This is a genomic window from Proteus vulgaris, from assembly GCF_033708015.1.
In the GTDB taxonomy this organism is placed as follows: domain Bacteria; phylum Pseudomonadota; class Gammaproteobacteria; order Enterobacterales; family Enterobacteriaceae; genus Proteus.
On sequence record NZ_CP137920.1, the window covers coordinates 922741 to 980411 of the forward strand.

Sequence of the window (57671 nt, forward strand, 5' to 3'; positions counted from 1 at the left end):
GGGTGAAATGAAAACGATTTTAGCGCAAGTGGTTGAGGCAGAAAAATCAGCTCAAGCTAATGTTATTCGTCGAAGAGAAGAGACATCTGCAACACGTTCTTTATTAAATACGGCAAAAGTCATGGAAAACAATCCAGTCGCCTTACGATTAAAAGAGCTAGAAACAGTAGAACGCATTGCAGAACGTATTGATAAGATTTCCGTTTATGGCGGTTTAGACCAAGTATTAAATGGATTAGTACAAATTAAAGGAGCACAGGCATGATATTGGATCATCAAATAGTAAAAGAAGCTGGAACTGCTGAAATCAAAATGTGGACAAATGGCGTGCCAGTTGAAGCCGATGCGCTAAAGCAACTGATTAATACTGCCAAAATGCCTTTTATTTTCAAACATATGGCGGTGATGCCTGATGTTCACTTAGGAAAAGGTTCAACAATAGGGAGTGTTATTCCAACAAAAGGCGCAATTATTCCCGCTGCTGTGGGGGTAGATATTGGATGTGGAATGATTGCGGTGAAAACTTCATTGCACGCAAATGATCTGCCAGATAATTTATTTGCCATAAGAACGGCAATAGAAAAAGCAGTTCCTCATGGAAGAACAAGTTATCAATCAGGGAATGATAAGGGATCATGGAAGAACCCACCTCAACTTGTTGATCAACATTGGCAACAACTTGAAGGACGTTTTAAGGTGTTAACCGATAAGTACCCACGTTTACGCAATACGAATAACTATCGTCACCTTGGTACATTAGGAACAGGAAACCACTTTATTGAGTTGTGCCTAGATGAATCTGATCATGTTTGGGTAATGCTACATAGTGGATCTCGTGGTGTTGGCAATGCCATTGGTACGTTATTTATACAAATGGCACAAGATGATATGAGAGAACATATCGCTAACTTGCCAGATAAAAACTTAGCGTACTTAAAAGAAGGAACGCTTTTCTATGATGACTATATAGAAGCTGTGGAATGGGCACAGGATTTTGCTCGACACAACCGTGAAATTATGATGGAACGCGTATTGGCAGCATTATCAACACAAATAACGAAACCTTTTACGACACAGCAACAGGCGGTGAACTGCCACCATAACTATGTGCAAAAGGAAATGCACTTTGGTGAAGAGGTTCTTGTGACGCGAAAAGGGGCGGTTTCAGCTCAAAAAGGTGAAATGGGGATCATTCCTGGTTCGATGGGAGCTAAGAGCTTTATTGTAAGAGGAAAAGGAAATGCTGAAAGTTTCTGTTCATGCAGTCATGGTGCAGGACGTGTAATGAGTCGAACCGCGGCGAAAAAAACGTTTAGTGTTGAAGATCAAATTCGAGCAACAGCGCATGTGGAATGTCGAAAAGATGAAGATGTGATTGATGAAATCCCGATGGCTTATAAGGATATTGATGCTGTTATGAAAGCGCAATCATCATTGGTTGAAGTTGTTCATACCTTAAGACAGGTCGTTTGCGTAAAAGGATAATGGTATTTTTTTAAGGTAATTCATCACTATCCCCAAACAATGACGTAGGGGATAGTGTGATATGACAGCGTGTGCATGCAATGCAAATGAATAAATTTTTAAGAATAGATATTCTCTTTAAGTAAAACTCTTCTTTTTTTGATTAAAAATCAAACAAATAATGTTTAATATTACTAATAAATAAAGGTTGACATTAAATTTATTTATCTCCAATAAAGATAGTCAAAAAAAGAATACTTATGTTGAATTATTCTTTAACTAGAAAACAGTTATTAATAAATTATTAATGTCTGTAATCGCGATTATTTATTTAATATAAAACAATTCCTAAATTTTTTAATTATATTAAAATTAACTGTATTCTTATTGAAAAAATATAGCCTACTCTATTTAGTGTATTAATTCTTAGAGAATATATTAAACAAATAAATATTGTTAATTTCTTGCTTCCCAAATGTGAATAAAACGTTTTGAATTACTTGCAGTATAGATAACAGTATGTGAAATATTCCGATGCCCTAAATAATCTTGAATTAAACGAGTATCTCTACCTAAATCAGCGAGTGCATAGCCACATGCATGGCGTAGCATATGAGGATGAGGAGTAATGGATACATTAGCCTTTTTACCTAAACGGCGAAGTAACCCATATACTTGCTGACGCGAAATTGGACCTGTTTTTTGGGATAAAAAAACCCACTCTGAGTCAGATTCTCTCCATGTTTCCCTTTTTTTCAACCAGTTAACCAATGCTTCATACTCTTCTTCGATAATCGGTTGCGTTGTTGATAATCCCCCTTTTAAACGCCTGACATAGAGTATCCGACTTTCCAAATCAATATCGCTTAAGGTTAAATGACATAACTCACTTACGCGAAATCCATGTAAAAAACACATTAAAAACATACAGTAATCTCTTTCTGGGTATCGCCCTTCCTTTGCTTGCTTCAAAATAGAATTGATCTCAAAACGTGTAAGAAACTTGCGCTGCTTCATTTTCATAACCTTTTCAATGAGATAACAAGGAACAAATGTCAATTGATGCATCACTATAACAAGTAATATACATCAATAAAGAGTTGTATTTTTTTTATGCTTACACTTTTACTTGTTCATTTTAAACAAGTTTATTGAAAGTTTATTTATTTTTAGAAAATGAAAGTGATTGATTGGAAAAGCAAAAAATGAGCATAGGTAGGAATTTGGTTATCTTTAGAGAAATAAACAGAATACACCAAATTGTTTACTATTATTCTCTGGCTTCTCACCTAAGTCAAATTTAATATTCACCACTTATCTGCATTTATTTAACATATTGATATTTATCATTATTTTAAAAAACGAACACGATTGGTTACTTTGTTTTAAATCCAGAAATAATTTTTTTTACTTTTTTCACAAATTATAGTATTTACACTTAGAATAATAAACTCTTTTTTTGATATTTAAAGTTTGATTATCTAAATGTGTCTATTTTCGAGATGAAAATTTTTAACAAAACAATTTGGTGTATTTTGTTTTGTTTCTAACGATATTTAATTTCGTTTTGGACGGGCACAAGTATACCAAAATTCAAAAACTCAATAAATGAGTCATTCATTTAGGAATAATTCATTCCTAATGAATTTATTATTTTTAATGTCTTCGTCCTTTATATTTTAGGAAACAAAAAGATGAAATTAAATAAATTAGCGTTAGTTCTTGGCTTAGGTTTATCTGTTGCTGCTGGTTCTGCATTTGCTGCTGATCAAGGTCACGGTACAGTTAAATTTGTTGGTTCAATTATCGATGCACCTTGTTCTATTCATCCTGATTCAGAAAACCAAACTGTTCCTCTAGGTCAAATTTCTACTGCTTCATTAAAAGACGGTGGCCGTAGTAATTCTCGTGATTTTAAAATTACTTTAGAGAATTGCACAACAGAAACTTATAAAACTGTTCAAACAACCTTCACGGGTTCAGAAGATGCAGACATCTTAGCGGGTTCTTTAGGTATTGAAGGTATCGCTAAAAATGCGGCTGTGGTTATTACCGATGCGGGTGGTAAACAAATCAAATTAGGCACACCAAGTGCGGCTCAAACATTACGTGATGGTAATAACGATCTGAACTTTGCTGCTTACTTACAAGGTTCTTCTGCAGAAGCTGCTGTTCCTGGTGACTTCACTGCAATCGCAACTTTCGCACTGACTTATCAGTAAGAAAAAATAAGTGCTGTACAAGGATGTACAGCGCTCTATTTCCTGTGTCTATTTTTAACGATTTTTTTCTTACGGAGAAAAATATGAATCGCAAGATGACACCACTATGGCCATGTCTTATTGCCAGCTTACTGATAACAACAGCAGTAGCGAGTGATGTAAAACAAGATAAAAACATGCATCAGCGATTTGGGGTACTTAATCTTTCAGGCTCTATCTTAGAACCATCTTGCACGATTGCCGCAGGAAGTGGTGAACAAGTTATTCCACTGACAACGGTTTCTATTCCAATGCTGGCGACTGAAGGGCAAGGACCTATTGAGTATTTTTCTATCAGATTAACGGAATGTACGCTAATTGAACAAAAAGGTCAGGAAGCGGACAACCCTCGTTTTATTGCAACGTTTGAAGGTCCCTCTAACGAGAATGGTAATTTTGCACTTTCTGGTGAAGCAAGAGGTGCGTCATTAGCGATAGCTGATCGTTATGGTAGGAGAGCAATTCCAGGTAAGCCATTACCCCCTGTTGGTATTGACTCCAAATCAATGGCATTACTTTACCAAGCGCGAATAGTCAAAAATAACGAAATACCCAAAGCTGGAAATTACCGAACGACGCTGCGATTTAAGCTGGAATACTATTAAATGGATCGGGTTGGATAACTTATGGTTAGAACATTCAAAACCGTTGGTTTAGGGACGGAAAAAAAGAAAAAACAACATACTATTCGGCCTGTTGCTGTACTGATCTATTTAATTCTTACTGGTGTTTCGAGTATTTCAAGTTCAGCTTTAGCAAATAGTGATATTGAGTTTAATGCCGATATTTTGGATTTAAAAGATAAGCAAAATATTGACTTATCGGATTTCTCTCGTGCTGGCTATATTATGCCCGGCCGATATGAGTTTGTTGTTCGTGTGAATAATAATGAACTCCCTGAACTCTACAACATTAGTTATGTTGTACCAGCCAATGATCCAAAAGGTAGCGAAGCTTGCTTACCTCCAGAATTGATCCATCAAATAGGACTCAAACCTGAATGGGTTGAAAAAGTGAAATATCAAGATAATGGAAGTTGTCTTGATATCTCTTCTATTCCCGGAATGACGATAAATCCAAGTTTGGGAAATGGCAGCCTTATTCTTACTATTCCTCAAGCATATCTTGAATATTCAGCGCCAAACTGGGATCCACCTTCTCGTTGGGATCAGGGTATTTCAGGCGTACTTTTTGACTATAACGTCAATGCTAACGTGACAGATCCTGCTAAAGGAAAACAGCGCCAGCAAGTGACAGGCTTAGGAACCGTGGGAGCAAACCTTGGTGTTTGGCGTTTCCGTGCCGATTGGCAAGCAAGTTACCAGCATACAACAGGTATGCCTGATAGCACTGAAAATAGTTGGAAATGGAACCAGCTTTATCTTTATAGAGCCATCACACAATTAGGGGCTCGCCTTGTGATGGGGGAGACTTACTCTCGTTCTGACATTTTCGATAACTTCCGTTTTACCGGCGTTAACTTATCTACAGATGACAATATGTTGCCGCCTAACTTAAGGGGATATGCTCCTGAAGTAACGGGAGTGGCAAAAACGAACGCGAAAGTGACGATTAGTCAGCAAGGCCGTGTGATCTATGAAACTCAGGTTGCTCCAGGACCGTTTCGTATTCAAGACATCAATGATGCTGTGAGTGGCAAATTAGATGTACGTGTTGAAGAGCAAGATGGATCTGTTCAAGAATTCCAAATGGATACGGCAAGTATTCCTTATTTAACACGCCCTGGCCGAGTGCAATATAAATTATCTGCGGGTAAACCGTCGGATATGAACCGCAATACAGAAGGTCCTATTTTTGGTATGGGTGAATTTTCGTGGGGGATCAGTAACGGTTGGTCACTTTACGGTGGTTCTCTTGTATCGGGTGATTATAACTCGGTTTCTGCTGGTATTGGTCGTGACCTAATGGTATTGGGGGCTATCTCTTTTGATGCGACACACTCTTGGGCAAAAATTCCAAGTGATAACAAGCGTTATCACGGTGGTTCTTACCGTTTAAGTTACTCGAAACGTTTTGAACAAATAAATAGTCAGGTGACATTTGCAGGCTATCGATTCTCTGAACGTGACTTTATGAGTATGAACCAATACTTAGATCGCCGTTATCGTGGTGGTGAAGAAGATAACAATAAAGAGCTTTATACCATTATGTTTAGTAAGCAGTTCCCTGAATGGGGATTGAGCGCCTACTTAAACTATAGTCATCAGACGTATTGGAATAAGCCTAATAATGATAACTATAACTTGTCACTAGCCAAAACGATGGATATTGGTCGCTTTAAAAATATCAACCTCAGTTTGTCGGCGTTTCGTAATAAATTTAATGGCACCAATGATAATGGCGTTTATATGAATGTCAGTATGCCTTGGAGCGATCGCGCAACCATTAGCTACAACACGGTGATTAATAAACACGGTAATTCTCATAATGTCAGTTATTACGATCGCATTGATGATAATAGTAGTTACCGTGTTGGTGCAGGTTTAAGTAGTAATGGTAAACCATCCGCCGATGCTTATCTCATGCATTATGCAGATGCGGCATTGGTCACTGCTAGTGCGAGCCATATTAATGGTGAATACACATCAGCCACTTTATCACTACAAGGTGGGGCAACATTAACACCCAAAGGTGGTGCATTACACCGTACAAGTCGTACTGGTAGCACTCGTTTACTGGTTGATACCGATGGTATTTCAGATGTACCAGTGAAAAGTATCGGCGCGATTACGCGTACCAATATTTTTGGTAAAGCTGTACTGCCTGATATTAATGATTATTACCGCAGTAGTGCCAGCATCGACCTTGATCAGATGCCAGATAACGCTGAAGCATTACGCTCAATCCAACAACTCACCCTAACAGAAGGCGCAATAGGCTACCGCCACTTTGATGTGGTTTCGGGACAAAAAGCCATGGCGGTCATTCGCTTACAAGATGGAACTTACCCACCATTTGGTGCCAGTGTCACTACGGAGAAGGGACGTGAGCTCGGCATTGTTAATGATGGTGGAAATGTCTATCTGACGGGGATCAATAGTGATGATGTATTGAGTGTTCGTTGGAATGGTCAAGAACAGTGCAAAGTCCGCATTCCGACATTAGTTGAAGGGCTATATATATCTTCATTATTACTGACTTGTAATGAGGGTGAAGCAACATCTTCGACAATCAATCAAAGAGCAGAGCCCTTACCTAAACCTTACCTGATTACGCAATAAGGTGAGGAACGAAGGGAACATAAAAATAATTTCAGACAAAAAGAGTAATTTAAGATGATGTTATCAAAGCGCTTATTCATTGTAACAACCACTTTATTGACTGGAATGGTCTTTACTAGTCAAGCCCTTGCTGCGATTGCTTTAGATAGAACGCGTGTCATTTTTAATGGTGCCGATAAATCTATTAGCTTAAATGTCAGTAATCAAAACAAAGAGTTGCCTTACTTGGCTCAAGGTTGGATGGAAAATGAAAATGGAGAACGTATTGACAGCCCATTATTAGTTTTACCGCCTATTCAGCGTATTGAGCCGGGCGATAAAAGCCAAGTAAAAGTACAGTCACTACCGGATATTGCCAAATTACCACAAGATAGAGAAAGCGTTTTCTATTTTAACTTGCGTGAAATTCCACCTCGTAGTGATAAACCCAATGTATTGCAAATTGCATTACAGACACGAATTAAGTTGTTTTATCGCCCAGCATCTATTTATGCCACACAAACGGATCTTACTCATCCTTGGCAGGAAAAAATCACCTTAATAAAGAAAGGTGATCGTTATGAAGTGAATAATCCCACCCCTTATTACGTGACATTAGTGGATGGGCTAACAGGGTTACAAGGAAAAAGCCTTGATGGTTTTGAACCGATCATGATTGCCCCTAAAAGTACAGGAACGATAAATCTGCATACTTCTGCATTTGGTACATCCCCGGTACTCAGTTACATCAATGATTATGGTGGACGTCCACAGATGAAATTCACCTGTAATGGTAATGAATGCAAAGTTACAGAAACATCAGCAGGAAACTAAATAGGCCTATTTTATGAAAATGGAACAGCGGTTTAGCCCAAGCAAAGCAGTGTTGAGTCTTATTTTGGCAACGTTTACTGGAGGCCTAAGTTTTACTGCTGTTGCGAATTTACCCGCGAGAGCGGTGAAAGATGTTATTCCGGGAATTGTTTATATCAATATTTCAGGGAATGTCATTGCGCCACCGCCTTGCTTAATTAATGACGGCAAAATGATCGAAGTTAATTTTGGTGAGGTGATGAGTACACGCATTGATGGTGTTCGTTATAAAGAGCCTATCCACTACACCGCAACATGCCAAAAAATGCCAACGAATGCCATGAAAGTTTATGTTACGGGCAGTGCAACTATGTTCGATTCAAATGCGCTACAAACAAATATTACGGGATTGGGAGTGCGTATTCTGTATCAGGGAAAGCTATTAGATTTAGGAAAGGCGGTAAATTTTACCTATCCCAATTTACCTGAATTAGAAGCGATCCCTGTTCGTAATCAGAATGAAGTCTTAGTGGGTGGTGATTTTGTCGCAAGTGGCACACTGCATGTGGATTATCAGTAAGAGGTCAGAAGATGAATAAATTAAAGTACCTATGTCTGATTGCATTACTGAATTCTTATTCTGTCATAAGCGCAGACGCACCTAATATGAAATTATTTGGCACCTTATTAGTGCCACCCCCTTGTGTCATTAGCAATAACGAACTGATTGATGTCTATTTTGGGCACAACGTGGGTATTCATAAAGTAGATGGCATTAACTATACCGAATCGGTGAATTACCGACTGGTCTGTGATCCAAATTTAAAAGGTTGGGATTTAGGGCTTTCTGTTATTGGTCCTAAAACACAGTTTGATGAAGCTGCGCTACAAACCAATATTCCAGATCTAGGTATTCATCTTACGCAAGATGGTAAGCCTTTTAAATTAAACGAACGCATTGCGATATCACCGGATAATCCCCCCGTGATCCAAGCGGTGCCCGTTAAAAGACCCGGTAGCACTTTACCTGAAGGTGCATTTGAAGTTTCGGCAACACTGCTTGCTGAATACCAATAGGAGCGTATTGATGAATATTAAAAGATTATCGATCCCGTTCATATTGGGGCTAGCCACATTTACGGGATTAACATCAACCGCTTTCTCAGCACCGGACAATATGCGTTTTCACGGCATATTAGTTGACGAGCCCTGCACCATAAAGCCCGGTGACGAAACCGTTGAGCTAGATTTTGGCAATATTCCGGACAAGAACCTTTATGCGTATCAAAGAACACCAAGCAAGTTGTTTCAAATACGCTTGTCTGAATGTGATTTAACGATTGGTAAAAGTGTCAAGATCACCTTTAAAGGGGATGAAAATCAAGCCATGGCAGGACAAGGTTTTTTAGCGATAAGCCCAAGCAGTCAAGCCGCGGGTATTGCGGTTGGACTGGAATCTGAAAATGGAAATGCGCTACCGGTTAATAAAGAAACGGACAAAATGTCATTAAATGCGGATGACACGATTTTAAATTTTTATGCCTTTATTCAAGGGGAGCCGGATGCGATTGCTAACCAATCCATTAAACGCGGCCCATTTAGTGCAATAGCCACATTTCATTTGAATTATGACTAATTATTAGGGTTGAGGTTTTATATGTCCATATTAAAGCGACTTCCGGCTTTATGTATTGCAATCGGTTTGCTGTTTTCGGCACCTGCGATGGCATCCATCTTTTCTTATATAACCGAATCGACAGGAACACCCTCAAATGCAACCTATACCTATGTTATCCAGCGCTGGGATCCTGAAACGTCGGGAACATTAAATCCTTGTTATGGATGGTCTACTTGTTATGTAACGATTAACCATAAACATGATCTTGATGGGTCTGGTGGATCAGCTAAACAACTCATCACAAGAATTGAGAAGTTGCGTACTTTAGCGGAAGTTCGAGAGGAGGTTTTAAGAAATATTTCCTTTCCACTTGAAGGAAAGACCGATCACGTAGGACCTGCTTTAAATTCTAATCAGGAATGTGTGGGATTATTTTATCAACCCAATTCAAGTGGAATATCACCGAGTGGGCGTTTATTACCGGGATCACTATGTGGTATTGCTCCGCCACCTGTTGGTGCCTGCAAAATAACAGAAGGCGCTGTAAACCTTAATTATGGTGATATAGATGAATATAGTTTAGAGGGTGCCCAGCGTTATCAGAATATCAATGTTACTTGTAATTTAGCGATGAAAGTCATGGTTATTGCATCAGGTTCAGATAGCGGGAGAGTGCCTTTACGTTCAGACAACAGTTTATATGCTGATTTATTTCTTGATGATTATCCAGGCGAGACCGGAAGCATAATTAATGTTCCTGCTGGTGGTTCAGTGCCTGTAAAAGTAAGTTCTACTTTACATACAAATGGTCGCGTTGCACCGGGCTATTTCTCTGGTTCGGGCTCAATTATTTTAACGATGCCTTAATCATGATAATAGGTGGATATATGATGAATTACAATTTTACAGATATCGATGTTAATGCGTTAGTTGGAAAACGAATTCAGAAAAAGCGTAAAGAATTAGGTTACACCGGTATGCAAATTGCTGAAAAAATTGGTGTTAGCCAACAGCAATTCTCCCGATATGAGCGCGGTATGAACAAGATTGATTTAAGCTATCTTGTTTTATTAGCCAATTATCTCAATACACCTATTTATTGGTTTTTTGAAGACTGTTTTATACCCAAATCCTCATCAGAAAATCAGCGTAATGATAAACGTAGCAGTATCATTGCTGAAGCGACACCTGATGTCTTTTTGTACTAATACATACGGCTAAATTAGCTCAAAATGAGGAGGGTTTAGTGTGTATGTTTTTCTTTGATTGATTACCAAATTGGTAAGGCAGGGTTTTCCCTGCCCTTTTTTTATCTTAAAAAAGGCTCAGTACAATTAGCCAAACTTGAGTTATCGATCGTCTAGTCAGCAAAAAAAGGAGGTATAGGGGATCAATTTTTACTCTTTTTATAAGGGGGGAAAATGCGTTATGAAAGTAAAATGCTCATTTTATGATGATAATAATTATCTAAAACACACATTCTTCCTTGGTTATGGGTTAGGAATACTCCTAAAACGAGTATTTTGCAAATATCGACCTTTAGTCGATTCAATATGTCTTTTTTTTATCGCACAGTGAAAAAGATAAATAAACTTAAATTAATTTATTAGATAAAGATCATCCAATAACGATACTCTTATTAAGAGTTATGGGGTTGAATAATTAAATAATATTAATATGAACCTCTATTTTTATTTAAATTATTTACTTGTTATTATTTAATCAATAGATGACCGTTTCCAATATATACCTCAAAACTTACTTCTTTAGATTAATTAACTATTAGGGATTTCGTTAATTTTATTCCTAATTTAATGTAAAAATAAAAAACGCTAATATTCTTATTGAAAAAAATTAGTAATTAAAAAAATAAGCAATAACAACTAATATGTGTACACATAACCTGAGTAATGTTAACTTGGTGTGTTTATAACGTAAATAAAATGTATTTTAATTTGTTTTTATTTGGATAAGAAAATGTGGATATCATGGAAAGGTATTAATATGAATAAGCCAATAATGAAATTAGTATTAACACGTAAAATAATCAATAATCCAAGAAATAAATAATTTAAAATTTTGAAGCGGTTTTTAATAAATACATTAAAAAATTTACCCAAAAAAAGAGTAATAACTTTTAATCAAATGATTGGGTTTTCGGTTTTTTTTGAGGAGAAAATGGGCATTATACGAATTTCTTTTTTGAATTATCAGCGAGTTAACATCCGGTGGTGTTCTTGATCAAAAAATACAAATTGTACAAAAAACTCACTTTCTGACCTTGATTTCCTAAGTGTTAATACGTAAATGAGAGTGTTAAATTTTTATCAAAATGCGGCATTCTTGATTATCATTTTTAACTAATTACTTAAAAATCAATTGATTATGTTTTTTTTGCTCATTTTATTTTGTTTATTATAAAAAATTACAATTTTAAAAAACATAAACTCATAATTTATATTGTAAATACAATAAGTTATGCTTATTACATATCTTGTGTTCTTAATATTTAGTTCTATTTTGGATAATCATTATAAGATTTATTTTGTGTGGTTTCTTCACGAAATTAAATAATGATGATAAATAAATTAACAAACATATTATTTTGATCTACTTAAAAATCAATATATTAAATGCAAGTTGTTTCATTATGTAAATTTTTGGTTATTTTAAGTTAAAATAAAGAAATAATAAAATGTTATTTAATTGATAAATACTCCTATTCATAAAAAGACAATTAGATTTTTTTACTTTAAATTTTAGATTTAAAGAATTTAAATCCACTTCAACACTTTTTAAGAGTATATTTTTGGTTTTAAAGTCTGTTTCGAGTGTTTTGAAAAAGTAATATTTTGTATGAAAATGTAAAAAATACACCTAATATCAGTAAATTAATAAAAATAGACTTAATTAAATTTGAGTGGTTTGACTTAAATAAAACCCGAGAGAATAATATATCCAACTTGATACATTCCCTTTATCTAATTTCATTATTTAATATGAGATTAATTAGGTGCAATTTATCAAAATATAGAAACTTTATTTAGTATGTCATTCATTTAAGCAAATTTCTTATTTTGCTTATATTGAATTTTATTATTTTAAATATCTTCGTTCTTATATTTTCAGGAAACATAAAGATGAAATTAAATAAATTAGGTTTAGTTTTAGGTTTAGGCTTAGCTGTTGCTGCGGGTTCTGCATTTGCTGCAGATGATGGTACTACTGCTCCGACCGCAAATAAGGATCAAGGTCATGGTACTGTAGAATTTTGGGGTTCAATTATCGATGCTCCATGTTCAATCGATCCTAACTCAGGTGACCAACGTGTTCCACTAGGACAAGTTTCAGCAAATGCTCTGAAAGAGGGTGGCCGTAGCGTATCTAATACTTTCAAAATTAAATTACTGCAATGCTCTACTGAAACTTATAAAACAGTTCAAACTACCTTCACGGGTGCTGAAGCAGCCGATATTCTGCCAGGCTCTTTAGGTATCGAAGGTTTAGCGCAAAATGCAGCAGTTGTTATTACTGATGCAGGTGGTACACAAATTAAATTAGGTGAACCAACAAAAGCTCAAACTATTCGTGATGGTTCAAATGATCTGAACTTTGCTGCTTACTTAAAAGGTTCTCCTGATAAAGCCGCTGTACCGGGTGACTTTACTGCGATCGCAACTTTCGCATTAACTTACCAATAATAAATGTGCTTTTAAGCCCTGTATAAGGATGTATAGGGCTTTATTTTGAGCTTTATTTTATGGTTTATCTTATGGAGTAGAAAACAATGAATCGCAAAATGGTGTCACTATTATTACTTGTTGCAACAGGATTGTTAGTTAAACCTGTAATGGCAGTGACTGATATAAAACAAGATGTAAAATCACATCAGCGATTCGGCGTGGTTAGTTTACAAGGTTCTATATTAGAACCAACATGTACTATCTCGGCGGGAAGTCGAGAGCAAGTGATCTCTTTAAATACCGTATCTATTCCAACCTTAGCAGTCGAAGGCCAAGGACCTATTGAATATTTCTCTATTCGATTAACAGAATGTTCTCTTGTTGACCAAAAAGGTACACAAGCTGAACGTCCTCGTTTTACTGCTACTTTTGAAGGACTCGCACAGAACGGATTATTCCAACTTTTCGGCGATGCGAAAGGTGCTTCGTTAGCTATTGCTGACCGTTACGGAAGATCGGCAATACCAGGGAAACCTTTACCTCCTGTGGATATTGATACTAAGTCGTTGTCTTTGTTGTATCAAGCAAGACTAGTTAAAAATAACGATATCCCACGAGCCGGTAATTATCAGGCAACCCTGCGTTTTAAACTTGAATACTATTAAATGGATTGGTTGGATAATTTATGGCTAAATCATTCAAAACTGCATCAAGAAATGCAGAGATAAAGAGTAATAAGCATACAATTCGACCTGTCGCAGCTCTGATCTATTTAATTATTGCTGGTATGGCGAGCGCCCCTAGTATGGCATTTGCAGCTGGTGATATCGAGTTTAACTCTGATATTCTTGATCTAAAAGATAAGCAAAATATTGATTTATCTGACTTCTCTCGCGCTGGTTATATTATGCCAGGTAAGTATGAATTTATTGTTAAAGTGAACAATAATGAATTACCTGACCTCTATACCATCAATTATGTAGTCCCTGAGAATGATCCTAAAGCGAGTGTTCCTTGTATTCCTCGCGAATTAGTCAATCAATTTACGTTGAAACCAGAGTGGCTTAAAGCAGTAACTTGGAAAGATGGCGGTGCTTGCCTTGATGAGTCATCGATACCCGGCATGACAACAAGTACTCATTTAGGTGCAGGTAGTTTTATTGTGACTATTCCTCAAGCCTATGTTGAGTATGCAACTGAAGATTGGGATCCACCTTCTCGTTGGGATGAAGGTATTTCAGGACTTATTTTTGACTATAACTTGAATGCTAATGTGACCGATCCCGCTAATGGTAAACAAAGACAACAAGTTACGGGCAGTGGTACTGCGGGAGCTAACTTAGGTGTTTGGCGTTTTCGTGCTGATTGGCAAGCAAGCTATCAGCACACAACTGGCGTGAATGGTAGCACTGAAAATGATTGGGATTGGAGTCAATATTATCTTTATAGAGCAATAACCCAGTTGGGGGCTCGCCTTATTATGGGTGAGACTTATTCACGTTCTGATATTTTTGATAACTTCCGTTTTACGGGGATCAGTTTATTAACGGATGATCAGATGTTGCCTCCTAATTTGAGAGGTTATGCGCCTGAAGTAACTGGTGTTGCAAAATCGAACGCCAAAGTGACGATTAGTCAGCAAGGTCGCGTGATCTACGAAACACAGGTCGCACCAGGTCCATTCCGTATTCAAAATCTTAATGATGCCGTCAGTGGTAAGTTGGATATTCGTGTTGAAGAGCAAGATGGTTCAGTACAAGAATACCAAATGGATACGGCAAGTATCCCTTACTTAACACGCCCGGGTAGAGTGCAATATAAATTATCAGCCGGTAAACCTTCTGATATAGACCATAAAACGGAAGGGCCAGTTTTTGCAATGGGTGAGTTTTCATGGGGGGTCTCAAATGGTTGGTCACTCTATGGGGGATCATTAGTTGCGGGAGATTATAATTCTGTCTCTTTAGGTATTGGTCGTGACTTGATGGTATTAGGTGCAATTTCATTTGATGCGACACACTCATGGGCAAAAATTCCTAGTGATAATAAACGCTATCATGGTGGCTCTTATCGAGTGAGTTACTCTAAACGTTTTGAGGCGATTAATGGTCAGGTAACTTTCGCCGGTTACCGTTTCTCAGAACGCGACTTTATGAGTATGGATCAATATTTAGATCGTCGTTATCGAGATAACAACCGCGATAATAATAAAGAGCTTTATACAATTACATTAAGTAAACAATTCCCTGATTTAGGCTTGAGTGCTTATCTCAATTATAACCATCAAACATATTGGAATAAGCCTAATAACGATTACTACAACTTGTCGTTATCTAAGTTTATGGATATTGGCCGCTTTAAAAATATCAATTTCAATGTATCTGCTTACCGCAATAAATTTAATGGCTCGAATGATGATGGTGTTTATCTGAATGTCAGTATGCCTTGGAGTGATAAAGCCACAATTAGCTATAACACAGTGATTAATAAGCATGGTAACTCACATAATGTGAGCTATTTTGATCGCCTCGATGAAAATAATAACTATCGCTTAGGCGCAGGTTTAAGTGGCCGTGGACGCCCATCTGCTGATGCTTATTATACGCATTATGGTGATACCGCGCTGGTAACAGCAAGTGCGAGTCATACTCAAGGTGAAAATACCTCAGCATCACTCTCTTTACAAGGCGGAGCAACGTTAACCGCAAAAGGTGGCGCATTCCACCGTACCGCAATGCCAGGTGCTGCGCGTTTATTAGTCGATACTAATGGTGTGGCTGATGTACCAGTTAGAAGCTTAGGGGCGGTGAGCCATACTAACGCTTTTGGTAAAGCGGTACTTCCAGATATTAATAATTACTATCGAAGTAGTGCAACAATTGATTTAGATAAATTACCTGATGATGTTGATGCAGTGCGTTCAATTCAACAATTAACTTTAACCGAAGGGGCAATAGGTTACCGTGAGTTTGACGTTATTTCAGGGCAAAAAGCGATGGCGATTATTCGCTTGAAAGACGGTAGTTACCCACCATTTGGCGCTAGCATTACCACAGAAAAAGGACGAGAACTGGGGATCGTGAATGATAGCGGTAATGTTTATTTAAGTGGAATAAACTCCGGAGATATTTTAGAGGTACGTTGGAGTGGTAAAAAACAGTGTGAAATACAAGTACCTCAGTTAGACAAAGGTGTCTTTATTTCTTCACTCTTATTAACGTGTGGGAATACACCATCAATCTCTTATTCAGCACAAGAGAGAACCGAATCACCCTCTCAGCCACAATTAGTCAAAACTGAAGGTTGAGAAGGGAAAATTAAACGATTTTATAAACAAAAGAGTAATTAAAGATGATGTTATTAAAGCGCTCATTCATTGTAGCAACCACATTATTGACGGGCATGGTGTTTACTCAACAAGCTATTGCTGCGATTGCATTGGATAGAACTCGTGTCATTTTTAATGGAACGGATAAATCAGTTAGCCTTAATGTCAGTAATCAAAATAAAGATTTACCTTATTTAGCGCAAGGTTGGATGGAAGATGTAAATGGGCAAAAAGTAGAAAGCCCATTAATCGTTCTGCCCCCAATTCAGCGTATTGAACCAGGCGATAAAAGCCAAATAAAAATACAAGCATTACCTGATGTCGCTAAATTACCTCAAGATAGGGAAAGTGTGTTCTATTTTAATTTACGTGAAATTCCACCACGTAGTGATAAACCCAATGTGTTGCAAATAGCATTACAAACGCGAATTAAATTGTTTTATCGCCCAGCTGCGATTTATGCAACACAAACAGATTTAACCAATCCATGGCAGGAAAAAATTACCCTAACGAAAAAAGGGGATACTTATCAGGTTAATAATCCAACGCCTTACTTTGTGACCATTGTCGATGGGTTAACGGGGTTAAAAGGTGAAAGTATTAATGGGTTTACGCCTTTAATGATTGATCCCAAAAGTAGTGCAGATCTTAATTTGAAAGCCTCAACACTTGGTGCCTCACCCGTATTAAGTTATATCAACGATTACGGTGGACGTCCTCGTTTGAAATTTAGCTGTAGTGGTAATGAGTGCAAGGTTGTAGAAACAGCAGTCGGAAATTAATAGGTTTATTTATGGATATGGAACAGCGGTTTAACACAAGCAAAGCAGTGTTGATTTTATTAATGACAACATTTACTGGTGTCCTGAGTTCAACTGCTGTTGCAAATACATCATCAAGTATGTTCACACCTAAAGCGACGACCGTTTCACCGGGTATGGTTCCGGTTAATATCACCGGTTATGTTATCGCTCCACCACCTTGTGTCATTAATAATGGGCAAATGGTTGAGGTTAATTTTGGTGAGGTAATGAGTACCCGAATTGATGGAAGCAACTATAAACAGCCCGTTATCTATAAAGTGGAATGTAAAAAGATGCCGACTAACATGATAAAAATCTCGGTAGTTGGCAACAGTACGGGCTTTGATAGCAATGCGTTAAGAACGAATATCACTGGATTAGGAGTTCATATTCTTTATCAAAATAAAACATTGCGTTTAGGGCAGACGATAAACTTTACTTATCCTAATGCTCCTACTCTTGAAGCTATCCCTGTTCGTGATTATTCAGCAACATTAACGGGTGGTGATTTTAGTGCTACTGCAATGCTTCGCGTGGAATACCAGTAAGGAGTCTGAACGATGTATAGCAAATTGAAAAATGTTTGTTTGATGACTCTACTTGTAACAGCGCCATTATTAGTGAGCGCAGCAGATGAACCTAATATGAAACTATTTGGCACATTATTAATTCCGCCTCCTTGTGTGATTGAAGATAATAACTTAATTGAAGTTTATTTTGGCCATAATGTTGGTATTCATAGAGTTGACGGGATTAATTACACCCAACCCGTGAATTACAGATTAAAGTGCGATCCCAATATTAAAGGCTGGGATTTAGGGCTTTCTATTATTGGTCCTAAAAGCCAGTTTGATGATGCGGGATTACAAACCAATATTACTGATTTAGCTATTCATATGACGCGAAATGGTGAACCTTTTATCTTAAATGAGCGTTTTATTATCTCACCGGATAAGCCACCTATTATTCAAGCTGTTCCTGTAAAAAAACCGGGTAGTACCTTAGTAAAAGGCCCATTTGAAGTAACAGCAACGTTACTTGCAGAATATCAATAGGAGTGTGAAATGAAGCTTAAAACATTACCGCTTCCTATTATTTGCGGGCTTACGCTTCTAATAGGAATATTTACTGTTGCAGAAGCAGCACCGAATAATATGCGACTTTATGGCACATTGGTTGATGAACCTTGTGTGATTAAACCAGGAGATGAAACCATTTCACTTGAATTCGGTAATGTGCCTGATAAAACATTTTATATTGGTGCGGGCAGAACAAATAGCCAAAACTTTCAAATTCATTTATCAGAGTGTGATCTTTCGATTAATAAAAAAGTGAGAGTGACATTTAGTGGTACTGAAAATCAGGCAATGGTTGGACAAGGTTTTCTTGCTTTAAGTGCAGGAAGCCAAGCAGAAGGTATTGCTATTGGATTAGAAAATTCAGATGGTACACCACTACGGATTAATCAAGAAAGCAATAATATTGCCTTAAATTCAGGGGATTCGATTTTAAGGTTTCGAGCCTTTATACAAGCAGAACCTAATGCTATTGCCAATGAATCAATAAAACGAGGCCGTTTTAGTGCAATAGCCACATTTCATCTGAATTATGATTAATCCTTACGATTGAGGTTAATATGTCTACCCCAAAACGATTATCAGCATTATTTATATTTAGTGTGATGATGTTATTTTCAACATCATCAATGGCTGCAATTTTTTCTTATATCACAGAATCTAAGCTTGTCGGCTCAAAAGGTGCTGACTATACCTTTATTATTCAACGTTGGGATCCTGAGCCGCCTGGTACATTAAATCCGTGTTATGGATGGAAAAGATGTTATATCACGATTAACCACCGGCATGACGTTGATGGTTCAGGAGGGACAGTAACAAAAAGGATATTAAGTAACGCACAAAAGTATCGCACGATGGAAGAATTACGCCAAGCCGTTTTGGCTAAATTAGCGTTACCTTATGGACCTAAAAAAGCCATACACAGAGATGTTGATCCTTCTCTTCTTCAAGAGTGTGTGGGGCTATTTTACCAAGAAGAGTCAAGTGGTGTTGCTAAAAGTGGTCGTTTATTACCCGGTTCTTCTTGTGGTATAGCACCTCCTCCTGTGGGAGCTTGTCAAATTATTGATGGCTCTGTGAATTTAGACTACGGCGAAATTAATGAGAACGAATTAAATAATGCACGCCGTTCAAAAAATATCTATATCACATGCAATAAAGATATGAGTGTAAAAGTGATTGCGACAGGTATGGTAAGTGATCGTATTCCTTTACGTTCAGATAATAGCTTATATGCAAACTTATATTTAGGAACCCTTAATGGGGGGGAATATCCAGGGGAAGACGGCGCAATTGTTTTTGTTCCCAAAGGTAGAGCAACATCAGTATCAGTCAGTTCTGTATTGCGTACAAATGGTCGTGTCGAGGCTGGATTCTTCTCTGGTTCTGGTGCACTTATTTTAACATTACCATAGCAGGTTATATAAGGTTGGAGTATGTTGGATTATGATCTTATAAGCATCAATGTGAATGAGCTAGTTGGCAAAAGAATACAGAAAAAACGCAAAGAGCTGGGTTATACCGGCAGACACATTGCTGATAAATTGGGAATTAGCCAGCAACAGTTTTCACGTTATGAACGCGGGTTAAATAAAATAGACTTGAGTTACCTTGTGATATTGTCGGTCTATTTAAAAACCCCCATTTACTGGTTTTTTGAAGATTGTTTTCACGATGAAGAAGAAACTGAAGATAGACACACAAGTCAGAGTATACATTTTATGGCGGAATCTACGCCAGATATTATCTTCTAATCAACAAATATTTTCTCATTAAGGGGTAAATAAAGAGGGGAGGGGCATTTTTACCCTCTTTTTATTTTCAAATATCAATAGCATTGTCTTTTAGCTATTTATTTTACAGTTTCTATTTATCTTTTCTCAGATCATCAATTCTTTATTCTATGCCGAGTAATACGTCCAATATCTACTGTAAAATTACTCATTCATGTTACAAATAATCTAATTTTTTAACCTATCCTGACCGTTTATTCGTCGTTTTTTTCCCTTTCATAGTAATTACGACCGTTACTATCAGGTTTATCTGAGTGTTTAATCGTTTCTGACGATTAATTGAAGGTGTTTTTAGCTGAAAAAGGTTAATAAATAATCACTATAATGTTAAAAAATGTTACCTTATGCACATTTTTTAATTTTAGATATTATAAATTAATTTTAATGTAAGTTATTTGTAAGTGTATTGTTTGTTTTTATTTTATTGTTTTTTAAGGTAAAAAATATTTTATTTAACCACTTTATTCTGATGTTTATCTTAAATAAAGCATTTATAAATAGGATTAACAGATAGTCATAATAAAAAGGGTTGTGTACTGTGCATTTTCTGTTTTTTTATAAAAAGGATAAATGATGCAAACAAAAAAACAGGGAGGCAGTCGCTTTCTACGCACAGTGGAATGGCTAGGAAATGCGCTACCCCATCCCGTTATTTTATTTATTATTTTAATTGCTATTTTACTTGTCTCTTCGGCAGTTGGTGAATACTTCGGTGTTACTGTACAAGATCCACGACCAGAAGGCGCTAAAGGGCGTGCAGAAGATGGCTATATCCATATTATTAGTTTGTTAGATGCGGAAGGTATTCGCCGTATATTAGCCAATATCGTCACAAACTTTACTGGGTTCGCGCCTTTAGGTACGGTATTGGTGGCGTTATTAGGTGTTGGTATTGCTGAACGTGCGGGTTTATTATCTGCGGTTATGCGTTTAGTGGTAATGAAAGCACCTCGCAAAATGACGACATTGGCGATTGTCTTTGCGGGGATTATGTCAAATACCGCGGCTGAATTAGGTTATGTGGTATTGATACCATTATCAGCGATTATCTTTCATTCGTTAGGTCGGCATCCTCTTGCGGGTTTAGCGGCTGCATTTGCAGGGGTTTCTGGCGGTTATTCTGCTAACTTACTCTTGGGGACGATAGATCCGTTATTATCGGGTATTACGCAGCAAGCAGCGCGCATTATAGATCCTACTTATATCGTTGGTGCTGAAGCAAACTGGTACTTTATGTTTGTCAGTACATTCCTTATTACTTTCTTAGGTTACTTCATTACAGAAAAAATCGTAGAGCCTCAACTAGGGCCTTATAACGGTAACGAACTTGATGATGAAGAAAATGATTTAAAGAATGCTGCTGAAGTTACGCCATTAGAAAAGAAAGCATTATGGGCTGCAACAGGAACTTTTGTTGTGATGGGCGTGATATTGGCGCTAACGGTTGTTCCTGAAAATGGCATATTGAGAAACCAAGAAACTGGGCTAATTGGTAATTCTCCTTTCTTAAAATCTATTGTTGTCTTTATTTTCTTATTCTTTGCTATTCCAGGGATTGTTTATGGATGGATTGCTAAGACAATGCGTACCGATAAAGATATCGTTGATGCCATGGCGAATTCGATGAGCACACTAGGGCTCTATTTAGTGATTATTTTCTTTGCCGCTCAGTTTGTTGCATTCTTTGGTTGGACAAATATCGGTCAGGTTATTGCTGTTAAAGGTGCTGCACTACTTAATAGCATTGATATGCCAAGTGGATTACTGTTCTTAGGCTTTATTTTAATCTGTGCTTTTATTAACTTAATGATTGGCTCAGCATCAGCACAATGGGCGGTTACAGCACCTATCTTTGTACCGATGTTAATGCTTGCGGGTTATGCGCCAGAGACAATCCAAGCAGCATATCGAATAGGAGATTCTGTTACTAATATCATTACACCAATGATGAGTTATTTTGGTTTGATATTAGCAGTCGCAACCAAATATAAGAAAGACACAGGGATTGGTACCATGATCTCTATGATGTTGCCATATTCCGTTATTTTCTTAATTGGTTGGTCATTATTATTCTACTTGTGGGTATTTGTATTCAACTTACCAGTGGGACCAGGTTCACCAACGTATTATTCTCCAACAGCAGGTTAATTTCTGCGATGAAAGAAGCTTATACAGGGATGTATAGGCTTTTTCTGTTTTGATATTTCATTATTTTTGTTCGGTTTCTTTTTTGTGATTTGCCAATTTCTCTGTCAGTTGTGTGCCATAGTCCGCATGTAAAAATTGGGTATCTAAACCAGCCTGTTGTAATTTCAACTCAAGTAATGCCAAGCGCTTTTGCAGTGTTCCATCCTCTATTCCTGTTTCATTTAATGTACTTAAGATCTCAGCGAGAGATAAGGCTTCTTTTCTATCTTGCATTTCAGGGGGCAAAAAACCCGCATTCTTTAATAAGTGATAGCTTGCTGTGACTGCTCCCCGCCGTAAATGGCGAGGCTTCCCACTTCTCAGACCGCAACCCTCTGTACGACGGATTTACGCGGGTCTCCATGGGCTGAAACGACGAGTCCCGCCGCTTGTAATTCCAATATGCCCTTGTGTCGGATATTGATTGCCGCATTGATATCTCGGTCATGTTCAACTCCACATTCAGGGCATTGCCAGATACGCTTATGTAGTGGCATTTCTGACATTTTATGACCGCAACAATGACAGGTTTTCGAACTGGCAAACCATTGATCCAGTTTTACCAGATGGACGCCTTTTTCTGCGGCTTTATATTCCAGCTTTGTGATAAAACCATGCCAGCCTGCATCACCGATAGCGCGAGCCAGACAGTGGTTTTTCATCATATTCGCCGATTTCAGTGTCTCTACAATTACCGCTTGGTTTTCGTCAACAATTGCACGAGAGAGTTTGTGTTGAAAATCAGCACGGGCATTGGCTACCCGTTCGTGTACACCTGCAAGCTGTATTCGGGCTTTACGGCGATTAGCACTCCCTTTTTGCTTGCGAGATAAGGCTTTTTGTTTTCGACGTAGGTGACGGCTGGCATTGATAAGGTGGCGCGGATTAGCAATCTTATTGCCGTCTGATTTGATGGCGTAATGACTTAGCCCCACATCAAGCCCCGTGATATTTGATATCAATGTTGGCTTTGCCGGTGCTTCTACCCCGTCATCACAGAGTAGTGACGCATAGTATTTTCCGGTTGCGCTGCGACTCAGTGTGATACTTTTCAGCGCCCCCGTAATTTCACGATGTAAACGCGCTTCAATCGGTGCGATTTTCGGGATTTTTATCGCGCCATCAATGACTTTGATCCCGACACAATGATAGCTAGATTGTCTGCCATGCTTACTTTTAAACGTGGGAAAACGGGCTTTTAGTTTCGGATTAAAAAAGTTGGAGAAAGCCACGTCAAGGTTAATCACCGCCTGCTGCAATGCAATTGAATCATATTCTTTAAGCCACCCATATCTGCGGGATTTTTTCGCCACTGCAAGCAGCGGTTTAAGGTCTTTACGCGGGTTTAAATTTACGCCGTGCCGCTGGTAAGCGTCTTTCTTGATGTGCAGCGCTTTGTTGTACGCAAAACGAACCGCACCGAACTGAGCGTTGAGATATTCAGCCTGTTCTGGTGTAGGGTAGATGCGTACTTTTGTTGCTCTTAACATCATCAGCGCTCATTGATATAATGTTTTTATTTTAACATGTTAGGGAAATATATCAATTGAGTAATCATAATGATTTACTGGCGGAATTCCTCAGAAAGCGGCACAGTGTCAGTAAACTGGTCGTGCATCTGATCTTTACGACAAAGTATCGACGTAAGCTATTTGACGGACAGATGCTCGCTCAACTGCGTGATGCATTTGACTCCGCTGCGGCAAAACTTGAATGCGAAATTATTGAGATGGACGGAGAGCCTGACCATGTGCATCTGCTGGTTGCTTACCCGCCAAAACTGGCGGTCAGTGTGATGGTCAACAATCTGAAATCAGTATCGTCGCGCCTGCTGCGCCAGCAAAACACACATTTACGGACGCAAAGTAAAACGGGACTTTTGTGGTCAAGGTCGTACTTTGTCTGTAGCTCCGGAGGGGCAACGATTGAAACACTCAGAGCCTACGTTCAGAGCCAGTCAACGCTTGATTGATCTTTAAAGCCCTGCGGCCTTTTCGCCTTATATCCCCGCCCGCACTGGGCGAGGGTTTACGGCGTTTTTCGCTAAGCGACTCTGGAACATGACTATTATCATCAAGGATCAATGGTTTTCCTTCACCTTTAAGTGATGAAAGCTCCCCTTTTTGTAATGCTTTTTCAATATAAACCTCTTTTTACAATAACTAACACAATAGAAAAGATCACCTCAGATTAAATTGACTTGCTTAGATTACACCATTTGATATTATATTTTTATATTATATAAAAACATATATTATAAGGGGTTGAATATGAGCAAGTACAAAGAAATAGTAACAGACATTGCAGGTAACATGGGGGCATTGTCTCAAAATATTCCAGAAGTCATGAAAGCTTTTATGAGCACGACAAAAGCGGGTGGTAAAGGCGGTGCTTTAGATGCAAAAACCAAAGAATTGATCGCCATTGCAATTGCTGTCGTAAATCGTTGTGATGGTTGTATTGGATTTCATACAAAAACACTTGTGGAGCTTGGTACAACAGAACAGGAACTTGCTGAAGCATTAGGTGTTGCTATTTATATGGGCGGTGGCCCTGCAGTTATGTATGCATCCAACACGATGGGGGCTTTTAAAGAGTTCAGTAAATAAGATTTTTATCATCATATAATTAAACCAAGTAATCAAAAACCAGAATTAGTTCCTTCTGGTTTTTTTATTTATATGCTTTGTTTAATTTTTGTTTAAGACTATTTTTACTCTCTATTATTAATAAAAAATTAAGGTATCAATATTTTTAATTTCTAACTGTATTTAATTATATTCTATTGATTAATCTTGTAAATATTGGTTTTCAAGTCTCTTTATTTTAGATTTAAAATAAAAAAATACACTAATTAATTATAATTTAACACATAATAATTGAATCTTTTATAGGATAGCTATTCTAAGAGAAGAGTTTGTATAAGGTGATATAGTTTTATTTTAATGGGGAATATATGCGTGTTGACTTTGTAGAAAGATATAAATGGTTTCTACTTTTTATTTTTATATTTTTAACCTATTTTATTCCTCTCGAAACACGGCTACTCTGGCAACCCGATGAGATCCGTTATGCCGAAATTAGCCGAGAAATGCTTTTATCAGGCAATTGGTCTGTACCTTACATGCTGGATATTCGCTATTTTGAAAAGCCAGTATTGGGATATTGGTTAAACAGTATTGCACAATGGTTATTTGGGAGCGGTAATTTTTCTGTTCGTGTCGTCGTTGTGACTTCAACCTTACTTACCGGCTTATTTGTTTATCGTGCTGCTATGCTAGTTTGGCATAAGCGTACTTTAGCGTTTAATGCACTGGTGGTTTTTTTATCCTCATTTCTTGTGTTAGCTATTGGTACCTACAATATTCTTGATCCTATCGTAACAATGTTTGTCACTATTGCGATGTATTACTTTTTAAGTGGATTATCTGCCCAAGATAAAAAGTCAAAAATTAGTGCTTATATTTTAGTCGGTGTTTTCTGTGGATTAGGTTTTTTAACTAAAGGTTTTATTGCTGTTGTATTACCTGCATTAGTATTTTTTGTAACCGCAATTAGTTTATCTCGTTTTAAAGAAGTCCTTTGTTATGCACCAATAGCGCTTATCTCTATGCTTATTATTGCGGGTCCATGGGTGATTTCAGTTGCACTTCAAGCTCCTGATTATTGGCACTACTTCTTTTGGATTGAGCATGTACAACGCTTTGTTGAAAAAGGAACGGCAAGATCACAACCTATGTGGTTTTATTTGCCTATTGTTATTTTCGGTATTTTACCTTGGTTAGGGTTCTTATTTGGGGCTCTTAAATCAGCAATTCTCTTGAAAAAGGGAACTCTTTATTTCTCGTTTTGGTTATTCCTATTTTTTGCTTTCTTTTCTGCCTCCAGCGGTAAGTTATTAACCTATATGTTACCTTGTTTTGTGCCACTTTCTATTTTGATTGCTCATTATATGGAAGAGCTAAAAAACAAACAAAATGAAAAAACTCATAATATTAATGCGATTATCAATACGGTTTTTGGGCTTGTAGGTATCTCTATTATTGTTTACTCGCTTTTTTCTACACGATTTATGTTATATGAAACAACGGAAAAATATAAAGCATTGCTGGGTATTATGGGGTTCTTATGTTGGAGTGTGATGGGGATCGCGTCATTTTTTAAACCCACTCGTTTACTGACTTTATTTTGTTCGATAGGGTTAAGTCTAGTAATTGGGTATGCTATTCCTCATAAAGTAGAAAGTAGAAACACCCCAGAAAAGGTAATTAACCACTATTATAGTGAGCTTGCAGATAAACCTTATATTTTAACAGATGAAGTCGGGATCGGAACATCTTTAGCATGGAGTTTAAAACGCACTGATATTCGTTTAACAGAGACGAAAGGGGAGCTTGCTTATGGTTTGGCATATCCTGATGTGCAAAATAAATATTATGATCTTAAGCAGTTAGTTAACTTAATTGAAGAGAATAATTATCAAGGGATTGCGATTGTTTTAGTCCGACCAGAGCGAAAAGAAATATTATCTATTATCAGTCAATTAAAGAGAAAACCTATTGTTGAAAAACAGGGTGACTTAACATTTGTTTTCTTTAATTAAATGATTTTAAAGTCTATTTTTTAAAAGACTGTTATAAAAATAAAATAAATTTAACTCCAGCTTTAAAATGACATGGATTTGATTTTTTGTGTTGTTTTTATGTGATCAAAGCCTAAAAATGGATTTTGTTGAGAAATATATTTTGCTCTTTTTAGTTTTAATGGTAGGTTTAAAATGTGTCCATTAAATCGGAGTTAGCTAAGCACTATATGACAAGTCACTTTACTTTATCAGAACCCCCGCCCAAACTAAATGTACTTATGAATGGGGGTAATTTATGCTGATTTTCCTAACAGAATGTTTTATTGGTCTAGCATCAATTGCTCTTACTCACCGTGTATTAACGTTGTACGGTACTAAAAAGAAGTGATGATACCCGCTAGCTAAAATAAGCAATCAACTATTGCTTATAATTAAAAGCCCTAAATCTATTTATGATCTAGGGCTTTTATAATTATGTAGATATATCTTATAAAAAGATTTAGCTGTTTTATTGAAAATAACCTTCAATTAATTTTATTTTTTCAATATCTAATGTATTAGTATATTGATGTAATAATGTCCAAGCCTGAATATAATCATATTTAGCTTTCACTAAATCTTGTTGAGCACGGTATAATAATTCTTCAGCATTAAGAACATCGACCATTGTTCTCTGCCCACCAATATAGCTTTTTTGAGTCGCATCTAATTGCAATTTAGCAGAGGAAACGGATTGCTCATAGGCATTCAATTTAATATGACTCGTTGTACATATTTGGTATTGATGACGTAATTCTTGCGTGATTTGCTGGATAATTGCATCTCTTTCAAAAGCACTCATTTGATACAATGCAGTAGACTGACGCATTGACGCTGTTGTTTTTCCACCATTAAATAAAGGTAAGCTGACATAAACGCCAACGTTCGCTGATTGATATTTTTGATTTACGGTATTATTGCTATCGGAATCACTATTAGAATAAGAAGCATAGAGTTGTACCGTTGGGAAAAATTCACCTCTATTTTTTTCCACTTCTTGTTTTGCTATTGCCATTTCATAACGAGCGGTTTGAATATTGAGGTTGTTTTTCATCGCCTCATTTTCCCATGATTCATAATTATTGGGTGTGATAGGTTGTAATATAAAACTATTATTGCTTAATTTTGCTATATGTTCGGCATGAGGTAGTGGTGTACCAATCATTGAACTGAGTTTATTTTTAGCATTATCTAACTCAAGCTGGATATCTGTATATTGAGATTGAGTTAAATATAATCGCGTTTGGATCTCTGAAATATCTGTTTTTGTTCCTTCTCCTAATTCGAATAAACGCTGGCTTGATGTTAGCTGTTGTTTATAAATTTCTTGCTGTGAAAGATTTAATAATAATTTATCCTGTGCATAAGCCAATTCTATATAATTATCCACTAATCTGATTACTAACTCGGAAAATTTCACTTGATAACGGCTGTCAGATAATAATGTTTTGATTACTGATGATTTGTAATCACTAAATGCCGTGTAATCAAAGAGTGGTTGGCTAATAATGGCACTGACAGAATGGCTTTGATAATTTTGATATTCTGTTTTTCTTATTTCTCCTTTATTCGTATTAATCGGATAAACTTTTCGTTGCCAATTTCGAGGATTATTTTGATAGTTGACGTGCACGGTTGGGAGTAATTGAGATAATCCAATATTTTCATACTCTTTACCCGCAACTTGTTCTTTTATTGCAGCATTAAATGTAGGATCATTTTTTACTGCTAAGAAATAAAGATCAGACAAGCTGATCGCAATAGCATGAAAACTTAGCATCCATATAAATAAAATAGCAGAGAGTTTTTTTATTGGCATCATTATTCTTCCGTCAATGAAGTATGGATCCTATCTAAAACAGGTTTAAAGAGATAATTTAGTAATGAACGATCCCCTGTATTAATAAATACATCAACAGGCATTCCAGCTTTTAATTTGTTTTTATTATTGATAAGAACAGAATTATCTTTAACATTAATAAACACTTGATAATAAGGTTCTGTTGTTCTTTCATCAATAAGTCTATCTGCTGAAATTAATGTTACTTCTCCGGGAATTTTTGGGGTTGTATTTTGATTGAATGCACTAAACATTAAATCAACAGGAAGACCAGGGGTAACTTTATCAATAAGATGGGGCGCTAAACGTGCCTCAATAATTAATTGATGATCTTGAGGAACAACTTCCATTAGTGTTTGACCTGTTCTTACAACACCACCTTGAGTAAAAACAGATAAATCCATTACTATTCCTGAAATAGGTGCCGTAATTTGCATCTTTTTTAGTTTATCAATTTCAATGATAAGTTGTTTTTCTGTTTCACTTATTTGTAATTGAACTTGGTTAAGGTCAGTACGTGCCGATTGATAAAAATTAGCATTACGTTGCAATATTTTTTGTTGATATTCCAATTTTTGTTTTTCTAATGTACTTATTTGTCCATATGTATCATTAAGATGGTTATTATTTTCAGCGAGTTCACGCTCAATTTCTTGATAACGATGACGAGGAATATAACCTTCATTAGCAAGCGTGTATAAGTCTTTGATTTGATTTTGCAAACTATTAATTTGGTGTTGTTTATTTAAAGTGGATCTTTTTAAATGAACTAAACGATTAGAAATCCCATCAATAATAGCGTTATAGCCATTTATTTCACTATGCAACTCAATATACTTTTCATTAAGTAATTTATTTTGAAGTAGAGATAGTTTATTTAAATTTTCTGAAGTAGAATAATATTTTTCATTAGGATCTAAGATAAATTCTGTTTTTTCATTTAATTGAGCATATAAGCGTTGTTGAGTAATCAGTAAATTATCATATTGTTCTGATAAGGATTTTACTAAGGCTTTTGATTGGATAGGACTTAATTGAATAAGGGGTTGACCTTCGATTACGCTATCACCATTCTTCACTAAAATATCAGTAATAATACCTTCTACTGAAGCTTGAACACTCTTTTTATTACCTGAAATTGAAACATTTCCTTTCGCAGATACACCTTTATCTAAAGGCGCAAATGCCGCCCAAAAAATAAAAATAGCAAGACCTAAAAAAATAACTGACCATCCTATTATTAAGAATTTTCTAGGATCATCTGAAATACCATGAACAATATCGATTTCATTTTTTTTTGTGATCATAATAATTTTCTCAATATTAAATATTGCTTTGACTAATCGGTGTTGGTGTTGGCGTACTCTTTATTACCGATGAGTTATTTAACTCAGCGATCACTGCTGTTGTAGAGCCAAATAATTTGGTGTGACCCTCGAAAAGAACTAAGAGTTTATTGGTTACTGAGAGTAGTTGTTTTTGATGCGTGATCAATATAACGGTTTTTTTATTCTGCTTAAGTGTCTGAATGGCTTGCATTAAAGCTTTAATGCCTAAATCATCCAAATTAGAATTTGGTTCATCTAAAACGATGAGAGCAGGATCACCATATAATGCACGAGCTAACGCAATACGTTGGCGCTGTCCTCCTGACAATCCTTCACCATGAGCGCCAATAATGGTTTCATAACCATCAGGAAAACGTAAAATCATTTCATGAACATTTGCCATCATTGCTGCTTGAGTGACTTTTTGAGGATCTATTTCAGAAAAGCGAGCAATATTTTCGGCAATTGTACCTGGGAAAAGGGCGATTTCTTGAGGAAGGTACCCAATATATTGACCAACTTCACTTTTATTCCATTGGTATATATCTGCATTATCAAGACGTATAGCACCTGTTTTAACTTCCCATATACCCACAATAAATTTAGCTAAAGAGGATTTACCTGAAGCACTAGGGCCAATAATACCAAGTACATCCCCAGGACTTAGTGAAAAATGAATATTATTTAATAATGTGCGTTCCGTTTGAGGATATTGAGCTTGATTAATATTTACTGTTAATTCGCCTTTAGGAACAGGTAGTGACATTTTTTTATTTTCTTCAGGATACGCTTGTAATAGTGTGGTTAACCTTTTATAAGCTTCTTTACTGCTATCCCAGTTTTTCCATACACCAATAACTTGTTCAATCGGCGCTAGAGCGCGACCTAATAATATTGATCCTGCGATCATCATTCCTGGGCTAATGGTATTATCTATTGCTAGCCATCCGCCTAATCCTAGCATTAAAGATTGTAGCGCCATTCGGGTGACTTTTGTTATTGCATTGACACCTGCTGCATTATCACTTGCATGAGTTTGTGCTTGTAGATATTTAAAGTGAGCTGTTTGCCATTGGTTACGTAAATAACCTAGCATTCCCATTGCTTCAATAGGCTGTGGATGTTCAAAATGATGACCTTGTATTATCTGTGCTTGATTAGCAAACTCATTGGCTTTTTTTAATGATGAACGAGATAAATATTCATTAAGAATTGCTAAAGAAAATAAAATGAGTGCACCACATAATGCAAATAATCCTAACCATGGATTAAATAATGCGATAACAAGAAGGTAAATAGGAAACCAAGGTAAATCAAAAAAAGCAAAAATAGCATGACTTGTAATAAATTGCCTAATCGTCACTAAATCATTAAATGCTAAAGAGGAATTAATACCCGGTATTTTGTTTAATTTTGCTTGATATGCAGAAGTATAAATCCTTGAGTTTAACGATAAATCAAGATTATTGCTCATTCTAATAACAATAATGCTTCTTAAGTATTCTAATCCTCCCATAAAAATAAATAATGCTAACATAATGAGCGTTAGCATTAATAAAGTCATTTCATTACCTGAAGGTAAAACGCGATCATAAACTTGCAACATATAAATGGAAGGCACTAACATTAAAATATTTATTAAGGCTGTAAATATTCCAATAGAAAGAAATACTTTCTTTCTCTCCTTTATAATATTTATTATTTCATTATTTTGTTTACTTGCTGGCATATGTTATTCCTGATTTTATTCCTAGCTGTTTTTACTGCTATTTACTACATTTTTTATCAATATGGAGTGATAACTCTATCTTTTTTTTTAAAAGATAATATAAAAATAACTCCTTATAGGTAAAAAAGTAGGAGAGATATTTCTCTCCTACTTAATAATAAATTAAACGATAAAGTCAGTTTCGTAATTAACAAATCCTACAATGTCAATTTTGAAATCAGGTCTATTTTCATAACCATAAGCATTAATAGCAAGTTCACTTGAGTTTGTTGATTGATCATATTTAAGCGTTGCTTCACCCGAGCGACCTGTAAATTGATCAACAAAGTTAAGGAATTTATGGCTAAAGGTATTTTCGATTAATTCTGATAAGTCAATCTTATCAATACCTGATTTGAAGTCCATTATCTTGTCAGCAGCAGAGGCTAAAGAGTCAGAAATTTCTTTATAAACAAAGGTATTGCTACCCGTATTGCCCCATAATGTATCTTGACCACCGCCACCATACAGTATATCGTTACCGCCACCACCGACGAGAATATTATCAGCATCATTTCCATAGATAATATCATTACCAGAACCACCGATTGCATTTTCTATTGTAACACCTTGTGCAATAGAAACATTTTTCTGTAGTCCGCCAACATCAGAGAAATGACCTTCACGTAAATCAATAACTTGATCTTGATAATATCCTGAGAAGTCGAAAGTATCGTTACCACCGCTATCCCAAACAGAAAATATTAATTTATCGTTACTGCTTGTCGCAGTGTAATAATCAATACCTGTATTTGAATTAAAACCGTAAACATCATCACCTGTTCTGGTCGTTGTATTTGCACCATAAAGGTATTGCATTGCTGAAATATCATGAAGTAGAGGAGCTCCCGCATAAGCACCTTGGAAATGAGCACCCGTTTCATATTCATCCCAATAACTCATAACAGTATATTGGCGACTGTCTTCAGCGTAGTCAGATTTTAAATAACCAGGTACGTTTTCGCCTGCGTTATAATCTCCGGGGTGCATTAAACCAAGCGCATGGCCAATTTCATGAATAATCGTTAAACGACCATAATTACCTAATTCCGGGGTTGTATTGCCTGCATAATAATAATCACTAAACCAAGCTTGACCAGAAACATCACGTCCATAATAATCATAGGTGTTAGGTAAAGTGGCATAAGCTTGGAATTTACCATATGGATCAGTAATATTTCCAAAAGTAATATCTGATTTTACATTTGGTCCTACTTCTGTAAATTTAATATTGGCGATATCGGCCCATGCATCTAAAGATTGTCTTGCATGTTCTTTTTGCGTTGAATTAAATCCATAGGGCTTTTTATCACCAAAATCATTAAACTTTTTACCAGTCCAAGTTGGGAATGAATATGTTACTTCTGCCGCTTGACCAATAACATATTTTCCATTCCATGTAGAATCTTCACGTGCAATATGTTTTCCAGCAGTATCATAATCAAAAGAAGGTAGCGTTTTAGCTGAAAAGTTATAGAAAATTCCACTCTTATCTAATAAATCAGAAACATTAGATAGTCCTACTGCTTTTTTTAATAAAGAAGAACCCATAATATCCTCCGGATATAAAGTTTAGGTTAAGTTTATTTTCATGTTGAAAATATTTTAATTATCTGGCGAACGCCAGCGATAATAAAGATAGCTACTTATTGATATTAATCTAGAGGGCGAAAATATGTTTTTGAATAATTGTGAAGTGAGGTGTGTTTTAAGTCAGAATAATTTTATTAAGCAAATAAAAACTATGTTATTTTTTCGAGATGGATCTTTTTTATTGTTATTATTTTATTTTGTTATTTTATCAAGAAAGATATAACCTAAATTTTAAAATTAATTAATCTAAGTTATATCATAAATTATTTTTTAATTTAAAGATTAGCTGTTAAATATATCATCAAAAGTGAAATTACCCACAAGGTCTATTGTATGAATGGACTTTGTAGATGGTATTTCTTCTGAAATGGAGAGTTGGGTAGTGTTTTCTATATCATGATAATTAATAGAAATAACAACATTCTTATTTTTAATTAATTTATTAATGTTAAAAATACGATGATTATTATCAACAAATAGTAAAAAATCTTCACTTTTATTGAAGTCCATAATTTTATAATGGCTATTATTGTAATTAATACCTAATATAAATAGATCTCTTCCTTTTCCACCACTAAGTTGATTACATCCATTGTCATCCCAAAGAATATCATTTCCATCAGAACCATACAGGATGTCATCACCTTCACCACCATAAAGCCAATCATTGCCTTTCCCTCCTTGAAGTATATCATTGCCATTATTACCATAAATAATGTCGTTTCCTTGATTTCCATAAAGGTGATTATCCACACCGTTACCAATAATAATGTCATCATTGATACCACCAATAGCATTCTCAATGATGGTGCCATATGCGATAGAGAGATTACCTCGTAATCCTCCAATATCAGAAAAAGTGCCTTCATTGAGATCTATTTTTTGTTTTGCGCTATATTTATAAAAATTAAGTGTATCAATACCACCGGCATCCCAAATACAACTGATAATGACATCATTGGGTGAGGTTAAGCTATAGTGCTCTCTTTGCGTATTAGAATCAAAGCCATAGATAGTATCATCCGTTCGAGTTGTTACATTTACACCATAGAATTTTTGAATGACATAGATATCGATTAATAGTGGAGACATAGGAAAAAGTCCATCCAATTCAGCTTCTTCTGTTCTTGGATATCGATATGCCATCACTGAATATTTGAAACTATTCTCTTCAATATCAGGGGTATTATAATCATCCCATTTAAAGAAATGAGGTAAACCTAGAGCATGCCCAGTTTCATGTATATAAGTTTGAGTTTCTTTATTTCCTTTTTGAAAAATAATGGGTTTATTATTTATATGACCATTTTCATTATTGTTTTTATATAAAGTAATATGGGTATCTGTTTCAATATAATAATAATTTATATTGTCTGATTTTTTTTTAAATAAATTAATTTTATTCTTTTGTTCTAATGTTAGATCATTTTTATTGAATCTTTTTATATGTACTGTTTCGGAGATATTTATCCAAACATGTCCTCCACCACTATAATCAGTGACTTTCTCTATTTTTTTATTTGGATCTGTATTGTTTAATGGGAATGTTGCAACACCCGCAACTAAATGAGAATCGTTTTTTGTTATTTCATTTATATTATTATAGACGCCAAATTTAATATTAGTATCGTATATATTATCTTTTTTGGTAAATTTAATGTTGGTAACATCAGACCATTGTTGTAATGTTTTCTCTGCAACTTCTTGTTGATATTTGTTTAATGTTGTAATAGTTTTATATTTATTACCTCGTAAATAGCTCCAGTCAGGAAAACTATATGTTATTTCTGTAAATATATCACCAGTGTTTTTTTTATTCCATCTCTTTAACGGTGCATAACTCTTTATTACAGCAATAATAACACCTACTCCATTTGAATACTCTTGATAAGCCATTTTTTTCCTATTTAAAAATCCATTTTCTTTTCTTTAGTATGCTATATATCAATATTTATTTATCTTTAAAAAAAAAGATAAACTATCATCTTTATAAGATAACAAGTAATTTATGGTAAATTTCAGTGAGTTATTTTATTTAATAGTAAACAAAAAGATAAGTACTAGTATTAATTTATATAAAGGAAATATAAATTAAATAGGTTGCTAGTCTTTTATTTTATTGTTTTAGCAAAATCTTGTTTATATCATCGATAAAAAATGACGATTTTTATTGAGTTATTATGATACGAAAGTAAAGGGGGTGATATTATCATCAACCCGTTTTAACGGAGATCTCTGCGATTATACATTTTTTTGATCATATGAGATTGATGTAAAAAAGGGGGGAGGAGTGTGACTTTCATGGTTGTTTAAATACATTATGCTTTTTAGATACTATAAAATAGTATTATTCATTAAATAATAGTTGCTTAATAGTTACTCATTAATATAAATCTAGAGAGGAAAAGTATATTTTTGAATAATTTTGAATTTAAGCGCGTTTTCAGTTTAGGTAATATAATGATGTAAATAAATCTAATATTTAATTTTTTTCGTTGATTTTATTATTTGTGCTTTAAATAATAAATTTCTTTATACCTTTATACCTTTATACCTTTATACCTTTATACCTTTATACCTTTATACCTTTATACCTTTATAGTGTATCTATATGCTTTATGAGATGTTTCTTTATAACTAAAAATATATAATATATTACTTGATGAATTTTCATCAAGTAATATAAGAAGTAATAGTGGTGTTTTAATTAACAGAATAAATCTTCATATTCATACTTACCAATTAAGTTAATATTTAAATATTGAGGTGTGGAAATTTCCGCTGTGTTTATTTTTAAATTGGTAATATTATTTACATTGTCATAATAAAGATTACCCTCATTGTTATTTAAATGATTAGAATTAACAATGTTGATTTTTTTTGTAATATTACCATCATCTGTTTTTTTATATAAAAATATTTTATCAATGCCAGATTCAAAATCAGTAATTAAATTTGAGGAATCATTATTTTCGATATTAAAACTAAATGTATCATAACCTGTACCGCCAGTTAATTTGTTATTACCCATTCCTGCATCTAAATAATCATTACCTTCACCCCCATAAAGTACATCATCACCTTTACTACTAATTAAAATATCATTGCCTAAGCCGCCATCAAGCATATTATTTCCAGCTGAGTCCCAAAGGTAATCATTTCCTTCTCCACCATATAGGTAATCGTTGCCATCAGAACCTATTAGATAATCATCACCTTGTTCTCCATATAAATAGTCATCACCTTGTTCTCCGTAAAGATAATCATTTCCTTCTCCACCATATAAAAAATCATTACCTCCTTTACCATATAACGTGTCATCACCACACTGACCAGATAGTTTGTTATTAGCATCATTTCCAGAGATAATATCAGATTTACTGCCTCCGATTGCATTTTCAATAACCGTATCATAGGCAATAGAAATATTGGCACGTAATCCTCCTACATCAGAAAAACCGCCTTCACTAAGATCTATTTTTTGGTCAACGGTATATTTTGAAAAATCGAATGTATCTATTCCGCCAGCATCCCAAATACATGCAATAATTTTGTCTTCAGATGTTTTTAATGAATAATAATCTTTTTTTGTATTAGAATTAAAACCATAAATGGTATTGCCAATGTGTGTGGATTTATTCTGCCCATATGTTGCTTGAATAGCGTAAACATCCATTAATTGCGGTGTTAAAGGATGCATCCCTTGATGATCAGCATCGCTAGAGTCTGGAACGTTATACGCCATTATTGAATATTTATAGGTGTTTTCCTCACAATCAATTGATTGTTGTCGAGTAAATGTATGATGTAGACCAAGAGCATGACCTATTTCGTGACTAATTGCTTTCTGAGTGTAGGGTTCTTCTTTTAATACATTTTTACTATCATCAATATGAGCTCGAGCATTATTATTTTTTAATAGAATATAATATTTATCATGTTCTTCAATTGAATATTCAATAATATCTGCTTTAGATTTAAAATAATTTACTTTTATTTGTTGTTCTGGAGTTATTGTCGATTTAGTAATATATTCAATATTCATATCAGACATGTTTATCCAAACTTGTCCACTGAACGTATAATCTTCAACTTTCTCTATTTTGCTTTCTGCTATTTTATACTTTTTTTCTATATTATTTGGATGAAAGGCAAATCCTCTTACGGAATGGCTTCTATAATTTCCAATCTCACTAAGATTATTATACATACCAAATTTCAGGTCTGTATCTTTTTCGTCGCTTACTTCTATGAATTTAATATTGGCAACATCTTCCCACTGCTGGAGCTTTGCTCTAACTAAATCTTTTCCTTTATCATTAAATGTTGTCAATGTTTTATATTTATCACCTCTTAATGCTGACCAATTAGGAAAGCTATAGGTAATTTCAGTATAACCTTTTTCAATATTATAATTTTCCCACTTACCAAGTGTTTCATTTATTTTCATTATATTATAAATACAATTGAAATTAGGTGATATATATTTTAAATATTTATTCATGATTAATTTATCCTCTTTTTTAATCGTTATTAGTTTATCGATAACCCACTAAATGCCTTTCAAAAAAAAGAAATTTTTTTAATTATTTTGAAATTAATTAATCTTGTGAATTTTTATTGGGGTGTAAGGTGATAAAATTGATTATTATAGAATAATGGTGGCGTATACTTTTATGTATTTACATCTAAATTAGATAGCTTATTAAATGAGCTATTTATATATGTCTGATTACTGTTTTATTGAGTTAATATGTGTTTATCAATAAATAATGATGAATAAAAAAGTGCTGTTATATCCATTAACAGCACTTTTTGTTTTTTTATTGTTAAATTTTACTACGTTAACCCTGGTGAGGTTGCCTGCTAGGAGACAGGTTTATTGATATAGACTAACTTTTTACTGCAAACTTCTTTTATTTACCTCATTGTGAGAAAGGTGATTCTTTTTATTTTGGGTTTAATTTAAACTATCTGAACTAATATCTTATTGTTGTGCCGTTGTTTACCTTGGTACTTTGTGCATTTAGGAGCCAATTATAAATATGCCTTACATACCTAGAGAAAAAATAGATTACCAAGCTATTGGCTATCGTTTGCGTGCTTACCGCATAGCCTCTTCATTAAAAGCTGAAGATGTAGCAGAAAGCTTAGGCATTTCTCGTGCTGCTGTATATCGATTAGAAAAAGGCGAAATTGTTAAAATTGAGACACTTGATAATCTTGCTAGATTATTAAATACCTCGTTAACCAGTTTGTTGGGTATTAATACTGAATATTATTCAAGTGCAAATGGTTTTTTTGAACGAATGCGCCAACTTGAAACCCAATCTTCACATATCTATACCCACTTTGAGCCTTTCTCTTACTTATTAACTTCTGATTGTTATGACAAAACATTAATTGAAATGCTAACAGAGGCATCACCTTTAAATATTTTGTCTGAAAAACAACAAGAAGTTTTGTCTATCTTAAAAGAGCGTAAGAAACATCAGTTCTTACATTCACCGCATATTTATAACCTCATTAGCCAGCAACAAATTGAAAAGTTTCTTTATGTTGGCATGCTAGGTTCGGTAAATTTAACTAAAACACTGCAACAAGAAAGAAAAGAACGAGCAAAAAATGAAATTCTTCATTTAATTGAAAAGTTAGAACAAAAAAATAATTATCTTAATATTGCAATCATTTCAGATACGATGCCGTCTTTAACTTTCCAATTATTTTATCAAGATAAAGTCCCTCTTTCTTTAGCCGTTAGCCCGTTCCGTTTAGGAGAATTCCCTAATGTTAGTACGGGCATTGCTACTGTAACTTCTTCAACTGAGGCGATATTTCAATATCAATCTCTCTTTGATAAATTGTGGTTAAAAGCGACCAAGGGGGATGATGCAATTAACCTTTTAAAGCAAATAGTGAGTTATTATTGATTTGCTAATGTGCCTAATGTTTCTGCTAATAAATCAGCAGCGACAGCAATATCACTAAATTCGGTAAATTCATCAGGATGATGACTAATACCGGCAACTGAAGGTGTAAAGATCATCGCCGTTGGATAAAGTGATGCCATATTCATTGAGTCATGCCCAGCACCACTTAACATGGTCATATAGTCTATATCGTGTTTTTGGCATAAATTTTCAATAACTTGGCAAATTGAATCATCTAGTTTCACGGGGACTTCAGCAGAAATTGGTTGAACATCAATAGAGACACCAAAATCTTTTTCTGCTTTTTCAACACTATTATTTAGGCGTTGTACAACACGTTGAATACTTTCAGTATCAATACCACGAATATCAACAGAGAATTTTACTTGTCCTGGAATGACGTTCATGGAATTCGGAACAACATTGAGTTTACCCACAGTGCCTACTGTGCCATAAACGGCTTCAGTGCATGCAGCATGGTTGATATCAATGATAATCCCCGAACTTGCCACTAATGCATCTTGACGTTGGTACATCGGTGTTGCACCAGAGTGATCCGCATGGCCATTAACCGTGATTGAAAAACGTGTTGGTGCTGCAATACCATTGACAATACCAATCGTTTTTTTGTCATTCTCAAGTCGTTTACCTTGCTCAATATGAAGCTCAACAAAAGCACTAAAACGATCTTTTGTAATGATGCAATTATCAAAATTGTCATGCTGATAACCTAAAGATTTTAGTACGTCAAAGAAATTATTGCCGTCATCATCTCTATTTTGTTCCCAGCGTGCTTTATCTATTTTTCCTGTTAATACCTTACTGCCAATACACGAAAATCCAAAACGACTAGATTCTTCCGCACGAAAAACAACAAGCTCAAGGTCACGTTTAAGTTGTTGTGGTTTATATTGCATTAAGGCATAAAACCCTGCGATAACGCCTAAAGCCCCATCATAAGCGCCACCTTGAGGAACTGTATCAAGATGAGATCCTGTACCTACTGCGGGTAGTGAGCGATCTTTACCCGGTAAACGTGCGTAAAGTGTACCAATGCCATCACGATAAACTTCAAGACCCGCTTCTTTCATTAAACCCGCAAGATACAAGTGTGCGGCTTCATCTTCTTCACCATAAGCAATACGAGTGATCCCTTTGCCGCTGTTATCTTTTTTGTAAATTTGCATTGTCTCAATTAATGCTTTCATATCATCAATTGAATACTGAGTTGCTGTATTTTTTTGAGTCATAAGAGAATTCTCCCGTGGTTTCTGTAATATCCTTTTGTCTAAAAAATGAGACAATTTAAGGATTAAAAAAGCCATCTTTAAAGATGGTCACTATTTTTATAATCATTGCTTATTATATTTACTGCTGAAGTTATATCTCGTCAACGATTATTGAGATGAATTTCATATTCTGTGAGATAGGTATTAATAAAAAACAGATATATATATGGAGTATTTCTTAAATGAACTTAAATTGTATGATAAATGTTATAAATTAGATCGCTTTGATTTTAAAAATATAAAAACCATATATTTAAGGTTTTAAATGAAAATAAGAATTAGTAAGGATAGTGGTTTTTTAATTTAGCGAAGCTTTATTTTATTATAATTGAACTTCATTTTACCTAAAGATCATTTTATTTTAAACTCAATTAGATCGGATTGATTTAATTATTTGTTATCTTAAAAAGAATAAATTATATATTTAAATATGATGGTAATTTATATTAAGTTATGATCAGAAAATTAAATGATTAAAGAAAAAATAATATTTTAGTGAGTAAGTTAAGCGCTAATGTGGTAAGACTGGCTTTGAATTTAAGGTGAGGGGGAGATTGGGAATATATGTATCAATAAAATATAAAAATAGCATTAATTACGTCTTTATTTTGCTAAATTACCAGATGAATGATTTTATAAACTGATTAAAGACGGCAGTTTCCTAAACCCATTAAATTAGGGAGACGTTCACGTTGGTACAACCACGAAGTAGGAACTTGCCTAAAAGAATAAATTGCATATCAAGAAAATAATCACCTTTTCTTTCTCGTTATTATTTTTAGTTATTCCTTACCTTAATTACATTATTCCATTTCAATCACTTTCATCATATTACTGATGAGGAATAATCATATCTGTCATTTCTATTATTATTACTTTTATCTATTATTAATCCGCCTAAATTAGAGGTGAGGTTGTTTTTATAATACGAATACATTCGATTTATACATATTCAATACAATGAATCCATAAAAAATAATGCGTATTATTAATTGTGCTAATCATTTTGCTCTTTCCTTTTCTTCACCCCAATCTATAAAAAAAAGAATGCTCTCATAAAACGATGTAATACCTTGATAATAAATTAAATATTTATTTAATGTAAATTTGTCTTGATTTTTGCATGTCAATCTAGCTAAATGTTTCAAGTTGAAATAAAGCAATAAATTTAATTAATATAATATTATTAATGTTTTGGTGTCTTTTCAGCTTTTAAATCAATCAATAGCTTATTTAAACACGGTATATATCAATTAAGGGTCATAGGAATTATTAATATAATGAATATGAAGTGCGACTTTACACGGACGATTTTATTTTCTTTTTGTTTTTTCTCTGCTTCGTTAATGGCAGCCCCTCAATTTACACCACCAGAAAAAGCCGTTGCGATTGATGTTAATGAGCAACAGCGTCAGCAAGAACGTGAACGGGCATTACAAGCACAAAATACGCCTAAGGTTGATACTCGCCTTTCTCGTTCTGATGTGAATTTACCCGACTATCCAAGTAATGAAAGTCCCTGCTTTGTGATGAACACATTTTCACTGGAAGGCAATGCTTCAGATGATTTTCAGTGGGCATTAAACGTCGCTGATGACGCTAAAGGGCGTTGCTTAGGTCGGCAAGGTATTTTACTCGTGATGAATAAAGTTCAAAATGCCCTTTTATCTAAAGGGTATGTGACAACTCGCGTCATGGCACAAGAGCAAGATCTCACTCAAGGCCATTTAACGCTAACGTTACAGCCAGGGCGTATTAATACCATTCGTTTTGAAGAAGGGGTTTCGTGGCGTGGCCGTTTGTGGAATGCCATTCCTGCCTCAAAGGGCGATGTTCTTAATTTACGTGATATTGAGCAAGGACTCGAAAACTTTAAGCGCGTCCCCAATGTGACGGCTGATATTCAAATTGTCCCCGGTAAAGAGGATGCCACCAGTGATCTCGTGGTCAGTTGGCAAGAAAAGCGACCTTTTCGTTTGAGTATAGGGTTAGATGACAGTGGTTCAAAAAGCACAGGACGTTATTTAGGATCTGCAACGCTCTCTGTTGATGCCCCTTTTGCCCAAAACGATCTGTTTTATGCCAATGTGGGTAAAGATTTTTTTGATAATGGGCCTTTTGGTAATCGCTCTTATACCTTTAACTATTTTATTCCTGTTGGTAATTGGGGCGTTGCCGCTAACTACAATCATTATACCTATCATCAAAACATTCCTAATGCGAATGAGATATTGCGCTACAGCGGGGAAAGCGACAATACCCAATTTACCGTATCCCGATTGCTATTTCGTAATCAGTTTCATAAAACCACACTCAATATGCGGGTCTATCGTAAGCATTCTACTAATGCGGTTAATGGGATTGATATTGACCAACAACACCGCCGTACCGCTGGGTGGGAAATTGGTTTTAATCAACGCAGTTACTTTGGTAATAGAACCTTAGATGCCAATATCAATTGGCGCCGTGGTACGGGGGCATTTGGAGCCATTCGCGCCCCCGAAGAAGACACTCACAGTGGTAGCGCAAGAACAGGGCTTTTATTAGGCGATATCAGTTTTAATCAGCCTTTTGCTTTAGGTGAACAGCCTTGGCGCTGGAATACGACACTACGTGGTCAATGGAGCCAACATGCCTTAACCCCACAAGACAGAATGACCATCGGTGGGCGCTATACCGTGCGCGGTTTTGATGGTGAACAGATGCTTTCTGGTGAAAAAGCCATTCTGTTACGTAATGACATTGCGTGGAATGTTTTTTCTAAAGGACAAGAACTCTATTTAGGCCTTGATTATGGGCGAGTTGAAGGACAAAACACCCGAAATCTTGTTGGTCACCAATTATCTGGCACGGCGTTAGGATTGCGCGGATCATTATGGTCACGGTTCAGTTATGACGTTTTTACGGGTATTCCCCTTTATAAACCAGAAGGATTTCATACTTCTGGGGCAACCGCAAGCTTTAGCCTTAACATCGAAATTTAGTCTTGATAGATGTGGTTATTCCCCATGGTTTAACCCGCCTTTTATTTTCTTGGATGGTCAGTTTTAAAGGTATTATCTATGAATAAGCATTGTTATCGTCTTATCTTCAGTCGTACTCATGGGGAATTACGTGTTGTCTCAGAATTAACGAAAAGCCACAGTAGTGAGGCGGGGCAAACACGAGGCTCTCAAAGGGCTCGTCTATGGGTTACCCTTCGGCGCGGTGCTTTATTACTCTGGTTAGCATTAGGCAGTCAGAGTGCATTGGCAGAAAGTATTGTTGCTGATAACAACGCGCCTCAACATCAACGCCCAGAAGTGATTAATACTCAAAATGGGCTACCTCAAGTCAATATTGTAGCGCCGAATGACGCAGGTATTTCCCATAATCAATATAAACAGTTCGATGTTGATCAACGCGGTGCGATTTTAAATAACTCAGCGGTCATGACTTCAACACAGACCGCAGGCATGATCCAAGGTAACGTCAATCTTGATCCGAACAAAGCGCCAGCTCGCGTTATTTTAAATGAAGTTAACAGTAATAACCCAAGCCAATTGAAAGGATTTATTGAAGTTGCTGGTGGCAAAGCCCAAGTGATTATCGCTAACCCGTCAGGCATTATCTGTAATGGTTGCGGCACGATTAATGCGGGTCGAATGACGTTAACAACGGGTAAACCACAACTTAATCATGATGGTAGTTTAGCGGGATATCGCGTTGAAAGTGGTGTTATTCATATTGAAGGTGGTGGGTTAAATGGAGATAGTCGCCATGATACACAATACGTTGATCTGCTCACCCAAGCGGTAAAAATCAATGCAGGCGTGTGGGCAAAAGAAAAAATTGAAGTTGTCGCAGGGCGTAATCACATCGATACACAAAACAAAGCCACAGCACTTGACCCAAAAGATAATGCTATTAAACCTGAATTTGCCATTGATATGGGACAAATAGGGGGAATGTACAGTGGTCAAATCCGTATGGTGGGGACGGAAGACGGCGTGGGGGTACGCAATCAAGGTGGTCATCTACAAGCCAATAAAACCTTAACAGTGACAAGCCAAGGGCAACTCGTTTGGCAGTCAACAAAAACGCAAGAAGCAGTGACACAAGCAGGTGGCGATATTAACCTGATTGCCAAAGAAGATCTTATTCATCAAGGTAAACTTCATAGTGGCGGTCAGTTACGTGTAGAAAGTCAAGACGGTGCGTTGAAACAATCAGGCACATTAGCCGCAACAAAAGACGTGACTTTAATTGCCCAAAAAGAGATCCAAACACAAGGAAATTTACTGGCGGGCAGTGATCTTAATAGCCAAATCATCCAAGACGCAAATCTCACCTTAAACAGCCAAAATAATATTCGCGCTCAAGGTAATTTACTGAATAAAAAAGTGATTAATATTACGGCAAAACAGGTCGATTTAAGCCAAAGCCAAATTGCTACTTCAACGTTAGCGATAAAAGCAACACAAGGTGATGCTCGTTTAGACAATACACGAGTTGATACCCATAAAGTTGATGTTATCGCAACGGAGGATATTTCTTCTCAACAAGCCAAAATAAAAGCCCAATCTTGGGATATCAGTGGCAATCATCTCTTTAACCAAAAAGGCATTTGGACGCAAACAGGAAAAAGTGAAAGTCGTTTTGCATTAAAAGGCCTATTTGATAATACGAAAGGCAGTGTTGAAGCTTATCAATTATCCCTTAATGGCCAAGACTTAAATAATACCGATGGGCGTTTAGTGACGTTAAATAACTCGCAACAATATTGGCAATTTCATCAATCGATAAATAATCAGCGTGGCGAGTTAGGGAATAATGGGAATTTACAGCTTGATACTCAACATCTTAATAATGAGTCAGGGAGTATTAAAAGCCCAACGCAATTAAAAATAACAGCAAAATCAGGGATTAATAATCAAAAAGGTCAGCTTCTTTCTGGTGAACAGCTTATTTTAAATACGGACAATTCTCTTAATAATCAATCAGGAAAAATAAACAGTAACCAAATTGACATTAAGACGTCTTTATTCAATAACACGCAAGGACAGCTAGTTGGTCAAGATACTTTAACGCTTTCTACCCAAAAGACATTAACCAATACTCAAGGTTTTATTGGTGCGGGTAAAGCATTAACGTTGTCTGCACAAGGTGGTTTAAATAATCAAGCAGGCATTGTGCAAAGCGAATCTCTATTTAAACTTGTTGCCAACCATATTGATAATCAAGAAGGACAATTACTTTCTGGTCATCAAATGAAGGTGAAAGCAGCTTCATTAATATCATCGAAAGGTAATATCAGTGCAAAAGAGATTGATCTTAATGCAAATACGGTCAGTAATGTTGCGGGAAAAATTATTGGTCAAGATAGGTTAACGCTCACAACGCATCAATTGCTCGATAATACACAAGGTACATTATTAACAAATAAAGCTTTGGTGCTTTTAAATAAAAATAACCTTATCAATGATAATGGTCTGATACAAAGTGGCGAAATTGCGAAGATTGATGCTCAAAATATTAGCAATAATCAAGGTAAGCTTCTTGCTGGTCAACAGATAACATTAACCACTCCAAAAAACCTCGATAACCCAAAAGGTGAAATCAGCGCCAAATCGTTAGCCGTCACCACCGATCAGTTAACAAACCAACAAGGTAAATTGATTGCCACTGACAATCTCGACCTTATTGCTCACCAATCGCTTAATAATACTCACGGTTTATTGGAAGCAGGGAAAACACTAAAGATAACCACCGCAGGACGTTGGAATAATCAAGAAGGGATCACCCAAGCAGGGCATCAAATTATTGCCAGTGCTGATACCATTGATAATACCCAAGGGCAGTTACAATCAGGGGATAAACTTACCTTCAAGACGACTCATGATGTCATCAATACATTAGGTAAAATAACCGCACAACACCTTTTACAGTGGCAAGGTCACGATAATAGCCAATTTAATAATAATAACGGGTTACTGCGAAGTAATGGTACGCTAACGTTAGAAGGCGGGGCACTGAGCAATCAACAGCAAGGCAATATCTTTAGCCAAAAGGCGCTACAGTTAGTGCTAAAAGGTGATTTACTTAATCAACATGGCAAAATCACGAGTAATGAAAATAGTGTGATTAAAGCGAATAATCTTATCAATACACAAGGTGAGATAAATTCCCTTAATACACTCAATATTGATTTATTGGAGCAACTGGATAATCGTCAAGGTCGTCTGTTCAGTCAATCGTCACAACGCTTACACGCTACCGATATTCTCAACATCAAAGGATGGATGGGCAGTTTAGGCGAGTGGTCTGCAAAAGCATCAGCCTTTAATAACCAAACGGGACAAATACAGAGCCAAAAAGAGGCCTCTTTAGTTGCTAATACCTTTGATAATACAAATGGATTGCTTCAATCTAGCGATAGCGCTCAATTACGTATTGCTAAGAGTATAAACAATACCCAAGGTAAAATTAGTGCACAGAATACAGTTGATGCACAAGGTACACAGCCTAACGGTGCTATTGAAACGGTTAACAATATTGCTGGTCAATGGTTAGCAGGCAACAGACTCAATTTACATGTACTCAATCTCGACAATTCACTGCATGGCTTGTTATATAGTCAACAGCATACACAGTTAGCGGTGGATAATGCCCTGAATAATCGACAAGGAAAAATTCAAAGCGGTGATAATCTCACCTTAACCGCCAAAACGCTATACAACCAATCAGGTTCAATTGATGGTCAGCAAGGGATAACGCTGACGCTAGCGGATTTACTCGATAACTCACAGGGTAAAATAAGAAGTAATCAACACCAATCCATTTATGGCTCTAGAATTCAAAACCATCAAGGCCATATCAGTAGCCAAGGCACACTTACCGTCAATGCCACACAGCTTGATAATGACCAAGGTCTGTTGATTAGCCAACAAAACAGTGGCTACCATCTTGAACGTGTGAATAATCAGAACGGTAAAATACACAGCGGTCAAGGGTTAACCCTCACCGCAGATACGCTCCAAAATCAGCAAGGTCAGCTGGTTTCAACACAATCACTGACTATCAATACAGCGCAATTAGATAATCACAATCACGGTGTTTTAAATAGCCAAGCGGCATTAAATCTCATCACGACTAACCTTAATAACCGTGATAACGGTTTAATTTGGGGAACGATGCAAAATACGATTTCAGCAAAAAATATCGATAATACCCAAGGCCGTTTACAGAGCTATGGCGCATTGACCTTAGATAATCTGACGTCACTAGATAACCCAAAAGGGCATATTTTAGCTAATGGGGCGATTGCGATAAATGCGAAAGACGTCCCTATTGCCTCAACCTTAATATTATTGAATCAGCGTGGCGTTATTCAAAGTAGTGATAAGCTTACGTTGAATACTCAGACGTTAGATAATCAAGGTGGTACCTTACAAAGCCAAAATGCATTAGCGCTGACAGCAAACCAAGATTATACCCAACGTGATGGTGATATCCTCAGTAGTAATCAATCCGTTTCCCTTTCTATTTCTGGCGTATTTACGAATTTAGCTGACTGGTTATTACCCGCTTCACTGACGATAAAAAGCCAAGATGTGATCAACTCAGGCTCGTTAGTCAGCCGAGCACTAAATCTCAACACAGGGTTACTGAAAAACCGCGGACGTCTTGAGTCTGATGATTTTACGTTTAACCTTACAACGCTAGATAATACCGCCGCTATTATGGGCGATAATGCAGTTATTCACGCCCAATTAATCGACAACAATAGTAAAAATGCCGTTATTGCGATGACGCAATCGCTCGATTTAACCGCGAGCAATAACCTGATAAATCATAACAGCGCATTGATTTACAGTGGTGATACGTTATCGCTTACCAGCCCAGAGATTGAAAATAAAGCCAGCTTTATTGAAGCCGAAGGTGATATGGTAATCAAAGCTGACCAACTCCGTAATTTACGTGAAGGACTGGAGATAGAGCGAGAAGCGGAAAAAAAGGATTATCGTTGGCATCGTTACCATTATTTCTGGCGTTCTTATAATTCAAAAGTTATTACAGATCCCACACCTTTTGCGCCTACAACCCAAAAGTTAACGTTTAATGATGATAATGCTGTTCTTAATAATAAATATGGAACATTAACAGCAATAGATGCCTCAGGTAAAAGAGCTCAGGTTCTTGTTAATAATGAAAATGACAACACACCGATAAGCTTGTGGGTGCATTACGAATCACTGATCCCAAATAGTGACGACACCTATAATATGACTTTTTATCAGACAACAGGATTTGAACAGATAAATGGCGTTCCTACACCGTATCATAATACGGTATGGAGAGAATTCTCAGGCGAACCTCGTATTGAACAATGGGATCCAAATATACATGTAAGTAGCTATGATCTAAAACTTATTCGTGATTATAGTAATTTCCGTGAACGCACAGTATCAGGCACAGCAACACGAGATAAATTAATTTCTGAAGGTATTGGCGCTCGTATTCTCTCGGGTGGCAATATGAACCTTAATATTTCAGGGCTATTGCTTAATGATGCCGGTGTGATCACCTCGATGGGAAATCAATCCATTGATGGAAAAGCTAAAATAGAGAATAACGCCTATTCTGTTAATGAACGCCGCCAAGAGTATATTGTCGATCACTACGATAAGGATACCAAGCACTGGTACCCAAGCTTTAATCATGATGAGACTACAGCATTAGCTACCATTGATAGCATCATTTCAGGCAATGGTAATGTCACAATTAAAGGGGCATCAATCACTAATACTACGGTGAATGCCGCGCAAATTAACACGCTTGAAGCTGCATTAAAAGCCGTTGAAGCAGAGCGCGCAGAATTCGAGCGTAATCCGCTGGGATTTAATATTGATGGCGTGGATAAGCAAACCCTCACTACCGAAATAAAAACCAGTGATAAAACAGACTTAACCCATACGGATGTGACCTCGCCTTTAACGCGTCCACTTTTACCGTCTGAAATCGCGCTGACTGAAAAACAACATTTAGGCAATGTGATCACCGATCTTCCTGACAATGCTCTCTTCCGACAAAATATCGCCCCCGATAATCCATTCTTAATTGTGACGGACGAACGTTTTACCAGCCGTAATAAATTTATTAGCAGTGATTATTTACTGAGTCGGGTGGGCTACGATCCAGCGCAAGTGCATAAACGATTAGGGGATGGCTATTACGAACAACGTCTTGTGCGTGAACAAGTCTTAAAATTGACGGGGCGCCCTTCGCTGTATGAAGGTGACGCCATGGCACAATATCAACATTTGATGAATAATGGTGCGAAAGTCGCGAGCAATTTTCAGTTACGTCCTGGCGTGGCCTTAACGCCTGAACAAATTGCGGCATTGCAGCAAGATATTGTGTGGTTAGTCAGTGAAACAGTCGATACCGCCCAAGGCCTTCAAACGGTATTGGTACCCAAAGTTTATTTAGCCAATAAAACGTTAGATTTATTAAGTCGTGGCGCACTCGTTAGCGGTAATAATTTACATCTTTCCGCCGAAAGCATTGATAATGCAGGGCAACTATTGGCGAATAAAGGGCTAGAGATTGAGGCCAACCAATTCACACATCAAGGCGGGGATATTCATGCACAAAATATCACAGTTCAAGCCGATAGCATTAATTTAAGCACCAACCTGCAAGATGCCTTGCGTCAAGCCACAATGAGTGGGACAGATATCACCTTAAAAGGGCATGATATTCAACTGCAAGGGACAAAACTGGATGCCTTAAAAGACATTAATCTAAATGCCCGTGATAATCTCACTATCACTACAGCAAAAAGTGCGCATTCGGGTGAATTTGATGTGATATCGGGTTCAATGGGAAGTCGGACTGAAAGTTTTATAGAGGAGCCGGGTGAACATCGTCTTGCGCATATTAGCGGTGAATGGCAACGAGCACAAGGAAGCGAGCTGAACGTCGGCGGTAACCTCAATCTCACCGCGGGGAAAGATGTCACACTGCAAGGCAGTCAAGTCAAAGCAGGTGAACAGCTTACTGTAAATGCAGGTGAAAACCTCAATATCCTTGCTGACAGTACCACAACCAAAAGCCACCTTGATGCCAATAGTAAAAGCACCTCTGTGAGCAATACCCGTGAAGAAGCGCGTTTGCAATTAAGTACACTCAGTGGCGATAAAGGCGTCAGCCTAAATGTGGGGCACACCTTGACAGCACAAGGTGCTCAAGTAGATAGCACCGAAGGTAAAACCACCGTTCGTGCTCAAGATGTAGAGATCCACTCCGTCACACAACAGATTGAAGACAGTGACTATCAGCATTCAGGCGGAGGACGTAAAAGTTACAGTCGTCTTGTGGATACCGCCCAAGAAATCGTGGTTGGAAGCACCTTTAGCGGACAGCAAGGTGTTGCGATTACCGCCCGTGAGGGTGATATCAATTTAACAGGTAGCACTTTACACAGTGAAAAAGGGGCTATTGATTTAAGCACCACACAAAATATTAATCTCAATACCGCGACAGAAACCCATACGGAGTTTTTAGAAGAACATTCAAAGAGTAAAGGATTTTTAAATTCTAGCCAGACTCATACTCTCCAAAATGATCGTGTTACACGAGAACAAGGCAGTATGCTCAGTGGTGAGCAAGTCAATATTCAAGCGGGTAACGATATTCAAGTTACAGGCTCTTCGGTGGTCGCAGAAAACGATGTCAGCTTAACCGCGGGTAACAATGTCGATATCACCGCTGCGACCGAGACCGACTCGCATTATCTCCTCGAAGAGAAGAAAAAAAGCGGTCTAATGAGTAGCGGTGGCATTGGCTTTAATGTCGGTAAACAATCCTCCCGCCATGAAGTGGATGAAAAAGGCATCACCCAAAGCCAAAGTGTCAGCACTATTGGCAGCACACAAGGTAATGTCAATATCACCGCTAGCAACAAACTGCATGTGGGCGGCGCTGACCTGATTACCCAAAAAGACTTAAATCTCACGGGCGATAGCGTCCAAATCGACCTAGGCTATGATAAACGTACTCGCACCGAAACCTTTGAAACCAAGCAAAGTGGGTTTGGTGTTGCACTCTCTGGCAGTGCAGGTAGCGCCCTCAATACTGCCGTCAGCACCGCACAACAAGCTCGCAAAGAAAGTGACGGTCGTTTAAGTGCTCTACAAAACACCAAAGCGGTGTTATCGGGTGTTCAAGCCCAGCAAGCGGTTGAGTTAGATGGGCTGAAAACTGATGTTGCAAATGCACACAACCTTGCCAACAACCTTAAACCGGGCGATGAAGGCTATCAAAAAGGCGCCACCAATACAGTTGGTGTCAGTGTGTCTTACGGCAGCCAATCGTCGAAAAGCAAAACCCATACCGACAGCCGCCAGTCGCAAGGCAGCACCTTAAATGCCGGACAAAATCTGTCGATTATCGCAACGGGTAAAAATAAAGACAGCAACCCAGACAGCGGTAATATCACGGTCGCCGGCAGTGAACTCAAAGCCGGTAAAGACTTATCACTGTCTGCCACACAAGATATCAACCTTGTTTCTGCCCAAAACACCGAGCAAACTACCCGCCAAAACAGCAACAAAGGCGGCAGTATCGGCGTTGGTGTAGGTGTGGGTGCTGGTGGCTACGGGGTCAATGTCTCCGCTTCCGTTAACCAAGGCAAGGGCCATGAAAATGGTAATGGACTCACTCACACCGAGACCACGTTAGATGTAGGCAATAAACTCACCTTAAACAGTGGACAAGATACCACCCTCAAAGGCGCTCAAGTCAGTGGCGAACAAATCACTATCAATGTCGGTCGTGACCTCACTTTACAAAGTGAGCAAGACAGTGACCGTTATGACGCCAAACAGCAAGAGGTCAGCGTCGGTGGCGGTTACACGATAGGGGGCACGCCAAACATCAATATTAGTGCCAGCAAAGACAAAATACACAGTAACTACGACAGTGTGAAAGAACAAACCGGTATTTTTGCGGGTAAAGAGGGCTTTGATATCCATGTCAAAGACCATACTCAGCTTGCCGGTGCTGTGATTGCGTCGACGGCGGACAAAGATAAAAATAGCCTCGATACGGGCACATTAGGCTGGAAAGATATCGACAACAAAGCTGACTTTACCGCCGAGCACACGGGTGGCTCGATTGGCACCGGTGGCCCAATTGGTAGCCAACTCCTTACTAATGCCGCCGGCGGATTATTATCTAATGCCAATAACAGCGGACAGACTGAAGGCACTACCCACGCTGCCATCTCTGAGGGGAAATGGTTAATCCGTGATACGGATAATCAAACGCAAGATATCACTCAACTCAGTCGTGATACCGACCATGCCAATGACGGCAGCATCAACCCGATATTCGATAAAGAAAAAGAGCAAAATCGCTTAAAACAAGCGCAACTGATTGGCGAAATTGGCAATCAGACCATGGATATCATCCGCACCGAAGGAAATATTGCGGGCTATAAAGCCCAAAAAGACCCGGAAGCACTGGCGGTGGCGAAACTGCAATTAGAAGCCGATGGAAAAGTCCCAACGGATAAGGACATTCAACAGCGAGCCTACAAAAATGCCATGGCACAATACGGTACAGGCAGTGATTTCCAGAAAGCTGCTCAAGCGGTGACAGGATTACTGCAAGGGCTTGCGGGTGATAACTTAGCCGGTGCATTGGCAAATGCCTCATCACCGTACTTAGCAAATAAGATTAAAGAGCTGACAACTGACCCTGCTACTGGTGAGGTTAATAAAGGAACCAATGCCATGGCACATGCTATGTTAGGCGCCGTAGTCGCTGAGCTGAATAACCAATCTGCTGCTGCGGGTGGATTAGGTGCAGGCGGTGGCGAGCTGTCCGCTCATGTTATCTTAAACACTCTCTTCCCGGGCAAGAAGGTTTCAGACTTAACCGAAAGTGAGAAACAGCAAGTCAGCGCACTGAGCCAATTGGCTTCTGGTCTTGCTGGTGGACTGACTACCGGTGATATGGCTGGTGCAATTACTGGCTCGCAAGCTGGGAAAAATGCGGTTGAGAATAATGCGCTCAGTGATCTTCTTGAAGCTCAAGTGGCGGGTAAAACACCTCAGAAAGTCGCAGAGGAACGGATAAATGCAGAAATTGAGCATTACAAGAAAGAAAACTGTGCAGGAATGAGCACAGGTGCATGCTCAGCAAAAATGGCAGAAGATCGAGACAAATTCTTCAGAGAAGCAGCCTCTTTAGGAATTGATTTCGTGCCAGTGGTCGGTGATTTTAAAAGTTTTGCTGAAGCTGATGGCTGGATTGATTACACGTTAGCTGCTGCGGGTACATTGCCTTTTGCTAAAATATTCACAAAACCACTGAAAGAAGCCAAATTACTATTAAAAGCCGGCGATCTTGATGGGGCCAATAAACTTATAAAAGAAGCGAGTGATGGTATACCAACAAAGTTGCCTTCTAATCCAACCTCGCAGTCATCCAGTGGCGCATGGAAGCCAAGTGATTCGAAAATTAATGTAGGCAAGTATCAAATTTCAAATGGATCTCCTAATGCGATAGATAAAGGTAACTTAGCTAATCCGATCACTCAGTCCCGTATAAATGTCCAAAATGGTGATTCAAAAGCTGGTTGGGAGCACGTTATCAAACGTCATTTTTCTGGAAATTCAAATGCTAGCCAATTTACAATTACTGAATCCGAACTTAAATCATTGTTACAAAATCCAGAGGTAGTAAAGATACCGATAAGTAAGACTCAAACATCATTGAATAAAGCAACAGGTAAGGAAGAAATATTATATCAACGAACAATCATTTTAGATAAACAAATTGGAATTGATAAATTTAGTAATGGTCCTACGAATAAAATGACTATCCTTACTGATAAGCAAGGAAATTTAGTTACAGCAACTCCAGGAGTTATAAATTAAACATGAATAATAATGATGAGTTAATAAAGTTTAAAAAAATTGAAAAAGAAATTATTTTACCATTTCTCCAAAATGAGTTTTCTTTTTTAGATTCGGTAGATATTTTATATCAAGGAATAGACCAATACGTTGAAATTTATGCTTATTTAGTGAATAAAAAATTTGTAATAGAGTTCGACCTCTCGACTATAGATCATAGTATAACTAAAAATGAAATTTTGACTGTACAAGAGTATGAAAAAAGCCTTCAAGGGAAAGGGCGAGCTAAAAAAGAAGCTCGTGATTTTTTACGAAAATTAATGCATAAAGAAGTATAGCGAATGCACATTAATTAATCATATGCAATTAATTATAAATAATTATTGTTGAGAATAACCTCTTCAAACCTACAGGTATAGCTGATTATAGGCAATCAGTTTCATCACTAGCGATCTTAATGGCTCAAAATGATGGCAGTATAGAAGAAATCAATGCAGCCCTAACGAAAGTAGCAAAAAGAACACATCCAGAGGGGAAAAATCCGGCACTTGGAATTTTGATAGCATGGGGTAATCTGACAGGTATTCCGTTTGATGTATTTTTAGCACAGCAGGAAATGACTCCTAAAAAAGCTACTGAAATATTAAGCAGAACACTGCCAACAACAGAAGCGAAAGCTCTTCAATTTGTGGCTGCAAAGGCGTATTTAGCTTTTGCAAAAAGCGGTAGGGAAATACCCAGTTGGGATGCTGGAACAGGTCAATATAGCTTTAAAGATACTGGCAAAGTGATAGATGTTTAGCATCCTAATGGTCAGTTGAGGGTTAGGGTTGGGTTTACCGTTGTTCGGTAAGTAACCCACAGTATATTGCCTGGTTTTATCCCCCCCTTCTTCTTTAGCTGTCTAGCTTTTAGCCTTACAACTGAGCACTAATGCCAATCGTCGAAAAGCGAAACCCATACCGACAGTCGCCAGTCGCAAAGCAGTACCTTAAATGCCGGACAAAATCTGTCGATTACCGCAACGGGTAAAAATAAAGACAGCAACCCAGACGCGGTAATATCACAGTCGTCGATAGTGAACTCAAAGCCGGTAAAGACTTATCACTGTCTGCCACGCAAGATATCAATCTTGTTTCTGCCCAAAACACCGAGCAAACCACCCGCCAAAACAGCAACAAAGGCGGCAGTATCGGCGTTGGCGTAGGCGTGAGTGCTGGTGGCCCAATTGGCGACCAACTCTTCACAAATGTCGCAAGCGGGTTACTCTCTAACGCCAATAACAGCGGCCACGCCGAAGGCACCACGCAATCGGCGGTCAGTGACGGTAGTGTCATTGTTCGCAATAAAGACAAACAAAAACAGGATATTAACGAGCTCAACCGCGATACTGAGCACGCCAATGACGGCAGTATTAACCCGATATTCGATAAAGAGCAAAACCGCTTAAAACAAGCGCAACTGATTGGCGAAATTGGCAATCAGGCGATGGATATCACGCAAACCAATGGAATATGTGTTTATTATAGAAGAGAAGTTCAATAAAGCTTTTTTCTTTGACGATCTTACTCTTCCTTAGCCAATCGGATAATCAATTGTCCAGCTTGGTTTGGCGGGTGAAGGTGTAGTGTGTACCCATATCAAATCCTAGTTCCTTCAATCATTTACCACTAATTTTGTGTGGGGGGAGGGAGCGTTGTTTGGTAAGTAACTCACTGAATATCGTATTCATTTTTCTGAATATTCTTTATCTCTCAATACGTTAACATATTCACTACTATAACTATAACTATAACTATAACTATAACTATAACTATATAAATTCTGTATTCACTGCATGCACACTATTATATAGGTAAATATTTAGTGAAAATATTGCAAAATAGAGCTCCACCATTTTTTATGTTTTGTTGAAATTAGATAATCATCACTAAAAGAACCACCACTTAGATAAAAATTATCATAATCCCCAAATTTCTTATCATATTCATATGTTTTTGGTAATACATTTTCTCCACCAATAAGGTGAATGTGGCTGGCTATAGTGAATGGAGAACTTTGTCCAATATATTTACCTTCTTTGTCATAGAGAACGACAAAAACAGGTTGTTCATTAACTAACCAAAAATAAATACCAAAGAAATTGATGGGGGCTGGATGATAATAAGCTACCTGATAATGTTCATTTTTTAATGAAGAAGAATAAAACCAGTTTGTTGTAAAAGTGACATGAGATAAAAAAAACCACCATAATAAAAAAAGAGTCAGTAATGGATATTTAATTATTTTCATAAATCACCTGGTAATTTTTAGGGGTATCTATCCAGTAAACATCAGAGAAAACAATAAAATCACCACCTTCATTATTTTCATCTTGCCAACGTCGAAAATCTCTATTAAAGACAGGGACGTATCCTTTGTATTGTTTATAGAGTGAACCCCATGCTCCTGTAGTGTAAAGTGCCATATATTTATAAAATTGGCTAAAAGGCAGTACACCATCATGACTCCAAATACCTAATGGTTCAAAATTACCTGAAAAATTATAAGCGTCTTTAATATAAAAACCTATTTTATCAATAATAATCGCTTTTCGAATTCCTGATAAATCATAATATCCACGAATACAAAGCTCTAAATTTCCTGCACCGATGGCAGCCCTTAATTCATCAACAGTATCGAAATGTCCTCCAAATTGAGTCCAGTTGACTTGGCTTGTATAGTCAATATCAATAATATTAGAGCAATACCCAATAGGTATTTTTTTATTATCTAGTGGAGACAATATTTTGTTACGTTCTAATAACCGTGAAAATATAGCTTTTTGGGATAAAATATTATTTAGTTTTTCATTTAGTAAGACATCTATAGCATCTTGTACTTGTTTATAGCGTATTGCCCATGCCATTTTCAGAATAGAATCATTATAATGCTCTTTGGGAATATCTATTGCTTTTCCTACCATGTATTTATCTCTTAATAAATCGTTCATTTCAAAGGCTGGAGTGGTAGAAAACCAATGATCCATCAAGTTAGCTGCTGTATTCCAACCCATTTTTTTTAGTAGGCAAGGAATATCTTGGAGTGATAATTCATCAAAAGGTAAAATTGTACGGCAACCACCTTCAACAGTCTTTGTCACTAA

42 protein-coding genes and 3 pseudogenes (2 of these 45 only partly in view) are annotated in these 57671 nt (G+C 36.8%); 32 read left to right on the forward strand and 13 right to left on the reverse strand.

What is annotated here, in order from left to right; genetic code table 11:
• Together SB028_RS04345 and SB028_RS04350 are read left to right on the forward strand one after the other, a co-directional pair.
• Positions 1 to 265, forward strand: the 3' portion of a protein-coding gene (locus tag SB028_RS04345) for a slipin family protein (protein ID WP_128860390.1). The gene continues 875 nt to the left of window position 1, outside the view; 265 of the gene's 1140 nt are visible here — the last part of the coding sequence; the start codon falls outside the window, past its left edge; its stop codon occupies positions 263 to 265.
• The gene (locus SB028_RS04350) at positions 262 to 1485 is read left to right on the forward strand and encodes an RtcB family protein (RefSeq protein ID WP_069368458.1); all 1224 of its coding nucleotides are present in this window, start codon (positions 262 to 264) and stop codon (positions 1483 to 1485) included. Before SB028_RS04345 ends, SB028_RS04350 begins: the two co-directional genes overlap by 4 nt.
• 435 nt (positions 1486 to 1920) lie before the next feature.
• On the opposite strand, the gene mrpI is transcribed toward SB028_RS04350, so the two are convergent.
• Complete coding sequence (gene mrpI, locus SB028_RS04355; protein WP_069368457.1) at positions 1921 to 2481, reverse strand: phase variation DNA invertase MrpI; 561 nt, start codon at positions 2479 to 2481, stop codon at positions 1921 to 1923.
• A gap of 677 nt (positions 2482 to 3158) precedes the next feature.
• On the opposite strand from mrpI, the gene SB028_RS04360 reads away from it, so the two are divergent.
• From SB028_RS04360 to SB028_RS04450, 19 genes are all read left to right on the forward strand, one after another.
• Positions 3159 to 3686, forward strand: coding sequence for a fimbrial protein (locus tag SB028_RS04360; RefSeq protein WP_023581066.1), 528 nt, complete (start codon positions 3159 to 3161; stop codon positions 3684 to 3686).
• An 83-nt stretch (positions 3687 to 3769) separates the two neighbouring features.
• The gene (locus tag SB028_RS04365) at positions 3770 to 4330 is read left to right on the forward strand and encodes a fimbrial protein (RefSeq protein ID WP_069368456.1); all 561 of its coding nucleotides are present in this window, start codon (positions 3770 to 3772) and stop codon (positions 4328 to 4330) included.
• 21 nt (positions 4331 to 4351) lie between these two features.
• Complete coding sequence (locus SB028_RS04370; RefSeq protein WP_069368455.1) at positions 4352 to 6967, forward strand: outer membrane usher protein; 2616 nt, start codon at positions 4352 to 4354, stop codon at positions 6965 to 6967.
• Positions 6968 to 7021: 54 nt separating this feature from the next.
• Entirely contained in the window at positions 7022 to 7780 is a 759-nt protein-coding gene (locus SB028_RS04375; RefSeq protein WP_069368454.1) for a fimbria/pilus periplasmic chaperone, read from the forward strand.
• Positions 7781 to 7793: 13 nt separating this feature from the next.
• On the forward strand, positions 7794 to 8339 hold the full coding sequence (locus SB028_RS04380; protein ID WP_077885116.1) for a fimbrial protein: 546 nt from the start codon (positions 7794 to 7796) through the stop codon (positions 8337 to 8339).
• A gap of 11 nt (positions 8340 to 8350) precedes the next feature.
• Positions 8351 to 8836: a fimbrial protein gene (locus SB028_RS04385; RefSeq protein ID WP_069368453.1), complete on the forward strand. Its 486-nt coding sequence runs from the start codon at positions 8351 to 8353 to the stop codon at positions 8834 to 8836.
• A gap of 10 nt (positions 8837 to 8846) precedes the next feature.
• Positions 8847 to 9395 (forward strand): fimbrial protein, encoded by a 549-nt coding sequence (locus SB028_RS04390; RefSeq protein ID WP_023581061.1) that lies wholly within the window; start codon positions 8847 to 8849, stop codon positions 9393 to 9395.
• Between the two features lie 21 nt (positions 9396 to 9416).
• Positions 9417 to 10244: an adhesin gene (locus tag SB028_RS04395; RefSeq protein WP_069368452.1), complete on the forward strand. Its 828-nt coding sequence runs from the start codon at positions 9417 to 9419 to the stop codon at positions 10242 to 10244.
• A gap of 20 nt (positions 10245 to 10264) precedes the next feature.
• Positions 10265 to 10585 (forward strand): helix-turn-helix domain-containing protein, encoded by a 321-nt coding sequence (locus tag SB028_RS04400; RefSeq protein ID WP_069368451.1) that lies wholly within the window; start codon positions 10265 to 10267, stop codon positions 10583 to 10585.
• A gap of 1932 nt (positions 10586 to 12517) precedes the next feature.
• A complete protein-coding gene (locus SB028_RS04405) occupies positions 12518 to 13078 on the forward strand; it encodes a fimbrial protein (RefSeq protein ID WP_069368450.1) in 561 nt (186 codons plus the stop codon).
• Between the two features lie 86 nt (positions 13079 to 13164).
• Complete coding sequence (locus tag SB028_RS04410) at positions 13165 to 13725, forward strand: fimbrial protein (protein WP_318859885.1); 561 nt, start codon at positions 13165 to 13167, stop codon at positions 13723 to 13725.
• A 20-nt stretch (positions 13726 to 13745) separates the two neighbouring features.
• Positions 13746 to 16367, forward strand: coding sequence for an outer membrane usher protein (locus tag SB028_RS04415; RefSeq protein WP_069368448.1), 2622 nt, complete (start codon positions 13746 to 13748; stop codon positions 16365 to 16367).
• Between the two features lie 44 nt (positions 16368 to 16411).
• Positions 16412 to 17170, forward strand: a complete 759-nt coding sequence (locus SB028_RS04420) for a fimbria/pilus periplasmic chaperone (protein WP_069368447.1) — start codon at positions 16412 to 16414, stop codon at positions 17168 to 17170.
• A gap of 11 nt (positions 17171 to 17181) precedes the next feature.
• Positions 17182 to 17739, forward strand: coding sequence for a fimbrial protein (locus SB028_RS04425; RefSeq protein ID WP_069368446.1), 558 nt, complete (start codon positions 17182 to 17184; stop codon positions 17737 to 17739).
• 42 nt (positions 17740 to 17781) lie between these two features.
• Positions 17782 to 18246, forward strand: coding sequence for a fimbrial protein (locus SB028_RS04430; RefSeq protein ID WP_069368728.1), 465 nt, complete (start codon positions 17782 to 17784; stop codon positions 18244 to 18246).
• A gap of 9 nt (positions 18247 to 18255) precedes the next feature.
• Complete coding sequence (locus SB028_RS04435) at positions 18256 to 18807, forward strand: fimbrial protein (RefSeq protein WP_069368445.1); 552 nt, start codon at positions 18256 to 18258, stop codon at positions 18805 to 18807.
• A 20-nt stretch (positions 18808 to 18827) separates the two neighbouring features.
• Positions 18828 to 19682, forward strand: coding sequence for an adhesin (locus SB028_RS04440; RefSeq protein ID WP_069368444.1), 855 nt, complete (start codon positions 18828 to 18830; stop codon positions 19680 to 19682).
• Between the two features lie 21 nt (positions 19683 to 19703).
• On the forward strand, positions 19704 to 20021 hold the full coding sequence (locus SB028_RS04445; protein ID WP_069368443.1) for a helix-turn-helix domain-containing protein: 318 nt from the start codon (positions 19704 to 19706) through the stop codon (positions 20019 to 20021).
• Between the two features lie 612 nt (positions 20022 to 20633).
• Positions 20634 to 22208 (forward strand): AbgT family transporter, encoded by a 1575-nt coding sequence (locus SB028_RS04450; RefSeq protein ID WP_069368442.1) that lies wholly within the window; start codon positions 20634 to 20636, stop codon positions 22206 to 22208.
• Between the two features lie 60 nt (positions 22209 to 22268).
• Here the strand turns inward: SB028_RS04450 and SB028_RS04455 are convergent, their stop codons facing one another.
• Both SB028_RS04455 and SB028_RS04460 read right to left on the reverse strand, forming a co-directional pair.
• Positions 22269 to 22493: a hypothetical protein gene (locus SB028_RS04455; RefSeq protein ID WP_286138894.1), complete on the reverse strand. Its 225-nt coding sequence runs from the start codon at positions 22491 to 22493 to the stop codon at positions 22269 to 22271.
• Positions 22494 to 22567: 74 nt separating this feature from the next.
• Positions 22568 to 23737, reverse strand: a complete 1170-nt coding sequence (locus SB028_RS04460; RefSeq protein ID WP_318860132.1) for an RNA-guided endonuclease TnpB family protein — start codon at positions 23735 to 23737, stop codon at positions 22568 to 22570.
• 56 nt (positions 23738 to 23793) lie between these two features.
• Between SB028_RS04460 and tnpA the strand changes: the two genes are divergently transcribed.
• Positions 23794 to 24219 (forward strand): IS200/IS605 family transposase, encoded by a 426-nt coding sequence (gene tnpA, locus SB028_RS04465; RefSeq protein ID WP_318859888.1) that lies wholly within the window; start codon positions 23794 to 23796, stop codon positions 24217 to 24219.
• A 73-nt stretch (positions 24220 to 24292) separates the two neighbouring features.
• Here tnpA and SB028_RS04470 read toward each other — a convergent pair.
• Positions 24293 to 24388 (reverse strand): annotated as a pseudogene (locus SB028_RS04470) (DnaJ family domain-containing protein); the annotation flags it as partial.
• Positions 24389 to 24517: 129 nt separating this feature from the next.
• On the opposite strand from SB028_RS04470, the gene SB028_RS04475 reads away from it, so the two are divergent.
• Together SB028_RS04475 and arnT are read left to right on the forward strand one after the other, a co-directional pair.
• Entirely contained in the window at positions 24518 to 24856 is a 339-nt protein-coding gene (locus SB028_RS04475; protein WP_069367032.1) for a carboxymuconolactone decarboxylase family protein, read from the forward strand.
• 347 nt (positions 24857 to 25203) lie between these two features.
• On the forward strand, positions 25204 to 26850 hold the full coding sequence (gene arnT / locus SB028_RS04480) for a lipid IV(A) 4-amino-4-deoxy-L-arabinosyltransferase (RefSeq protein ID WP_069367033.1): 1647 nt from the start codon (positions 25204 to 25206) through the stop codon (positions 26848 to 26850).
• 490 nt (positions 26851 to 27340) lie between these two features.
• Here arnT and SB028_RS04485 read toward each other — a convergent pair whose 3' ends face one another.
• The 6 genes from SB028_RS04485 to SB028_RS04510 form a co-directional block, all read right to left on the reverse strand.
• Positions 27341 to 28693 carry a TolC family outer membrane protein gene (locus tag SB028_RS04485; RefSeq protein ID WP_069367034.1) on the reverse strand — a complete coding sequence of 451 codons (1353 nt, stop codon included), beginning with the start codon at positions 28691 to 28693 and terminating at the stop codon, positions 27341 to 27343.
• Positions 28693 to 30018 (reverse strand): HlyD family type I secretion periplasmic adaptor subunit, encoded by a 1326-nt coding sequence (locus SB028_RS04490; RefSeq protein ID WP_069367035.1) that lies wholly within the window; start codon positions 30016 to 30018, stop codon positions 28693 to 28695. The genes SB028_RS04485 and SB028_RS04490 overlap by 1 nt, the downstream gene beginning before the upstream one ends.
• Before the next feature lie 16 nt (positions 30019 to 30034).
• Positions 30035 to 31768: a type I secretion system permease/ATPase gene (locus tag SB028_RS04495; RefSeq protein WP_069367036.1), complete on the reverse strand. Its 1734-nt coding sequence runs from the start codon at positions 31766 to 31768 to the stop codon at positions 30035 to 30037.
• Between the two features lie 162 nt (positions 31769 to 31930).
• Positions 31931 to 33358, reverse strand: coding sequence for a serralysin family metalloprotease (locus SB028_RS04500; protein WP_069367037.1), 1428 nt, complete (start codon positions 33356 to 33358; stop codon positions 31931 to 31933).
• A 324-nt stretch (positions 33359 to 33682) separates the two neighbouring features.
• A complete protein-coding gene (locus SB028_RS04505; protein WP_069367038.1) occupies positions 33683 to 35296 on the reverse strand; it encodes a M10 family metallopeptidase C-terminal domain-containing protein in 1614 nt (537 codons plus the stop codon).
• A gap of 811 nt (positions 35297 to 36107) precedes the next feature.
• Positions 36108 to 37904: a M10 family metallopeptidase C-terminal domain-containing protein gene (locus SB028_RS04510; RefSeq protein ID WP_318859889.1), complete on the reverse strand. Its 1797-nt coding sequence runs from the start codon at positions 37902 to 37904 to the stop codon at positions 36108 to 36110.
• Between the two features lie 541 nt (positions 37905 to 38445).
• Here SB028_RS04510 and SB028_RS04515 point away from each other — a divergent pair.
• Positions 38446 to 39330, forward strand: a complete 885-nt coding sequence (locus tag SB028_RS04515; RefSeq protein ID WP_069367040.1) for a helix-turn-helix domain-containing protein — start codon at positions 38446 to 38448, stop codon at positions 39328 to 39330.
• Here the strand turns inward: SB028_RS04515 and SB028_RS04520 are convergent.
• Positions 39324 to 40580 carry a Zn-dependent hydrolase gene (locus SB028_RS04520; protein WP_069367041.1) on the reverse strand — a complete coding sequence of 419 codons (1257 nt, stop codon included), beginning with the start codon at positions 40578 to 40580 and terminating at the stop codon, positions 39324 to 39326. The genes SB028_RS04515 and SB028_RS04520 overlap by 7 nt on opposite strands.
• 670 nt (positions 40581 to 41250) lie before the next feature.
• On the opposite strand from SB028_RS04520, the pseudogene SB028_RS04525 reads away from it, so the two are divergent.
• From SB028_RS04525 to SB028_RS04550, 7 genes and pseudogenes are all read left to right on the forward strand, one after another.
• Positions 41251 to 41351 (forward strand): annotated as a pseudogene (locus SB028_RS04525) (helix-turn-helix transcriptional regulator); the annotation flags it as partial.
• A gap of 614 nt (positions 41352 to 41965) precedes the next feature.
• Positions 41966 to 43603: a ShlB/FhaC/HecB family hemolysin secretion/activation protein gene (locus SB028_RS04530; RefSeq protein WP_286138755.1), complete on the forward strand. Its 1638-nt coding sequence runs from the start codon at positions 41966 to 41968 to the stop codon at positions 43601 to 43603.
• 78 nt (positions 43604 to 43681) lie between these two features.
• Positions 43682 to 54547 carry a hemagglutinin repeat-containing protein gene (locus SB028_RS04535; RefSeq protein ID WP_318859890.1) on the forward strand — a complete coding sequence of 3622 codons (10866 nt, stop codon included), beginning with the start codon at positions 43682 to 43684 and terminating at the stop codon, positions 54545 to 54547.
• A gap of 2 nt (positions 54548 to 54549) precedes the next feature.
• Positions 54550 to 54864, forward strand: a complete 315-nt coding sequence (locus SB028_RS04540; protein WP_069367043.1) for a hypothetical protein — start codon at positions 54550 to 54552, stop codon at positions 54862 to 54864.
• Between the two features lie 119 nt (positions 54865 to 54983).
• The gene (locus SB028_RS04545; RefSeq protein WP_069367044.1) at positions 54984 to 55328 is read left to right on the forward strand and encodes a hypothetical protein; all 345 of its coding nucleotides are present in this window, start codon (positions 54984 to 54986) and stop codon (positions 55326 to 55328) included.
• Between the two features lie 177 nt (positions 55329 to 55505).
• Positions 55506 to 55733: pseudogene (locus tag SB028_RS20695) on the forward strand (hypothetical protein); the annotation flags it as partial.
• Positions 55634 to 56071 (forward strand): hemagglutinin repeat-containing protein, encoded by a 438-nt coding sequence (locus tag SB028_RS04550; protein WP_286146173.1) that lies wholly within the window; start codon positions 55634 to 55636, stop codon positions 56069 to 56071. The pseudogene SB028_RS20695 and the gene SB028_RS04550, both read left to right, overlap by 100 nt.
• 318 nt (positions 56072 to 56389) lie before the next feature.
• On the opposite strand, the gene SB028_RS04555 is transcribed toward SB028_RS04550, so the two are convergent.
• Positions 56390 to 56818, reverse strand: coding sequence for a DUF6201 family protein (locus SB028_RS04555; protein WP_069367046.1), 429 nt, complete (start codon positions 56816 to 56818; stop codon positions 56390 to 56392).
• On the reverse strand, positions 56805 to 57671 hold the 3' portion of the coding sequence (locus SB028_RS04560; protein ID WP_069367047.1) for a DUF6402 family protein. 9 nt of this gene lie beyond the right edge of the window; 867 of the gene's 876 nt are visible here — the last part of the coding sequence; its start codon lies off the right edge, out of view — the gene reads right to left on this strand; the stop codon is at positions 56805 to 56807. Before SB028_RS04560 ends, SB028_RS04555 begins: the two co-directional genes overlap by 14 nt.

Excerpts from the sequence above, each read along its gene's own strand:
- SB028_RS04350 (WP_069368458.1), top strand. The coding sequence starts at position 262 with ATGATATTGGATCATCAAATAGTAAAAGAAGCTGGAACTGCTGAAATC.
- SB028_RS04440 (WP_069368444.1), top strand. The coding sequence starts at position 18,828 with ATGTCTACCCCAAAACGATTATCAGCATTATTTATATTTAGTGTGATG.
- SB028_RS04475 (WP_069367032.1), top strand. The coding sequence starts at position 24,518 with ATGAGCAAGTACAAAGAAATAGTAACAGACATTGCAGGTAACATGGGG.
- SB028_RS04445 (WP_069368443.1), top strand. The coding sequence starts at position 19,704 with ATGTTGGATTATGATCTTATAAGCATCAATGTGAATGAGCTAGTTGGC.
- SB028_RS04500 (WP_069367037.1), bottom strand. The coding sequence starts at position 33,358 with ATGGGTTCTTCTTTATTAAAAAAAGCAGTAGGACTATCTAATGTTTCT.
- SB028_RS04495 (WP_069367036.1), bottom strand. The coding sequence starts at position 31,768 with ATGCCAGCAAGTAAACAAAATAATGAAATAATAAATATTATAAAGGAG.
- SB028_RS04360 (WP_023581066.1), top strand. The coding sequence starts at position 3,159 with ATGAAATTAAATAAATTAGCGTTAGTTCTTGGCTTAGGTTTATCTGTT.
- SB028_RS04365 (WP_069368456.1), top strand. The coding sequence starts at position 3,770 with ATGAATCGCAAGATGACACCACTATGGCCATGTCTTATTGCCAGCTTA.
- SB028_RS04520 (WP_069367041.1), bottom strand. The coding sequence starts at position 40,580 with ATGACTCAAAAAAATACAGCAACTCAGTATTCAATTGATGATATGAAA.
- SB028_RS04535 (WP_318859890.1), top strand. The coding sequence starts at position 43,682 with ATGAATAAGCATTGTTATCGTCTTATCTTCAGTCGTACTCATGGGGAA.
- mrpI (WP_069368457.1), bottom strand. The coding sequence starts at position 2,481 with ATGAAGCAGCGCAAGTTTCTTACACGTTTTGAGATCAATTCTATTTTG.
- SB028_RS04380 (WP_077885116.1), top strand. The coding sequence starts at position 7,794 with ATGAAAATGGAACAGCGGTTTAGCCCAAGCAAAGCAGTGTTGAGTCTT.
- SB028_RS04390 (WP_023581061.1), top strand. The coding sequence starts at position 8,847 with ATGAATATTAAAAGATTATCGATCCCGTTCATATTGGGGCTAGCCACA.
- SB028_RS04430 (WP_069368728.1), top strand. The coding sequence starts at position 17,782 with ATGACTCTACTTGTAACAGCGCCATTATTAGTGAGCGCAGCAGATGAA.
- SB028_RS04460 (WP_318860132.1), bottom strand. The coding sequence starts at position 23,737 with ATGTTAAGAGCAACAAAAGTACGCATCTACCCTACACCAGAACAGGCT.
- SB028_RS04405 (WP_069368450.1), top strand. The coding sequence starts at position 12,518 with ATGAAATTAAATAAATTAGGTTTAGTTTTAGGTTTAGGCTTAGCTGTT.
- SB028_RS04540 (WP_069367043.1), top strand. The coding sequence starts at position 54,550 with ATGAATAATAATGATGAGTTAATAAAGTTTAAAAAAATTGAAAAAGAA.
- SB028_RS04435 (WP_069368445.1), top strand. The coding sequence starts at position 18,256 with ATGAAGCTTAAAACATTACCGCTTCCTATTATTTGCGGGCTTACGCTT.
- SB028_RS04450 (WP_069368442.1), top strand. The coding sequence starts at position 20,634 with ATGCAAACAAAAAAACAGGGAGGCAGTCGCTTTCTACGCACAGTGGAA.
- SB028_RS04375 (WP_069368454.1), top strand. The coding sequence starts at position 7,022 with ATGATGTTATCAAAGCGCTTATTCATTGTAACAACCACTTTATTGACT.
- SB028_RS04370 (WP_069368455.1), top strand. The coding sequence starts at position 4,352 with ATGGTTAGAACATTCAAAACCGTTGGTTTAGGGACGGAAAAAAAGAAA.
- SB028_RS04490 (WP_069367035.1), bottom strand. The coding sequence starts at position 30,018 with ATGATCACAAAAAAAAATGAAATCGATATTGTTCATGGTATTTCAGAT.
- SB028_RS04385 (WP_069368453.1), top strand. The coding sequence starts at position 8,351 with ATGAATAAATTAAAGTACCTATGTCTGATTGCATTACTGAATTCTTAT.
- SB028_RS04485 (WP_069367034.1), bottom strand. The coding sequence starts at position 28,693 with ATGATGCCAATAAAAAAACTCTCTGCTATTTTATTTATATGGATGCTA.
- SB028_RS04395 (WP_069368452.1), top strand. The coding sequence starts at position 9,417 with ATGTCCATATTAAAGCGACTTCCGGCTTTATGTATTGCAATCGGTTTG.
- SB028_RS04400 (WP_069368451.1), top strand. The coding sequence starts at position 10,265 with ATGATGAATTACAATTTTACAGATATCGATGTTAATGCGTTAGTTGGA.
- SB028_RS04555 (WP_069367046.1), bottom strand. The coding sequence starts at position 56,818 with ATGAAAATAATTAAATATCCATTACTGACTCTTTTTTTATTATGGTGG.
- SB028_RS04425 (WP_069368446.1), top strand. The coding sequence starts at position 17,182 with ATGGATATGGAACAGCGGTTTAACACAAGCAAAGCAGTGTTGATTTTA.
- SB028_RS04415 (WP_069368448.1), top strand. The coding sequence starts at position 13,746 with ATGGCTAAATCATTCAAAACTGCATCAAGAAATGCAGAGATAAAGAGT.
- SB028_RS04510 (WP_318859889.1), bottom strand. The coding sequence starts at position 37,904 with ATGAATAAATATTTAAAATATATATCACCTAATTTCAATTGTATTTAT.
- SB028_RS04530 (WP_286138755.1), top strand. The coding sequence starts at position 41,966 with ATGGCAGCCCCTCAATTTACACCACCAGAAAAAGCCGTTGCGATTGAT.
- arnT (WP_069367033.1), top strand. The coding sequence starts at position 25,204 with ATGCGTGTTGACTTTGTAGAAAGATATAAATGGTTTCTACTTTTTATT.
- SB028_RS04410 (WP_318859885.1), top strand. The coding sequence starts at position 13,165 with ATGAATCGCAAAATGGTGTCACTATTATTACTTGTTGCAACAGGATTG.
- SB028_RS04515 (WP_069367040.1), top strand. The coding sequence starts at position 38,446 with ATGCCTTACATACCTAGAGAAAAAATAGATTACCAAGCTATTGGCTAT.
- SB028_RS04420 (WP_069368447.1), top strand. The coding sequence starts at position 16,412 with ATGATGTTATTAAAGCGCTCATTCATTGTAGCAACCACATTATTGACG.
- SB028_RS04505 (WP_069367038.1), bottom strand. The coding sequence starts at position 35,296 with ATGGCTTATCAAGAGTATTCAAATGGAGTAGGTGTTATTATTGCTGTA.
- SB028_RS04545 (WP_069367044.1), top strand. The coding sequence starts at position 54,984 with ATGGCTCAAAATGATGGCAGTATAGAAGAAATCAATGCAGCCCTAACG.